Origin of the sequence: Pseudomonas sp. NPDC077649, from assembly GCF_044542855.1 — a bacterium.
Classification (GTDB): domain Bacteria; phylum Pseudomonadota; class Gammaproteobacteria; order Pseudomonadales; family Pseudomonadaceae; genus Aquipseudomonas.
In genome coordinates this window covers 226,187-283,857 of record NZ_JBITVF010000001.1, presented here as the reverse complement: position 1 = coordinate 283,857, position 57,671 = coordinate 226,187, and the positions used below count along the sequence as shown (strand labels likewise).

Genomic DNA, 57,671 nt, shown 5'->3' with positions numbered 1-57,671 from the left:
GTCCAGCGGCCGCTTGACCCCCTCGGTCTCGCCGCCTTCCGGGTAACCGAAGATCAGGTCGATGTCCGAGGACAGGTTGAGCTCGAAGGCGCCGAGCTTGCCCATGCCGAGGATCACCATGTGCTGCGCCTGGCCGCTGCGCCGGCCGATGGGCGTGCCGAACTGCGCGCAGTGACGCGGGTAGAGCCAGTGGTAGGCCAGGTCGATACTGGCGTCGGCAAGGTCGGAGAGGTCGCGGCAGGTTTCGCTCAGCGGCACCTGGCGGCTGATGTCGCGCCAGATGATGCGCAGCTGCTGGCGGTTGCGGAAACGCCGCAGGCAGCGGCCCAGCGCCTCCTCGTCGGCGCAGTCGGCCAGTTGCGCCGCCAGCTGCTCGCGCAGCTCGCCCGGCGCCAGGCTGCGCTCCAGTTCGCCGGCCGCGCCCAGGGCAAGGAACATCGCCGGATCGCGCAGCGCCTGCTCGGCGACGAAATCGCTGAGCGCCGCCACTCGTCGCCAGGCCTCGCGACGCGGCGCCGGCCAGGCGGCCCACTGCGCGGGCAGGCCCTCATGCTCGGCCAGCGCCGCCTGCAGTGACTGCTCGGCGCGCTCGGCCAGGGGGATCAGGGAGGGGGGCAACTCGACCGGCAACGGCAGGCTCATGGTCTATCCTTTTCGCGGACTGCCGGACGCATGGCGGGTTCACCCGGAACCCCGCTCCTGCGGGGCGCGCACGGCCGGCAGCGGCGCGGATTGTAGTTTTACTACTAAAGAATTGTATCCAGAGGGCTGAATCCGCCGTCGAAATGTAGTAAAACTACAAGCGGCCGGTCCTACCCCCGGTAAATCCAAGAATTCAACTCGCCCGCCCAAAAAGCCGGCGAGACCCAACTGGCCTCCGATTCTGGAAGCCTTTCCGCCCTGGAGCAAGCCATGCAAGACCTCGATCCGATCGAAACCCAGGAATGGCTGGACGCCCTTGAATCCGTCCTCGACCGTGAGGGTGAAGACCGTGCCCATTACCTGATGACCCGTCTGGGCGAGTTGGCCACCCGCAGCGGTGCGCAACTGCCCTACGCGATCACCACGCCGTACCGCAACACCATCCCGGTCACCCACGAAGCGCGCATGCCCGGCGACCTGTTCATGGAGCGGCGCATCCGCTCGCTGGTGCGCTGGAACGCGCTGGCCATGGTGATGCGCACCAACCTGGACGATCCGGATCTGGGCGGCCATATTTCCAGCTTCGCCTCCTCGGCGACCCTGTACGACATCGGCTTCAACTACTTCTTCCAGGCCCCGACCGACGAACACGGCGGCGACCTGGTGTTCTATCAGGGCCACGCCAGCCCCGGCGTCTACGCCCGCGCCTTCATGGAAGGGCGCATCAGCGAAGAGCAGATGCAGAACTTCCGCCGCGAGGTGGACGGCAAGGGCCTGTCCTCCTACCCGCACCCCTGGCTGATGCCGGAGTTCTGGCAGTTCCCCACCGTGTCCATGGGCCTGGGCCCGATCCAGGCGATCTACCAGGCGCGCTTCATGAAGTACCTGGAGGCGCGCGGCTTCATCCCCGCCGGCAAGCAGAAGGTCTGGTGCTTCATGGGCGACGGCGAGTGCGACGAGCCGGAATCCCTCGGCGCCATCGCCCTGGCCGGCCGCGAGAAGCTGGACAATCTGATCTTCGTCATCAACTGCAACCTGCAGCGCCTCGACGGCCCGGTACGCGGCAACGGCAAGATCATCCAGGAACTCGAAGGCGTGTTCCGCGGCGGCGGCTGGAACGTCAACAAGGTAGTCTGGGGCCGCTTCTGGGACCCGCTGTTCGCCAAGGACAAGGACGGCGCCCTGCAGCGTCGCATGGACGAGGTGGTCGACGGCGAATACCAGAACTACAAGGCCAAAGACGGCGCCTACGTGCGCGACAACTTCTTCAACACCCCGGAACTCAAGGAGATGGTCAAGGACCTGTCCGACGACGAGATCTGGAAGCTCAACCGCGGCGGCCACGACCCGTACAAGGTCTATGCGGCCTACCACCAGGCGGTCAACCATCAGGGCCAGCCCACCGTGATCCTGGCCAAGACCATCAAGGGCTACGGCACCGGCGCCGGTGAAGCGAAGAACACCGCGCACAACACCAAGAAGGTCGACGTCGACAGCCTGCGCCAGTTCCGCGACCGCTTCGACATCCCGGTCAAGGACGAGGAGCTGGAGAAGCTGCCGTTCGTCAAGCCGGAGCCGGGCAGCCCCGAGTACAAGTACCTGCACGAGCGCCGCGCCGCCCTCGGCGGTTTCGTGCCGCAGCGCCGGCCCAACAGTTTCAGCATCCCGACCCCGCCGCTGGATACCCTCAAGGCCATCCTCGACGGCTCGGGCGACCGCGAAATCTCCACCACCATGGCCTTCGTGCGCATCCTCGCGCAACTGGTCAAGGACAAGGAGCTGGGTCAGCGCATCGTGCCGATCATCCCGGACGAGGCACGCACCTTCGGCATGGAAGGCATGTTCCGCCAGCTCGGCATCTACTCCTCGGTCGGCCAGCTGTACGAGCCGGTGGACAAGGATCAGGTGATGTTCTACCGCGAGGACAAGAAGGGCCAGATCCTCGAGGAAGGCATCAACGAAGCCGGCGCCATGAGCTCGTTCATCGCCGCCGGTACCTCCTACTCCAACCACAACCAGCCGATGCTGCCGTTCTACATCTTCTACTCGATGTTCGGCTTCCAGCGTATCGGCGACCTGGCCTGGGCGGCCGGCGACAGCCGCACCCGCGGCTTCCTCATCGGCGGCACCGCCGGACGTACCACGCTCAACGGCGAGGGCCTGCAGCACGAGGATGGCCACAGCCACCTGATGGCCGCGACCATCCCCAACTGCCGCACCTTTGATCCGACCTACGGCTACGAGCTGGCGGTGATCATCCGCGAGGGCACCCGGCAGATGATCGAGGAGCAGCAGAACGTCTTCTACTACATCACCGTGATGAACGAGTCCTACCAGCAGCCGGCCATGCCGGAAGGCGTCGAGACCGGCATCATCAAGGGCATGTACCTGCTCGAGGAAGACAAGAAGGAGGCCGCCCACCACGTGCAGCTGCTGGGTAGCGGCACCATCCTGCGCGAAGTGCGCGAGGCGGCGAAGATCCTGCGCGAGGAGTTCAACATCGGCGCCGACGTATGGAGCGTCACCAGCTTCAACGAACTGCGCCGCGACGGCCTGGCCGTGGAGCGCATCAACCGTCTGCACCCGGGGCAGAAGCCCAAGCAGGCCTACATCGAGCAGTGCCTGTCCGGGCGCAAGGGCCCGGTGGTGGCCAGCACCGACTACATGAAGCTGTTCGCCGAGCAGGTGCGCCAGTGGGTGCCGAGCAAGGAGTACAAGGTACTGGGCACCGACGGCTTCGGCCGCAGCGACAGCCGCAAGAAGCTGCGTCACTTCTTCGAGGTGGACCGCTACTGGGTCGTCCTGGCCGCCCTGGAAGCCCTGGTGGACCGTGGCGAGATCGAAGCCAAGGTGCTGGCCGACGCCATCGCCAAGTTCGGCATCGATCCCGATAAAGCCAACCCCCTGGACTGCTGAGGAGCGTAGCGATGAGTGAATTGATTCGCGTACCCGACATCGGCAGCGGTGAGGGTGAAGTTATCGAGTTGTTCGTCAAGGTCGGCGACCGTATCGAAGCCGACCAGAGCCTGCTGACCCTGGAGTCGGACAAGGCCAGCATGGAAATCCCGGCGCCCAAGGCCGGCGTGGTCAAGGAACTGAAGGTCAAGCTCGGCGACCGCCTGAAAGAGGGCGACGAGCTGCTGGTGCTGGAAGTCGAAGGCGGCGCCGAGGCGGCGCCTGCGGCCAAGGTCGAAGCCGCCCCGGCCGAGGCCCCCAAGGCTGCCGCCGCACCCGCTCCGGCCGCTGCTCCGGCGCCGGCCGCCGCTGCCACCAGCAGCGTGCAGGACGTGCACGTGCCGGACATCGGCACCGACGGCAAGGTCAAGGTCATCGAGGTCCTGGTCAAGGCCGGCGACAGCATCGAAGCCGACCAGTCGCTGATCACCCTCGAGTCCGACAAGGCCAGCATGGAAATCCCCTCGCCGGCCGCCGGCGTGGTAGAGGAAGTGCTGGTCAAGCTGGATTCCGAAGTCGGCACCGGCGACCTGATCATCAAGCTCAAGGTGGCCGGTAGTGCGCCTGCCGCACCGGCCGCGGCGCCCGCCGCCGCGCCGGCCAGCCAGGAGGTGCACCGCGTGCCGGAAGGCGCCGCACCGGAAGTGGCCGCCGAAGTGCGCGCCATCGCCGCGCTGTCGGCCGCCGCCGCCGAAGTTGCCAATGCACCCAAGCGCGACGCCGCCAAGGTGCACGCCGGGCCTGCCGTACGCATGACCGCGCGCGACTTCGGCGTCGACCTGGCCGACATCACCGGCACCGGACCGAAAGGCCGCATCCTCAAGGAAGACGTGCAGGCCTACGTCAAGGCCATGATGAGCAAGGCCAAGGCCGCGCCCGAGGCGGGTGTCGCCACCGGCGGTGCCGGCATCCCGCCGATCCCGGCGGTGGACTTCAGCAAGTTCGGCGAAATCGAGGAAGTGGCGATGACCCGCCTGATGCAGGTCGGCGCCGCCAACCTGCACCGCAGCTGGCTCAACGTGCCGCACGTGACCCAGTTCGAGTCGGCCGACATCACCGAGCTGGAAGCCTTCCGCGTGGCGCAGAAGGCCGTGGCCGAGAAGGCCGGGGTCAAGCTCACTGTGCTGCCGCTGCTGCTCAAGGCCTGCGCCCACCTGCTCAAGGAGCTGCCGGACTTCAACAGTTCGCTGGCCCCCAGCGGCAAGGCGATCATCCGCAAGAAGTACGTGCATATCGGCTTCGCCGTGGATACCCCGGACGGTCTGCTGGTGCCGGTGATCAAGAACGTCGACCAGAAGAGCCTGCTGCAGCTTGCTGGCGAAGCCGCTGCCCTGGCGGAGAAGGCGCGCAACAAGAAGCTGTCGGCCGACGACATGCAGGGCGCCTGCTTCACCATCTCCAGCCTCGGTCATATTGGCGGCACCGGCTTCACGCCGATCGTCAACGCGCCTGAGGTGGCGATTCTCGGCGTGAGCAAGGCGAGCATGCAGCCGGTATGGGACGGCAAGGCCTTCCAGCCGCGCCTGATGCTGCCGCTGTCACTGTCCTACGACCACCGGGTGATCAACGGCGCCGCCGCCGCTCGCTTCACCCAGCGCCTGTCGCAGCTGCTGGCGGATATCCGCACCCTGCTGCTGTAAGGTCGCGCACCACCTTTCGAGCACGCCACGCTCGTATCCTCAACCCCGCCCGTTCAGGCGGGGTTTTTTTACCTTTCAGCCCCGCGGACATGGCAATGCCTTGTCCACCACTGCGGCACCAATGGCGGACAGGCCCTCGGCATGTCCGCCCTACAGCACTCCATAGTGCTAGCCGCGCTGCACGTTGCGAATCAGAAAGCTCAGCGCCTTGGCCAACTCGGCCGCGCCCTGGTGATCGCGCAGGATGCTCAGTAGCGGGCTGCCGTCGCCGGGGTTGATCAGCACGCAACGGATGCCGCCGGCCGGGCATTCGTAGCGGATAAAGGGATCGACCCCAAACACCGACACGCGCTGGTTGCGCACGGCGATGGCGGTGCCCTGGGCGCCACGACTTTCCTCGCGCAGGATCAGCTCGCCGGGCACGCCGATGCCGATGCGGTAGAGCAGATCCTGACGCTGCGCCTGGCCGACCTGGTAGGCGGCGCGCAGCGCATAGGTGTCGAGCAGCGCGTTGCTGTGGGCGAGCAGCGCCTGGCGCTCGTCGGCGGTCAGGTACAGGCGCTTGAGCCCGTCCAGGTAGGCGGCCTGCTCGTCGCCCTGCAACCCGGCGACCGCTTCGGCGTCGGCGGCAGTCGCCGGCGCGGCAGCGAACAGCGCGCCCAGCAGGGCCAGGGCCATCAGTTTTCTTGTCAGTATCGATTGCATGATGCACCCTTGCCGAACGCTATAGTGAAGTAGGCCTGAGCCCGAGCCTCCGTCCGCACCGCGGCTGCCCCAGGCAGCGGCGGCCCCGTACCGAGAACGGATGCCTAGCCCGGTCAGCATACTGGAAGCCCGCCGCCCAATGAAAAGCCATCCCGATGCCGGCACCCGTTCGGCAGCCGAGGTTGTGACGCAGTTGCCAGTGCCCTCGCGGCTCGGCATGTTGCGTTTCGAGCGCTTGAACGAGCCGAGCTGGGCCCTGCTGTTTCTCGATCCCGCCTGCGAACGCCAGCTCGGCATCAGTGCCAGCGACCTGTGCGCCCTGGTCGATGCCCCCTACGCCAGCCTGATGGAACCCGAAGCGCGCTACCGCCTGCACGACGCCATCCAGCAGCAGCTGCTGCAGGGCCCGCACTACCTGGTGCGCTATACCCTGCACACCCCTCAGGGCGCGCTCAACCTGCTGGAAGTGGGCGAACCCTTCAAGCAGCACAACCGCCAGCTGCTGCGCGGCTACCTGCTGGTGGCGGACCAGAGCCTGAGCCAGTGCAGCCCGCCCGAGCAGGAGCTGCAGGCGCAGAACCAGCAGCTACGCAGCTCGCTGCAGCAGTACCAGCGCGCCCAGGACGACCACCTGCAGCACCTGCAGCGCTCGCGCACCCAGCAGCGCCTGATCGTGCGCCTGGCGCGCCAACGCTACGTCTCCAGCGACCCGTTGCTGGAGGCCGCCGAGCTGATCACCCAGGCCGCCTGCGAGGTCTACGGCGTAGCCCGCGCCGGCCTGTGGAAGCTCGGCAGCCACAGCCTGGAGTCGGTGACCCTGTACCGCCGCGACCTGGCTCGCCACGAACGCCTGGCCGATATCGACGCGCGCGCCTTCCCGCGCTACCTGGAAGCGCTGCACAGCGGCCGCGCCATCGACGCCGAGGACGCCCGGCACGACCCGCGTACCGCCGAACTGAACGCCAGCTACCTCGAGCCGCTGGGCATCGGCGCCATGCTCGACGCCGGAGTGCGCGTCGACGGCGAGGTGGTCGGCGTGCTGTGCCTGGAACATAGCGGCGGCCCGCGCACCTGGCAGGCCGACGAGATCGCCTTCGCCGGCGAACTGGCCGACCAGTACGCCCAGGTACTGATCGGCCAGCAGAAGCGCAGCGCCACCCATGCCCTGCACCTGTTCCAGCGCGCGGTGGAACAGAGTGCCAGCGCCTTCCTGCTGGTCGACCGCGACGGCCGGGTGGAATACGTCAACCCCAGCTTCACCGCCATCACCCTGTACAGCGGCGACGAGGTCTGCGGCCGCCGCCTGTCCGAGCTGCCGGCGCTGGCCAACCTCAGCGACCTGCTGTTCGATGCCCGCTCCAGCCTGGCCGAGCACAACAGCTGGCAGGGCGAATTCCGCAGCCGGCGCAAGAACCAGGAGCCCTACTGGGGCCAGCTGTCGATCTCCAAGGTGTACGGCGACGACGGCGAGCTGACCCACTACATCGGCATCTACGAAGACATCACCGAGGCCAAGCTGGCCCAGCAGCGCATCGAACGCCTGGCCTACACCGACAACCTGACCAACCTGGGCAACCGCCTGGCCTTCATCCGCAGCCTCGAGGAACGCTTCGCGCGCAGCCCGCGACCGCCGCTGGGGCTGCTGCTGGTGGACATCGACAACTTCAAGCGGATCAACGACAGCCTCGGCCACCAGACCGGCGACAAGCTGCTCTCGGCCCTCGCCCGGCGCCTGCGCAACAGCCTCGGCGCCAAGGGCAGCCTGGCGCGCTTCGCCAGCAACGAGTTCGCCATCCTCCTCGACGGCGGCGACCAGGAGGCCGCCCAGCGCATCGCCCAGCAGGTACTGCAGACCCTGGACAAGCCGCTGTTCGTCGACAACCAGCTGATCAGCATCACCGGCTCGGTCGGTCTGGCGCTGGCGCCGCAGCACGGCGACGACCCGCAGACCCTGATGAAGCACGCCGGCCTGGCCCTGCACAAGGCCAAGGCCAACGGCAAGCACCAGGTGCAGCTGTTCACCGAGGCGCTCAACGCCGAGGCCAACTACAAGCTGTTCGTCGAGAACAACCTGCGCCGCGCCCTGACCCAGAGCGAACTGGAGGTGTTCTACCAGCCCAAGCTGTGCCTCAAGAGCGGCCGGCTGCTGGGCATGGAGGCGCTGCTGCGCTGGCACCACCCGGAGAAGGGCATGATCCGCCCCGACCAGTTCATCAGCGTGGCCGAGGAAACCGGGCTGATCATCCCCATCGGCAAATGGGTGGTGCGTCAGGCCTGCCGCATGAGCAGGCAGCTCAGCGCCATCGGCCTGGGCGAGCTGCAGGTGGCGATCAACCTGTCGCCCAAGCAGTTCTCCGACCCGGATCTGGTCGGCTCCATCGCCGCCATCCTCCACGAGGAACAGCTCGAACCCCGGCTGCTGGAACTGGAACTGACCGAGAGCCTGCTGCTGGAAGCTACCGAGGACACCCGCCACCAGCTCAGCCGCCTGAAAAGTCTGGGCCTGACCCTGGCGATGGACGACTTCGGCACCGGCTATTCCTCGCTCAGCTATCTGAAGAAGTTCCCCATCGACGTGATCAAGATCGATCGCAGCTTTATCAAGGACATTCCCGACAATCAGGACGACATGGAGATCACCTCGGCGGTGATCGCCATGGCCCACAACCTCAAGCTCAAGGTGGTCGCCGAAGGTATCGAGACCGCCGCCCAGCTCGGCTTCCTCCGCCGCCAGCAGTGCGACGTCGGCCAGGGCTACCTGTTCGACAAGCCGATTCCCGGCCGCGAGCTGATCGACAGCCTGCGTCGCTACCCCTGCCGCCCGGCGCCCACATCCGACCAACGGACGTAACGCGCCACGCCGCGCCTGGTCCACTGCTTGCCCACTTCTCAGGAGATCGCCATGGTTCTGCGTTCCCAGATACTCGCCCACAAACTCGAGCTGCCCAGCGCCGAGCAGGCCCTGCCCGGCCGCAGCGAAGCCCTGCCGGTGCCCGCGGCGCACCATGTCAACGGCCACCCGCTGCAGCCGCCCTTCCCTGCCGGCCTGCAGCAGGCGGTATTCGGCCTCGGCTGCTTCTGGGGCGCCGAGCGGCGCTTCTGGCAACAACCCGGGGTGTACAGCACGGCGGTGGGTTACGCCGGCGGCCATACGCCGAACCCGACCTACGAGGAAACCTGCTCCGGGCTGACCGGGCATACCGAGGCGGTGCTGGTGGTGTTCGACCCGCGGCAGACCAGCTTCGAGGCCCTGCTCAAGGTGTTCTGGGAGGCGCACGATCCCACCCAGGGCATGCGCCAGGGCAACGACCGCGGCAGCCAGTATCGCTCGGCCATCTATTGCCAGGACGCGGCGCAACTGGCTGCCGCCCGCGCCAGCCAGGCGCGCTTCCAGGCCGAGCTGGACAAGGCCGGGCTCGGCGCCATCACCACCGAGATCCGCGAGGCGCCGCCGTTCTACTACGCCGAGGCCTATCACCAGCAGTACCTGGCGAAGAACCCGAACGGTTATTGCGGCCTGGGCGGAACGGGCGTATGCCTACCGCCTGAACCCAAGGCCTGAAGGAGGGGCGATCGCCATGGAACTGAGCAGTATCGCCAGCCAGGTTTCCAGCCAGGCGTCGGCGCAATTCTCGGCGCAGATGTCGCTCCTGCTGCTGCGCAAGACCCTGGAGCTGCAGGCGTCCGGCGTCGCCAGCCTGGTGCAGGCGGCCGCCCCGGTCAGTGCGCCGAGCAACCCGCCGCACCTGGGCAACAGCATCGACGTGATGGCCTGAGACGCGGCGCCGAAGCGGCCCCGCCGGGTGCGCCATGCGCAGCGTCCCCCAGCTCGCTCAACCGGCCGGTTTTTCCTCGATCAGCCAGTCCAGGCGCCAGCCGCCCAGGCTCTGGCCGAGCGCATCGGCCAGCCAGGGCAGCAGCTGCCTGAGCTCGTCTTCCAGGCCCCAGGGCGGGTTGCTGATCACCAGGCCCGAGCCGGTCAGCCGGCTGGCATCGTCCGGCGCGTGCACGTACAGCTCGGCGCGCAGCAGCTTGGGCGCGGCGCTCTTTTGCAGATCCCGGTAGAAACGCGCCAGTTGACGCTCGTCCTTGATCGGATACCAGATCACGACGATGGCCTGGCGCATGCGCCCGTGCGCCTCGTTCAGCGCCTCGACGCAGCGCTGCAGCTCGTCGGCCTGCTCGAACGGCGGGTCGATCAGCAGCAGCACGCGCTTCTCGCGGGTCGGCAGCAGCGCCCGCGGCACATGCCAGCCCTCGCCCAGGTGCACCGCTACGCGGCGGTCGCCGCGCATGTTGTCCTTGAGCAGGCGGCCGTCTTCCGGGTGCTTCTCGTTGAGCTGCAGACGATCCTGCTCGCGGCTGAGCAGGCGCGCCAACTCCGGCGAGCCGGGGTAGTAGCGCAGCTCGCCGTCCGGGTTCATCGCCCGCACCACTTCCAGGTAGGCCTCCACCGCATCCGGCAGCTGCGTGGCCTGCCACAGGCGGCCGACGCCCTCCAGCCATTCGCCGGTGCGGCTGGCCTGATCGCCGCGCAGGTCGTATAGGCCGATGCCGGCGTGGCTGTCGAGGTAGGCAAAGGGCGCCTCCTTGCGCGACAGCAGGGCGATCAGGCGGGTCAGCACCAGGTGCTTGAGCACGTCGGCGTGGTTGCCGGCGTGGAAGGCGTGGCGGTAGTTCATGAATGTCTCCGAAGCGGTCGCCAAGTTTACCCGCTGAGCGGGCTTTGCGCGCGCATCAGCTCCAGCAGCAGCGCCAGCGGCGGGTGCTCGCCGGCATCGCGGCGGCGCGCCAGCAGCGTGGTGGTCGCCCCGAACTCCGCGGCGATGGCCTGGTACTGCACCAGGTTCACACGTGGGTGGCGCTCGAGCAGGCTGCGCGGCAGCAGGCCGATGCCCATGCCGGCGGCGATGCCGGCGAAGATCGCATCGATCGAGCCGTAGCTCTGCCGCGCCGCCACCTGCAACCCGCGGCCGACCACCCAGCGCTCCAGGCGCTCGCGATAGTGACAGCCCTCGGGGAAGCCCAGCAGGGTCTGCGGCCGCGCCTCCAGACTGTCGGCATCCTGCGTCGGCGGCAGCACCAGCATCAGTTCCTCCTGCCAGATCGGCAGGCACTCGAGCTGCGGATGCTCGAACGGCCCGCCGATCAATCCGGCGTCCAGCTCCCCGGCCAGCACGCCCTCGACCAGGCGTCGGCTCGGCCCGGTGCTGAGCTGCAGGTTGACCCGCGGCGCCCGCTGGTGGAAAGCCGCGAGCAGCTCCGGCAGACGCACGGCCGCGGTGGTTTCCATCGAGCCCAGGCGCAGGTCGCCACTCCAGATATCCTCCTGCACGCTGCGCCAGGCCGTCTGGCAGAGCTGTTCCAGATGCTCGGCGTGGGGCAGCAGGCGCTCGCCGGCCGGGGTCAAACGTAGGCGCTGGCCCTGACGCAGGAACAACCGGGTGTCGAGTTGCTGCTCCAGCTGGCGCAGGCGCGCCGAGACGTTCGACGGCACGCAGCTCAGGCGCAGACCGGCGGCGCTCAGCGAGCCCTCGCGCGCCACGGCGAGGAAATAGCGGAACAACTGCGGATTGAGTCGCTGCCAGGCGCCCATGAACATCACCAAAAGTGAAAGATGAAAGCAGTATTTTTCACTAACGATCGGTCAACGACAACGACTAAGGTGCGCAGCACGACCGGAGGCCCTATGCCCAGATGTGACCGCGCCCACCTCACTGCGTTGCTCGCCGCCGCCCTGGCGCTGGTGGTCGTGCATGCGCTCGGCCGCTTCGCCTATACCCCGCTGCTGCCCCTGCTGCTCGACGATGGCCTGTTCGACCTGAGCCAAGGCGCCCAACTGGCGACCTGGAACTACCTCGGCTACCTGCTCGGCGCCCTGCTCGCGCTGCCCATGGCCAACCCGCGCGGCTTGCGCCTCGGCCTGCCGGCGGCCCTACTGATCAATGCCGGCCTGACCCTGGCCCAGGTCTTTACGCAGGACATCGCCCTGCTGGCTGCACTGCGCCTGACCAATGGCATCAGCAACGGCGTGGTGTTCGTCCTCGCCCCGGCGCTGGTGCTGGAATGGCTGGCCCTGCGCCAGGCCACGGCGCTCAGCGGTCTGGTCTATCTGGGCTTGGGTAGCGGCATGTTGCTGTGCGGCCTGCTGGTGGCCATCACGCCCTGGCACGGGCCGCTGCGCTGGCTGCCGATCGCCCTGTGCGCCCTGCCCCTGGCGCTGCTTTGTGCTCCGATGCTAAGGCGCCTGGCACGGGACCTGCCCGACAAGCCCCCTGCGACCGCCCGTGGCGCACTGCTTGGCAGCCACAATCTGGCGTTGCTGATGGCCTATCTGGGGGCAGGCCTGGGTTACATCCTGCCGCTGACCTTTCTGCCGGCCCTGGCTCGCGAACAGCTGCCCGCCGGTCATCCGCTACTGGCCGGCAACTGGTGGTGGACGGCGCTCGCCTGCCTGATCTCGGCGAGCCTGTGGAACCAGGCCGGTGCCTGGCTGGGCGACCGCCGCGCCCTGCTGGCCAACTACCTGCTGCAACTGCTCGGCGTGGCCATGCCGATCCTGCTGCCCGGCCCCGTCGGCGTGCTGGCCTGCGCCCTGCTGGTGGGCGGCACCTTCCTCGGCACCGTATTGCTGACCCAGCGCCTGGCCCGTGCCCTCAACCCGGACCAGGGCTTGCGCCTGGCCGCCCTGCTGATCAGTCTGTACAGCGGCAGCCAGTTGCTCGGCCCCTGGCTGGTGCAGCACTGGACTGCCGCCGGCCATAGCCTCACGAGCAGCTTCCTTATCGGCACGGCGGCATTGCTCTGGGCCCTGTTGTGGGCCTGGCAGGTGTCCGAACCACGATCCCTCGCTGAAATGGAGCCATCCCATGTCTCTCACCGCCCTGCTCGACACTGACCTGCCCCTGATCCAGGCGCCGATGGCCGGCTCGCAGAACCATCGCCTGACCGCCGCCGTGTGCCAGGCCGGAGGCCTCGGCTCGATTCCCTGCGCCATGCTCACGCCTGCCGCCCTGCGTCAGGAGCTGCAGGCGCTGCGCGAGCTGACCGAGCGGCCGTTCAACCTGAACTTCTTCAGCCATGTGCCGCCCGCGCCGGACGCGGCCCGCGAGGCGACCTGGCGCGAGGCGCTGGCGCCCTACTATGACGAGCTGGGCCTGGATCCGGCCGCCATCGCCGGCGGCCCGGGGCGCCTGCCGTTCAACGAAGAGGCGGCGGCACTGGTGGAGGAGTTCCGCCCCGCGGTGGTCAGCTTCCACTTCGGTCTGCCGGAGGAGGCCTTGCTGCAGCGGGTACGGCGCAGCGGGGCGAAGATCCTCTCCAGCGCCACCACCCTGGACGAGGCGCTGTGGCTGCAAGCGCGCGGCGTCGATGCGGTGATTGCCCAGGGCCTGGAGGCCGGCGGCCATCGCGGCCACTTTCTCGACTTCGACCTGAGCCGCCAACTCGGCCTCTTCGCCCTGCTGCCGCAGCTGGTCGATGCGCTGTCGGTGCCGGTGATCGCCGCCGGCGGCATCGGCGACGCCCGCGGCGTAGTCGCAGCCATGGCCCTGGGTGCGGCCGGGGTGCAGGTCGGCAGCGCCTACCTGCTGTGCCCGGAGGCGAGCACCAGCGCCATCCACCGCGCCGCCCTGCAGAGCCCGGCGGCGCGCCATACGGCGCTGACCAACCTGTTCAGCGGGCGCCCGGCGCGCGGCATCGTCAACCGCCTGATGCGCGAGCTGGGGCCACTGAGCGAACGGGCGCCGGCCTTCCCCCTGGCCACCGCGGCCATCGCGCCCTTGCGCGCGGCGGCCGAAGCCCGGGGTAGCGGCGATTTCTCGCCGCTGTGGGCCGGGCAGAACGTCGCCAGTTGCCGGCCCCTGCCGGCGGCCGAGCTGACCCGCGAACTGGCGCGCGGCTTCGCTCACTCGATATGACGAAGCGTCACTCCCGCCTGCGCGGAAACGACGGTTAACTGGCTCCGCAGGTCGGGTTCGACCCGCCACTTCGGCAATAGCGGGTTGCACCCGCCCTACCCCCGTGCGCCAACGAGCGATTATCACGGCCGATGATGATGCTGGGCAGCCAGGCAACTGGCTGCCTAGACTCGATCAATCATCTGGAGGCCCGTTCCATGTCCGAGACCCTACTCAGCTCCCGCAACCTGGCGTTCGAACTCTACGAGGTGCTCGACGCCGAAGCCCTGACCCAGCGCGAACGCTTCGCCGAGCACAACCGCGAGACCTTCGACGCCGCGATCGCCACCGCACGCAGCATCGCCGAGGAGCTGTTCGCCCCGCACAACCGCAAGAGCGACGAGCACGAGCCGCAGTACGTCGACGGCGCGGCGGTGCTGATCCCCGAGGTCGAACCGGCCCTGCGCGCCTTCCACGAGGCGGGCTTCCTCAACGCCACCCGCGACTTCGAGCATGGCGGCATGCAACTGCCCAACCTGCTGTCGCAGGCCTGCTTCGCGCATTTCCAGTCGGCCAATATCGCCACCAGCTCCTACTCGATGCTGACCATGGGCGTGGCCAACCTGATCGAAGCCTTCGGCAACGAGGAGCAGAAATCCCGCTACCTGCAGCCGATCATCGACGGCCGCTTCTTCGGCACCATGGCGCTGACCGAGCCGCACGCCGGCTCGTCGCTGTCGGACATCCGCACAAAGGCCGAACCGCACGCCGACGGCAGCTACCGGATCAAAGGCAACAAGATCTTCATCTCCGGCGGCGACCAGCCGATCTCCGAGAACATCGTGCATATGGTGCTGGCCAAGTTGCCGGACGCCCCGCCCGGGGTGAAGGGCATCAGCCTGTTTCTGGTGCCCAAGTTCCACGTCAACGACGACGGCTCACTCGGCGCGCGCAACGATGTGACCCTGGCCGGGCTGTTCCACAAGATGGGCTGGCGCGGCACCACCTCCACGGCGCTGAACTTCGGCGACAACGGCGAATGCGTCGGCTACTTGGTGGGCAAGCCGCACCACGGACTGTCCTACATGTTCCAGATGATGAACGAGGCGCGCATCGGCGTCGGCATGGGCGCGATCATGCTCGGCTACGCCGGCTACCTCTATTCGCTGGACTACGCCCGCAACCGCCCGCAGGGCCGCCAGCCGGACGGCAAGGACCCGAGCAGCCCGCAGGTAGCCATCGTCGAGCACACCGACGTGCGGCGCATGCTGCTGACGCAGAAGGCCTACGTCGAAGGCGCCTTCGACCTCGGCCTGTACGCCGCGCGCCTGTTCGACGACACCCACACCCTGGCAACCGCCGAGGAGCGCGCCGAGGCGCTGCAGCTGCTCGATCTGCTCACCCCCATCGTCAAGTCCTGGCCTTCGGAGTTCTGCCTCAAGGCCAACGAACTGGCGATCCAGATCCTCGGCGGCCACGGCTACACCCGCGAATACCCGGTGGAACAGTACTACCGCGACAACCGTCTCAACCCCATCCACGAAGGCACCCACGGCATCCAGTCGCTCGACCTGCTCGGGCGCAAGGTGGCGATGAACGGCGGCGCCGCGCTCAAGCAGCTGCTTAGGCTGATCCACGGCACCTGCCAGCGCGCCGCCGAGTACGAGTCGCTCACCGCCCTGCGCCAGCCGCTGGAACAACTGCTGGCGCGCCTGCAGGCGGTGACCCTGGCCCTGCTCGGCGACCTGATGGCCGGCCAGGTCAACCAGGGCCTGGCCAACTCGGCGCTGTACCTCAAGGTGTTCGGCCACGCGGTGATCGGCTGGCGCTGGCTGGAGCAGGCGATCCGCGCCGAGCAGGGCCTGGCCAGGGGCGAAGGCGGCGACGCCGACTTCTACCGGGGCAAGCTGCAGGCTGCGCGCTACTTCCTGACCTGGGAAGTGCCGGGCTGCCACCACGAGCTGGCCATCCTCGAGGCGCGCGACGACACCTGCCTGGGCATGCGCGACGCCTGGTTCTAGATGCCGCCAGCGGCCCGCCCCGGCGGGCCGCTGCCGGCTGGAAAAATGTAATAACCTTTTTGACAACGGGGCGAAGGCAGCGGTTAGAATCCCTGGCACGCGCCATGCATAACGGCGCATTCACCACCAGGCCAGGAGTACGCCGTTGGACGCCAGCGCCATCAACAATCTGTTCTTGATCGGCGCCCTGCTGGTGGCGGCCAGCATCCTGGTCAGTGCCTTCGGCACCCGGTTCGGCATCCCCATCCTGGTGATCTTCCTCGCCGTCGGCATGCTCGCCGGCGTCGACGGCCCCGGCGGCATCGTCTTCGACAACTACCCGCTGGCCTACCTGGTGGGCAACCTGGCGCTGGCCGTGATCCTCCTCGACGGCGGCATGCGTACCCGCGTCTCCAGCTTCCGCGTGGCGCTGTGGCCGTCGCTGTCGCTGGCCACCCTGGGGGTGGTGATCACCGCCGGGCTGACCGGCCTGGCCGCCGCCTGGCTGTTCGACCTGAGCCTGCTGGAGGGCCTGCTGATCGGCGCCATCGTCGGCTCCACCGACGCCGCGGCGGTGTTCTCCCTGCTCGGCGGCCGCGGCCTCAACGAACGGGTCAGCTCGACCCTGGAAATCGAATCCGGCAGCAACGACCCGATGGCGGTCTTCCTCACCGTCACCCTGATCGCCATGCTCGCCAGCGGCCAGACCGGCTTCAGCTGGGACCTGCCGATCCAGCTGCTGCAGCAGTTCGGCCTCGGCGCCGTGCTCGGCCTCGGCGGCGGCTGGCTGCTGCTCAAGCTGATCAACCGCATGGAGCTGGCCAGCGGCCTGTACCCGTTATTGGTAGTCAGCGGCGGCCTGATCATCTTCGCCATCACCACCGCGGTGGGCGGCAGCGGCATCCTCGCCATCTACCTGTGCGGCCTGCTGCTGGGCAACCGGCCGATCCGTTCGCGCCACGGCATCCTGCACATGCTCGACGGCCTCACCTGGCTGGCGCAGATCGGCATGTTCCTGGTCCTCGGCATGCTGGTCACCCCCCACGAGCTGCTGCCCATCGCCCTGCCGGCGCTGGGTCTGGCGCTGTGGATGATCCTCTTCGCCCGACCGCTGTCGGTGCTGCTCGGCCTGCTGCCGTTTCCGGCCTTCCACGACCGCGAGAAAGTCTTTATCGCCTGGGTCGGCCTGCGCGGCGCGGTGCCGATCATCCTCGCGGTGTTCCCGCTGATGGCCGGGCTGCCCAATGCCCAGCTGTTCTTCAACGTGGCCTTCTTCATCGTCCTGGTCTCGCTGCTGCTGCAGGGCACCAGCCTGCCGCTGGCCGCCCGGCTGATGCGCGTCACCGTGCCGCCGGAGCCGGCGCCGGTGTCGCGCGCCGGCCTGGAGGTGCACCCCACCAGCCAGTGGGAGCTTTTCGTCTACCGCCTGGGCGCAGAGAAGTGGTGCATCGGCGCCGCCCTGCGCGAGCTGAACATGCCCGAGGGCACGCGCATCGCTGCGCTGTTTCGCGGTCGCGAGCTGCTTCACCCGTCCGGCAGCACGCGCCTGGAGGCCGGCGACCTGCTCTGCGTGATCGGCCACGAGGCCGATCTGCCGGCACTCGGCAAGCTGTTCAGCCAGGCGCCCAAGCGCGGTCAGGACCTGCGCTTCTTCGGCGACTTCGTCCTCGAAGGCGACGCCGAGCTGGGCGCGGTGGCCGCGCTCTACGGCCTCAAGCTGGAAGGCGCCGAAGGCCAGTTGCACCTGGGCCGCTTTATCGCGCACAAGGTGGGCGGCGAACCGATCGTCGGCGACCAGGTGGAATGGCAGGGCCTGACCTGGACGGTGGCGGCGATGGACGGGAACAAGGTGCGCAAGGTCGGCGTCAAATTCCCCGAAGGCAGCCGCCCGGGCCCCGGGCTGTTCCTGTAACAGGCTCGTCGCACCAGCGTCGCAGCCGCGAGCGCGCCGGACTCTGCTAGCATCGCAGCTGCGCACGCCCCTCCCGCGAGGGCCGGCGCGGCGGCGCCTGCGGCGGCCGTCCTACACTGTCATCGTCCCATTCAGCAGATCCCACGACCATGTCCCTGTTGCGCCTCCCGTTCGTCGCCGCCCTGCTCGCCCTGTGCCTGAGCATTCCCCCGGTTCTCGCCCAGGAGCCGCCCAAGGTCGAGAGCGTGCAGCAGAGCCTCGACGGCCTGGCCGATCGCAAGCTGCCGGAAGCCGAGCAGCTGGCGCTCAAGCAGACCCTGGAGCAGACCCTGCGCCTGCTCAAGGACCGCGAGGCCAGCGAGCAGCGCCTGGCCGACCTGCGCACCCAGCTGGAGAACGCCCCGCGGTTGATCGCCGAGGCCCAGCGCGAACTCGCCCAGCTCAAGGCCAGCCAGCCGGCGCCGCTGGCCGAGCGCCACGCGCGCACCGCCCTGGCGCAGCTGGAGCAGCTGCTCGGCGAACGCTCCAGCCAGCTCAGCGAGTGGAACAAGGCGATCATCGAGGCCAACAGCCTGGTGATCACCGCGCAGACCCGCCCCGAGCGCGCCCAGGCCGAGATCAGCCAGAACCAGGCGCGCAGCCAGCAGATCAACAACAGCCTGAAGAGCGACCGCGACAACGGCAACCCGCTGAGCGCCGAGCGCCGCGACCAGCTCGCCGCGGAACTGGCCCTGCTCACCGCGCAGACCCAGCTGCGCCGCCAGGAGCTGGCCGGCAACAGCCTGCTGCAGGATCTGGGCAACGCCCAGCGCGAGCTGCTCGAGGAGCGCATCAAGCGCGCCGAGCAGGAACGCCTGGAGCTGCAGAGCCTGATCAACGAAAGGCGCCGCGCCGAATCCGAGCAGACCGTCGCCGAGCAGTCGCGCGAGGCCGAGCGCGCCGGCTCGGACAAGCTGCTGGCACGCGAGAGCACGCGCAACCTCAAGCTTTCCGACTACCTGCTGCGCGCCACCGAGCGCCTCAACCAGTTGACCGAGGAAAACCTGCAGACCAAGCAGCAGCTGGACAACCTGGTGCAGGCCGACCAAGCCCTCGACGAGCAGATCGGCGTGCTGCAGGGCAGCCTGCTGCTGTCGAAGATCCTCTACCAGCAGAAGCAGGCGCTACCCAGCCTGACGTTGGAAGACAGCAAACTGGCCGACGAGATCGCCGATATCCGCCTGTACCAGTTCGAGCTGGGCAAGCAGCGCGAGGAGATCGGCAATCCCGAGGCCTATATCGACCAGTTGCTCGCCGGCCAGCCCGCCGAGGAGGTCACCGCCGAGCTGCGCGCCACCCTGCGCGAGTTGCTGAGCACCCGCCGCGAGCTGCTCGACCGGCTCAACCGCGAGCTCAACGCCCTGCTCAACGAGTCGATCACCCTGCAGCTCAACCAGAAGGAGCTGCACAGCACCGCCAGCAGCCTGCGCGCCACCATCGACGAGCAGATGTTCTGGATTCCCAGCAACAAGCCGCTCGACCTCGAGTGGCTGAAGGGCGCGCCGCGGCGCCTGCAGCAGCAGCTGGAAAGCCTGCCCTGGGGCGTGGCGCTGAAGGAGCTGGGCGCCGCCCTGCTGGAGCGGCCGCTGGTGTTCCTGCCGCTGCTGCTGCTCTGCGCCTTTATTCTCTGGCGCCGCCAGTACCTGTTCGCCAAGCTCGGCGGCCTGCACGACGACATCGGCCACTACAAGCGCGACAGCCAGCTGCACACGCCGCTGGCGCTGGCCCTGAACCTGGCCCTGGCGCTGCCCGGCGCGCTGTTCCTCGCCCTGTGCGGTTACGCCCTGTTGATGGATGCGCGCGGGCAGAACCTCTACCTCGGCGCCGCGCTGTACGAGATGGCCCAGGCCTGGCTGGTGTTCTACACCCTCTACCGCATCCTCTCGCCGAATGGCGTGGCCGTGCTGCACTTCCACTGGCCGCCGGCCAACGTCGCCTTCTTCCGCCACCATATCCGCAGCCTGGGCCTGGTGGTGATGGCGCTGGTCGCGGTGACCAGCGTCGCCGAACACCAGCCGGCCAGCCTGGCCGGCGACGTGATCGGCATCGGCGTGGTGCTGACCTGCTACGCGCTGATGGCCTGGCTGCTGTTCCGCCTGCTGCTCGGCGCGCCGCTGCGGGAGCACACCTCGGCGCTGCGTTCGAGCGTCGGCCTGCTGTTCAGCCTGCTGCCGCTGGCGCTGATCGCCGCCGTGGCGTTCGGCTACTACTACACCGCGCTGAAACTCACCGACCGCCTGATCGACACCCTCTACCTGCTGATCCTCTGGCTGGTGCTGGAAGCCGCCTTCATCCGCGGCCTCGGCGTCGCCGCCCGGCGCCTGGCCTACCAGCGCGCCCTGAGCAAGCGCCAGGCGCAGAGCAAGGACGGCAGCGAAGGCGAGACGGTGGTCGAGGAGCCGACCCTGGACATCGAGCAGGTCAACCAGCAGTCGTTGCGGCTGATCCGCCTGGCCCTGCTCGGCGGCTTCCTGGTCTGCCTGTACTGGGTCTGGGCCGAGCTGATCGGGGTGTTCACCTACCTCGACACCGTGACCCTCTACGAATACAGCAGCGGCAGCGGCGAGGCCGCCACTCTGGTGCCGATCAGCCTGATGGACGTGCTCGGCGCGCTGATCATAGTCGCCATCACCGTGGCCCTGGCGCGCAACCTGCCCGGCCTGCTCGAGGTGCTGGTGCTGTCGCGCCTGAAACTGGCCCAGGGCAGCGCCTACGCCACCACCACCCTGCTGTCCTATGCGCTGGTCGGCATCGGCATCGTCACCACCCTGTCCACCCTCGGCGTCAGCTGGGACAAGCTGCAGTGGCTGGTGGCGGCGCTGTCGGTGGGCCTCGGTTTCGGCCTGCAGGAGATCTTCGCCAACTTCATCTCCGGCCTGATCATCCTGTTCGAGCGCCCGGTGCGCATCGGTGACGTGGTGACCATCGGCAACCTGTCCGGCACGGTGAGCAAGATCCGCATCCGCGCCACCACCATCACCGATTTCGACCACAAGGAAATCATCGTGCCGAACAAGACCTTCATCACCGGCCAGTTGATCAACTGGTCGCTGAGCGACACGGTCACCCGCGTCACCCTCAAGGTCGGCGTCGGCTACGGTTCGGACCTCGACCTGGTGCGCAAGCTGCTGCTGCAGGCCGCCCAGGAGAACGCGCGGGTGCTCAAGGAGCCGGCGCCGCTGGTGTACTTCCTCAACTTCGGCGAAAGCACCCTGGATCACGAGCTGCGCATCCACGTGCGCGACCTCGGCGACCGCAACCCGGCCACCGACGAGATCAACCGCTTCATCGACCGCGAATTCCCCAAGCACGGCATCAACATCGCCTTCCGCCAGGTCGAGGTGTATGTAAAGAACCTCGAACGCGGCGAACACCAGCTCGAACAGAAGGATCTGATCAAGGCCGCCGCAGCCGGTGCGGCCAACGTGCAGACGCCGCCCCCGCCGGCGGCGACCTGAGCCATGGCGGAGTACGCGGTGAAACGCCTCGACCAGCTGAGCTTCGACAACCGCTTCGCCCGCCTCGGCGACGCCTTCTCCACCGAGGTGCTGCCCGAGCCCATCGAGCAGCCGCGCCTGGTGGTGGCCAGCGCCGCGGCCATGGCCCTGCTCGACCTGGCGCCGGAGGAGGCGCAGCGCGCGGAGTTCGCCGAACTGTTCGCCGGACACAAGCTGTGGAGCGAGGCCGAGCCGCGCGCCATGGTCTACGCCGGGCACCAGTTCGGCGGCTACACCCCGCGCCTGGGCGACGGCCGCGGCGTGCTGCTGGGCGAAGTGGTCAACGCCGCCGGCGAACACTGGGACCTGCACCTCAAGGGCGCCGGGCAGACCCCCTACTCGCGCATGGGCGACGGCCGCGCGGTGCTGCGCTCGTCGATCCGCGAGTTCCTCGCCAGCGAACACCTGCACGCCCTCGGCATCCCCAGCTCGCGGGCGCTGTGCGTCACCGCCTCGGAGACCCCGGTGTGGCGCGAGCGACAGGAGCGCGCCGCCATGCTGCTGCGCCTGGCGCCCAGCCACGTGCGCTTCGGCCACTTCGAGTACTTCTATTACACCCGCCAGCACGAGCAGCTGAAGATCCTCGGCGAACATGTGCTGGCCTGTCATTTCCCCGCCTGCCTGACGCAGGACGAACCCTGGCTGGCGATGTTCCGCGAGGTGCTGGAGCGCACCGCCGGCATGATCGCCCGCTGGCAGGCCTACGGTTTCTGCCACGGGGTGATGAACACCGACAACATGTCGATCCTCGGCATCACCTTCGACTACGGGCCCTACGCCTTCCTCGACGACTTCGACGCCGGGCACATCTGCAACCATTCCGACGACACCGGTCGCTACAGCTTCAGCAACCAGGTGCCCATCGCCCACTGGAACCTGGCGGCGCTGGCGCAGGCGCTGACGCCCATGATCGAAGTGGACAAGCTGCGCGCAACCCTGGAGCTGTTCCTGCCGCTGTACCAGGCCCACTACCTCGACCTGATGCGCCGCCGTCTGGGCCTGCAGGGCGCCGAGGACGGCGACGAGGAACTGGTGCAGCGCCTGCTGCAGCTGATGCAGCAGGGCAAGGCGAGCGACTACACGCTGTTCTTCCGCCGGCTCGGCGAACAGGCGCCCTTCGATGCGCTGCAGGTGGTGCGCGAGGACTTCGTCGACCTGGCTGGCTTCGACGCCTGGGGCCGCGACTACCTGGCCCGCTGCGCCCGCGAGGGGGGCGAACAGGCCGAACGCCAGGCGCGCATGCACGCGGTCAATCCGCGCTACATCCTGCGCAACTACCTGGCGCAGCAGGCCATCGAGGCGGCCGAGGCCGGCGACTATGGCCCGGTGCGCGAGCTGCACGCGGTGCTGGCGCGGCCCTTCGACGAGCAGCCGGGGATGGAGCGCTACGCCCAGCGCCCGCCGGACTGGGGCAAGCATCTGCAGATCAGCTGCTCGTCCTAGGTTGGCTTGAGCCGGCACTCGACAGGGAGCGCCCCCGGCTATGCGTAGGCTTCGTCACGCTTATGTTGGGGGCGGCGACGTGCTCCTCCGTGCCCTTATCCAATAAATCGAAAAGGCATATAAACCTTCTCAAACATTCTTAGACTATCTAAGCGAAGCCCACTATCGTGGCGACCTTGTGCGGCCGCCCAGCGCGGGCCCGATACCTCACACGAGATTCGACGCTAAGGATTTTCATGCCCTGGGACTCCCTGCCCCTGCTGTTCGTCGGCGCCCTGCTGATCTGGGTGCTGTATGCCTTCGTGCGCGAGAAATGGAGCCCGGACATAGTCGCCGCCATCGCCGTGGCGGCGCTGCTGGTCAGCCAGCTGCTGACCCCGGGCGAGGTGCTCAGCGTGCTGTCGAACTCGGCGCCGGTGACCATCGCCTGCATGTTCGTGCTGTCCGCCGCGCTGGAGCGCACCGGCTGCATCGACGCCCTGGGCAACTGGCTGGGCGAGCTGGTGGGCACCAGCCCGATCCGCGTGCTCACCGGCCTGACCGTCACCGCCCTGGTGATCTCCGCCTGCCTCAACAACACCCCGGTGGTGGCCATCCTCACCCCGGTGGCCATCGCCCTGGCGCGCCGCGCCGGCACCCTGCCGTCGAAGCTGCTGATTCCGCTGTCCTACGCCACTATCCTCGGCGGCACCCTGACCATGATCGGCACCTCGACCAACATCCTGGTCGACGGCGTGGCGCGCAAGGCCGGCCTGGAGCCCTTCGGCATCTTCGAGATCACCGGCGCCGGGCTGATCCTGGCCGCGGTCGGCATGCTCTACCTGCTGACCGTCGGCCACCGCCTGCTGCCCGATCGCGAGACCCTGTCCAAGCAGCTGCGCCCGGACCTGGACCGCACCTTCATGACCGAGCTGCTGGTGCCGCACGACTCGCCGATGATCGGCAAGACCCTGCATGAGGCCAACCTCAACGGCGGCAGCGGCCTGCAGGTGCTCAAGCTGTTTCGCGAGGAGCAGGAACTCACCGAGCCGGGCGGGGGCACCCTGCTGGCCAGCGGCGACCGCCTGGTGCTGCACGGCCAGGTCAAGGACGTGGTCGAGCTGCGCGAGAGCGGCCACCTGTCGTTCAACCGCGGCGACGCCTTCGAGACCATCAGCAGCCACGACGTGATCCTCGCCGAGGCCATAGTCGGGCGTAACTCGCGCTACAGTCACCGGCCGATGCGCGATCTCGACCTCACCGCGCGTTACGGCATCGCCGTGCTCGCCGTGCACCGCCAGGACGAGAACGTGCAGGGCAACCTCGACGAGTTCGAGCTGCAGTTCGGCGACGTGATGCTGGTCGAGGGCACCCCGGCGCAGATCAAACGCTTCGCCGACAACGGCGAGCTGATCAGCCTCAACGCCGTGCAGGAACGCGCCTTCCGCCGCGACAAGGCGCCGATCGCCATCGGCGCCACCCTGGCGGTGATGCTGCTGGCCGCCTTCGGCCTGATGCCCATCGAGGGCCTGGCGATCATCGGCGCGGTGAGCGTGCTGGCGACCCGCTGCCTGGACGTGGAAGACGCCTACAAGGCGGTGGACTGGAAGATCCTCAGCCTGATCTTCGGCATGCTGGCCATCAGCATCGCCATGGACAAGGTCGGCCTGGTCAGCCTGCTGGTGCAGAACGTCATGGGCTGGCTGCCCTGGGCCGGGCCGCTGCTGATGCTGAGCTTCATCTACCTGTTCACCTCGATCCTCACCGAGCTGCTGTCGAACAACGCCGTGGCGGTGCTGGTCACCCCCATCGCCATCGGCATGGCCCAGCATCTGGGCGTCGACCCGCGCGCCTTCGTGGTGGCGGTGATGTTCGCCGCCAGCGCCAGCTTCGCCACGCCCATCGGCTACCAGACCAACACCTTCGTCTACAACGCCGGCGGCTACCGCTTCACCGACTTCATGCGCATCGGCATCCCGCTCAACCTGATTCTCTGGGTGGTGGCCAGCTTCGTTATCCCGCTGTTCTGGCCGCTGACGCCGGTGTGACTTGATATCGAGCGGCGGCGGCTCCATCTAGCGGACATGTCCCACGGAGCCCGCCGTCATGTCCGATCCCCTGCTGATTCCCTGCCCGCACTGCAACGGCCTCAACCGCATCCCCGCCGCGCGCCTGGGCGACGCCCCGCGCTGCGGGCGCTGCAAGGCCGAGTTGCTGCCGGCCGCGCCCATCGAACTGACGCAAAGTAACTTCGCCGGCCAGCTCAAGGGCGAGCTGCCGCTGTTGGTGGACGTCTGGGCCGCCTGGTGCGGGCCCTGCCAGGCCTTCGCGCCGACCTTCGCCCAGGCCGCCAGCCAGCTGCAGGGCCGCTGCCGCCTGGGCAAGCTGGACAGCGAGGGCAACCCGCAGCTGGCCGGGCAACTGGGCATCCGCTCGATTCCCAGCCTGCTGCTGTTCAAGGGCGGCGTGGAGGTGGCGCGGCAGAGCGGCGCCCTGCCGCTGCCGCAGCTGCTGAGCTGGCTGCGCCAGCAGGGCATCTGAGCGACTCCCCCCGGGTTTCACCCAGGCTACGGCCCCGCAGATTAGCGCGTAGCCCGGATGCCATCCGCGAGCGATCACTGACAGGGCCTGAGCGGTTCGGTCAGTCCGCCGGGGCGCTGCGGTCAATTGCACGGGCCGCACCAAGCCTTAGTCTGGACAGACCGTCGCCAAGGAGTCGCGCCATGCCCCTGTCCATGGAACTCGCCTGCCAGCTCACCGAACAGCAGATCGCCTTCGTCCAGCGCAGCGGCCTAAAGGCCGAGGTGCTCGAACCCGGCTTCGTGCGCCTGCGCATGCCGCTGGCCGGCAACCAGAACCATATCGGCAGCATGTACGCCGGTGCGCTGTTCACCCTGGCGGAGATTCCCGGCGGCGCGCTGTTTCTCACCAGCTTCGATGTGGAACGCTTCTACCCGCTGGTCAAGGAGATGAACCTGAGATTCCGGCGCCCGGCCAGCGGCGACATCCGGGTCGAGGCGCGCCTGAGTGCGGCCGAGATCGCCCGCCTGGAGGACGAGGCCGGACGCCTGGGCAAGGCCGAGTACCAGCTCGACCTGCAGCTGACCGACGGCGCCGGCGAGGTGGTCGCCGAGAGTCGCGGGCATTACCAATTGCGGTTACGCTGAGCCTCGACCTTGCCATAAGTCAAAAGAACGGCTAATTGAACAGGCACAATAAAATTGCCGACTGGTATCGGCAGGAGAGCCGTCGCCATGTTCCATCACATTCTTATCGCCCACGACCTGCGCGACACCGCCGACATGGCCCTGTGCCGCGCCACCCAACTCGCCCGCCAGCACGGTGCCCGCCTGACCCTGCTGCACGTGCTCGACCCCAGCCAGAGCAGCGAGCAGCACGAGAAGGCGCGCCAGGCGCTGGACCGCAGCCTGACCCAGTACGCCCCACCCGGCAGCGAGCTGCGCATGCTCAGCGGCAAGCCCTCGGAGGTGGTGCTGCAGGAGGTGCAGGACAGCGGCTGCGACCTGCTGGTGCTCGGCGGCCACCACCAGCGCCACGATTTCTTCTCCGGCACCAGCCTGGATCGCATCGCCCGCCGTTGTACGGTGCCGCTGCTGCTGGTGGCGCGCAACGACTTCGCCCCCTACCGACACGCCCTGGCCGCCATCGACTTCTCCCTGTGCGCCTGCAGCGCCCTCGGCCAGGCCTATCGCCTGCTGCCGGGCGACGCCGAGCTGCACGCCCTGCATGTGTTCGAGCCGGACAAGGGCACGCCCAAGGAGGTGCAGCTGCAACTGCAGACCCAGCAGGGGCTGATCGACCAACTGCTGCAGGACGAGGCGCAGAACCTGCCGCCCGGCGGCCCGACGCTGACTCACGAGGTGATCCAGGGCGGCATCCTGCGCTGCCTGCAGGAGCAGATCAAAACCCGCCGCAGCGAGCTGCTGGTGCTCGGCAGCCACGGCCGCAGCGCGCTGTCCCAGGCCCTGCTCGGCAGCCTGGCGCAGCATTTTCTGCACAAGGCGCCGTGCGACGTATTTGTGGTGCGTTAAGGCCAGCGACAAACGAAAAAGGCGCCTCCAGGCGCCTTTTTCATTCTCAACCGGCGTTGAGCAGGTCGTGCAGTTCGACGAACTGCTGGGTCAGCTTGTGCCGCGCATCCAGATGGATCAGCGGTGTGCACACCTGGTGCGATTCGCGCATCTTCACCGAGCTCATCAGGTTCACCGGCAGCACCGGCAGGCCCTCGGCAATCAGCTCGTCGAGCAGCTGCTGCGGCAGGGTCGCACGCGGCTGGAACTGGTTGACCACTATGCCCTCCACCTCCAGGCCGTCGTTGTGATCGTCCTTGAGCTCCTCGATCTCAGCCAGCAGGCCGTACAGGGCATTACGCGAGAAGCTGTCGCAATCGAAGGGGATCAGCACGCGATCGGCCGCGATCAGCGCGGAAACCGTGTAGAAATTAAGCGCCGGCGGGGTATCCAGGTAGATCTGGTCGTAGTCCTCGGCCAGCTCGTCGAGCAGTTTGCGCAGCTTGTTGATCTTGTGCTTCTGCTCCAGCTTGGGTTGCAGCTCGGCCAGCTCGGCGGTGGCGGTGACCACGTGCAGGTTGTCGAACGGCGTCTCGTAGATGTCCACCTTGCCCTTCTTGGCGAAGGGACCGCTGGCCAGGGTCTGCTTGAAGAAGTCGGCGATGCCCATGGGAATGTCCTCGCCGGTCAGGCCGGTGAGGTAATGGGTCGAGTTGGCCTGGCTGTCGAGGTCGATCAGCAGGGTGCGATAGCCCTGAGACGCGCTGACCGCCGCCAGGTTGCAGGCGATGCTGGACTTGCCCACGCCGCCTTTCTGGTTGAACACCACACGCCGCATCTCACACCTCCCTGAGCCTCAGATGGCCTTGGATTCTATGCAAAGCCCGTGACAAGCGCGAGGAGCTTGCCCGGCCGATAGCAAAGAGGCCGCTTGCGCGGCCCCTGTTCTGCTTACTGGTGGTACTGCGCCGACAGCTCGTGCACCGCCTCGAAGAAGGCGCCGGCATGGGCCGGGTCGACCTCCGGGGTGATGCCGTGGCCGAGGTTGAACACATGGCCGCTGCCCTGCCCATAGGCGGCGAGGATGCGCGCCACCTCGGCACGGATCGCCGCCGGGTTGGCGTACAGCACGCTCGGGTCCATATTGCCCTGCAGCGCCACCTTGGCGCCGACGCGAGCGCGGGCGCTGCCGATATCGCAGGTCCAGTCCAGGCCCAGGGCCTCGGCGCCGCTATCGGCCATGGATTCCAGCCACAGGCCGCCGCCCTTGGTGAACAGGATCACCGGCACAGGGCGGCCATCGTGTTCGCGGATCAGGCCGTCGACTATCTTCCGCATATAGGCCAGGGAGAATTCCTGATAGGCCGCCGCCGACAGCGAACCGCCCCAGGAATCGAAGATCTGCACCGCCTGGGCGCCGGCCTTGATCTGCCCGTTGAGGTAGGCGGTGGCCGCCTGGGCCAGCTTGTCGAGCAGCGCGTGCATGGCCTGGGGGTTGTCGTAGAGCATCGCCTTGGACTTGCGAAAATCCTTGCTGGAGCCGCCTTCGACCATATAGGTGGCCAGGGTCCAGGGGCTGCCGGAGAAGCCGATCAGCGGCACGCGGCCGTTCAGCTCGCGGCGGATGCCGCGCACCGCGTCCATCACGTAGCCCAGGTCCTGCTCGGCATCCGGGATCGGCAGCGCCTCGATATCGGCCAGGCTGCTCACCACCTTCTTGAACCGCGGGCCTTCTCCGGTCTCGAAATACAGGCCCTGGCCCATGGCATCGGGAATGGTGAGGATGTCAGAGAAGAGGATCGCCGCATCCAGCTGCGGGTAGCGGTCCAGCGGCTGGATGGTGACTTCGCAGGCCAGTTCCGGGTTCTTCATCAGGTTGACGAAGTTACCCGCCTTGGCGCGGGTGGCGCGGTATTCCGGCAGGTAACGACCGGCCTGGCGCATCATCCACACCGGGGTGACGTCCACGGGTTGCTTGAGCAGGGCGCGAAGGAAGCGATCGTTCTTCAGGGCGGTCATGGCAGAGTCCTAGAAAAAAGTGCGGGCATTTTCGCAGAGCGCCAAACAAAAGGCACGGCGAGTGCCGTGCCTTTTGTCCATCGGGTCAATTTGTCGCGGGCAGGCCCTGACGCAATCGATCAGACGCCCAGGTAGTCGAGGATACCTTCGGCGGCGTTGCGCCCTTCGAAGATCGCCGTCACCACCAGGTCCGAACCGCGCACCATGTCGCCACCGGCGAAGATCTTCGGGTTGCTGGTCTGGTGCTTGAACTGGTTCTGCTCCGGCGCCACCACGCGGCCCTGGCTGTCGGTCTGGATCTCGAACTGCTCGAACCAGGGCGCCGGGCTCGGACGGAAACCGAAGGCGATCAATACGGCCTCGGCCGGGATGATCTCCTCGGAGCCCGGGATCGGCTCGGGGCTGCGGCGGCCGCGGGCATCCGGCTCGCCGAGACGGGTCTCGACCACCTTGACGCCTTCCACCTTATCCTCACCCACAATCGCAATAGGCTGGCGGTTGAACAGGAACTTCACGCCCTCTTCCTTGGCGTTCTTCACTTCCTTGCGCGAGCCCGGCATGTTCTCTTCGTCGCGGCGGTAGGCACAGGTCACCGCCTTGGCACCCTGACGGATGGAGGTACGGTTGCAGTCCATCGCGGTGTCGCCGCCGCCGAGCACCACCACGCGCTTGCCCTTCATGTCGACGAAGTCTTCCGGCGACTTCTCGAAGCCCAGGTTGCGGTTGACGTTGGCGATCAGGAAGTCCAGCGCATCGTGCACGCCCGGCAGGTCTTCGCCGGGGAAGCCGCCCTTCATGTAGGTGTAGGTGCCCATGCCCATGAACACGGCATCGTACTCATCCAGCAGCTGCTGCATGGTCACGTCCTTACCGATCTCGGTGTTCAGGCGGAACTCGATGCCCATGCCGCTGAAGACTTCGCGACGACGGCTCATCACGATCTTTTCCAGCTTGAACTCGGGGATGCCGAAGGTCAGCAGGCCGCCGATTTCCGGGTTCTTGTCGAACACCACCGGGGTCACGCCGTTGCGCACCAGCACGTCGGCGCAGCCCAGGCCAGCCGGGCCGGCGCCGATCACCGCGACACGCTTGCCGGTCGGCTTGACCTTGGACATGTCCGGGCGCCAGCCCATGGCAAACGCCGTGTCGGTGATGTACTTCTCCACCGAACCGATGGTCACCGCGCCGAAGCCGTCGTTGAGGGTGCAGGCACCCTCGCACAGGCGATCCTGCGGGCACACGCGGCCGCAGACTTCCGGCAGGGTGTTGGTCTGGTGCGAGAGCTCGGCGGCGGCGAGGATGTTGCCCTCGGACACCAGCTTGAGCCAGTTGGGAATGAAGTTGTGCACCGGGCACTTCCATTCGCAATAGGGGTTGCCGCAGCCCAGGCAGCGATGCGCCTGGTCTGCAGCTTGCGCCGGCTTGAAGTTGTCGTAGATCTCGACGAATTCCTTCTTGCGCTGACGCAGCAGTTTCTTCTTCGGGTCTTTGCGCCCGACTTCGATGAACTGGAAGTCGTTATTCAGACGTTCAGTCATTGCATTACCTCATCAAACCACTTCAGGCGCATTCTTATTGCGGGTTGGCACGGGTGCTGGACAGCAGCGACTTCAGGCTCGCGGCTTTCGGCTTGACCAGCCAGAACTTGCGCAGATAGTCGTCCAGGTTTTCCAGCAGGTTGCGACCCCATTCGCTGGCGGTTTCCTCGACGTATTCGGCGAGGACGCGCTGCAGGTGGCTACGGTAGGCCTCCATGGCTTCGCTGTTGATGCGCTGGATTTCCACCAGCTCGTGGTTGACGCGGTCGTAGAAGCCGTTGTCCAGGTCGAGCACGTAGGCGAAGCCGCCGGTCATGCCGGAACCGAAGTTATAGCCGGTCTTGCCCAGTACGCAGACGAAGCCACCGGTCATGTACTCGCAGCAGTGGTCGCCCACGCCTTCCACCACCGCATGGGCGCCGGAGTTGCGCACGGCGAAACGCTCGCCGGCGGTGCCGGCGGCGAACAGCTTGCCGCCGGTGGCGCCGTACAGGCAGGTGTTGCCGATGATGGCCGAGTCCTGGGTGGCGAACGGGCTGCCCTTGGGCGGCACTATCACCAGCTTGCCGGCGGTCATGCCCTTGCCGACGTAGTCGTTGGCGTCGCCTTCCAGGTGCAGGTTGAGGCCGCCGGCGTTCCATACGCCGAAGCTCTGCCCCGCAGTGCCCTTGAAGCGGAAGGTGATCGGCGCGTCGTTCATGCCCTGGTTGCCGTGCAGCTTGGCGATCTCGCCGGACACGCGTGCGCCGATGGAGCGGTCGCAGTTGCAGATGTCCAGCTCGAACTCGCCGCCGCTGCGGCCGTCGATCGCCGACCTGGCCAGCTCGACCATCTTCTCGGCCAGCTCGCCCTGGTCGAATGGCGGGTTCTTCTCCACCTGGCAGAACTGCGGCTTGTCGGCCGGGATATGCGCGCTGGCGAGCAGCGGGGACAGGTCCAGGTTGCCCTGCTTGGCGGTCTCGCCCGGCAGCATCTCGAGCAGATCGGTGCGCCCGATCAACTGCTCCAGGCTCGACACGCCGAGCTTGGCCAGCCACTCGCGGGTTTCCTCGGCGACGTAGGTGAAGAAGTTCATCACCATCTCGACGGTACCGATGAAGTGGTCCTTGCGCAGCTTGTCGTTCTGCGTGGCCACGCCGGTGGCGCAGTTGTTCAGGTGGCAGATACGCAGGTACTTGCAGCCCAGGGCGATCATCGGCGCGGTGCCGAAGCCGAAGCTCTCGGCGCCGAGGATGGCCGCCTTGATCACGTCGAGGCCGGTCTTCAGGCCGCCGTCGGTCTGCACCCGCACCTTGCCGCGCAGGTCGTTGCCGCGCAGGGTCTGGTGGGTCTCGGCCAGGCCCAGTTCCCAGGGCGCGCCGGCGTAGCGGATGGAGGTCAGCGGCGAGGCGCCGGTGCCGCCGTCGTAGCCGGAGATGGTGATCAGGTCGGCATAGGCCTTGGCCACGCCGGCGGCGATGGTGCCGACACCGGCCTCGGCCACCAGCTTGACCGACACCAGCGCGGCCGGGTTGACCTGCTTGAGGTCATAGATCAGCTGCGCCAGGTCCTCGATCGAGTAGATGTCGTGGTGCGGCGGCGGCGAGATCAGGGTCACGCCCGGCACCGCGTAGCGCAGGCGGGCGATCAGCCCGTTGACCTTGCCGCCCGGCAGCTGGCCGCCCTCGCCGGGCTTGGCGCCCTGGGCCACCTTGATCTGCAGCACTTCGGCGTTGACCAGGTATTCCGGGGTGACGCCGAAGCGGCCGGTGGCCACCTGCTTGATCTTCGAGCTGCGCACGGTGCCGTAGCGGGCCGGGTCTTCGCCGCCCTCGCCGGAGTTGGAGCGCGCACCGAGGCGGTTCATCGCCTCGGCGATGGCCTCATGAGCCTCCGGCGACAGCGCGCCGAGGGAGATGCCGGCGGAGTCGAAGCGCTTGAGGATGGCCTCCAGCGGCTCGACCTGATCCAGCGCCAGCGGCTGCTCGGCGGTCTTGACCTTGAGCAGGTCGCGGATCATCGACACCGGGCGGTTGTCCACCAGCGCCGAGTATTCCTTGTACTTGGCGTAGCTGCCCTGCTGCACGGCGGCCTGCAGGGTGCTGACCACGTCCGGGTTATAGGCGTGGTACTCGCCGCCGTAGACGAACTTGAGCAGACCGCCCTGCTGGATGGCCTTGCGGTTGTTCCAGGCCTCGGCCGACAGCAGCTTCTGCTCGCTCTCGATGTCGACGAAGCGCGCGCCCTGGATGCGGCTGGCGACGCCGCGGAAGCACAGCTCGGTGACCTCGTCGGCCAGGCCGACGGCCTCGAACAGCTGGGCGCCGCGGTAGGAGGCGACGGTGGAGATGCCCATCTTCGACAGGATCTTCAGCAGGCCCTTGGAGATGCCCTTGCGGTAATGCTTGAACACTTCGTACAGATCGCCCAGCACTTCGCCGGTGCGGATCAGGTCGCCCAGCACTTCATAGGCCAGGAACGGATACACCGCCGAGGCGCCGAAGCCCAGCAGCACCGCATAGTGGTGCGGATCGCGCGCGGTGGCGGTCTCGACCAGGATGTTGCAGTCGCAGCGCAGGCCCTTCTCGGTCAGGCGGTGATGCACGGCGCCGGTGACCAGCGCGGCATGCGCCGGCAGCTTGCCCGGGGCGATGTGGCGGTCGGACAGCACCAGCAGTACCTTGCCACTGCGCACCGCCTCCTCGGCCTGGTCGGCCATGTTGCGTACGGCGGCCTCCAGACCGATCGACTCGTCGTAGTTCATGTCGATCAGCTGGCGCTCGAAGCCCGGGCGATCCAGGTTCATCAGCGCGCGCCACTTGGCCGGGGAGATCACCGGGCTGCTGAGGATGACGCGGGCGGCATGCTCGGGCGACTCCTGGAAGATGTTGCGCTCGGCGCCGAGGCAGATCTCCAGGGACATGACGATGGCTTCGCGCAGCGGGTCGATCGGCGGGTTGGTGACCTGGGCGAACTGCTGGCGGAAATAGTCGTAGGGCGAACGCACGCGCTGGCTGAGCACCGCCATCGGGGTGTCGTCGCCCATCGAGCCGACCGCCTCCTGGCCCTGCTCGCCGAGCGGGCGCAGCACCTGGTCACGCTCCTCGAAGGTGACCTGGAACATCTTCATGTACTGCTTGAGCTGGTCCGGGTCGTAGAAGGGCGAGCCGTGGTCGCGGTCTTCCAGGGTGGCCTGGATGCGCTGGGCGTGCTTGCGCAGCCACTGCTTGTAGGGGTGGCGCGATTTCAGGCGGTTGTCGATGTCGTCGGTGGACAGCACCTGGCCGGTCTCGGTATCGACGGCGAGGATCTGCCCCGGGCCGACGCGGCCCTTGGCGATGACGTCTTCCGGCTTGTAGTCCCACACGCCGATTTCCGACGCCAGGGTGATGTAGCCGTTGCTGGTGGTGACCCAGCGCGCCGGACGCAGGCCGTTGCGGTCGAGCAGGCACACGGCATGGCGACCGTCGGTCAGCACCACGCCGGCCGGACCGTCCCAGGGCTCCATGTGCATGGAGTTGTATTCGTAGAACGCGCGCAGGTCGGCGTCCATGGTCTCGACGTTCTGCCAGGCCGGCGGAATGATCATGCGCACGCCGCGGAACAGGTCGATGCCGCCGGTGACCATCAGCTCGAGCATGTTGTCCATGCTCGAGGAGTCGGAGCCGACGCGGTTGACCAGCGGGCCGAGCTCTTCCAGATCGGGGATCAACTCGTTGGCGAACTTCAGGCGACGGGCCTGAGCCCAGTTGCGGTTGCCGGTGATGGTGTTGATCTCGCCGTTGTGGGCGAGGAAGCGGAACGGCTGCGCCAGCGGCCATTTCGGCAGGGTGTTGGTGGAGAAGCGCTGGTGGAACACGCAGATCGCGGTCTGCAGGCGCTCGTCGCCCAGATCCGGGTAGAACTGCTGCAGGTCCGCCGGCATCATCAGGCCTTTGTAGATGATGGTCTTGTGCGAGAAGCTGCAGATGTAGTGATCGGCGTCGGCGGCGTTGGCCACCGAGGAACGGCGACGGGCGCTGAACAGCTTGATGGCGAACTGCTGATCGGACAGCCCTTCGCCGCCGACGAACACCTGCTCGATGATCGGCAGACGCTCCAGTGCCAGCTGGCCGAGCACGCTGGTATCGATCGGCACCTTGCGCCAGCCGATCAGCTGCAGGCCGGCCGCGAGGATCTCACGGTTCATGTTCTCGCGGGCGGCCTCGGCCTTGGCCGGGTCCTGGTTGAAGAACACCATGCCCACGGCATACTGCGTCGGCAGTGCGACGCCGAAAGACTCCTGGGCCACGGCGCGCAGGAACAGATCCGGTTTCTGGATCAGCAGACCACAGCCGTCACCGGTCTTGCCGTCGGCGTTGATGCCGCCGCGGTGGGTCATGCAGGTAAGGGCCTCAATGGCGGTCTGCAGCAGGTGATGGCTCGCCTCACCTTGCATATGGGCGATCAAGCCGAAGCCGCAGTTATCCTTGAACTCATCAGGACGGTACAAACCTGCTTTCATAGGGGAAACTCTCACCAGGCTGCCTAGACTTCAGGCAAATTGCTTTCTAATTCAACCACTTACCTTGCACGCACGGGCATGCACCAGCTTTGCGCAGGCAAAAGGGAGGTCATTGTACATATCCGCCTAGGCCGTCACAAATCTTCGTGACGAGGCAATGAAAACTTATGTCGCGAAAACGAAGGATAAGACCGCCAGGTCGTGCTAACGACCCAACGGTCACTCCGAAACAGCGGGCTAGCGGCGCATTTCCTGCTGAATGCTGCCCAAGGTGCGCGGCCAGGGCTTGCCCGCCTGCAGCTTGGCCGGCAGCGTCTTGACCGCCGCCTGGGCGGCATCGCGGCTGGCGAAACTACCATAGGTCAGCACGAACAGCGGCTGGCCCTGGTGCACTTTCTTGAAGTAGCGGTAGTCGCCGCCACCTTCGCGTACCAGCGCCTGGATATTGGCCTCCGAGCGCGAGCCGAGAATCTGCAGGGCGTAACGCGAAGCCGGCTGCTGGGCGTACCAGTCGCCCGTTGCCGCAGCGCCCTGGGCGGGCTTGGCCGGAGCGGGAGCAGGCGCAGGGACCGGCGCGGCGGGCTTGGCAACCGCCACTTCCGCCGGCTTGGGCACCGCAGGTGCAGGTGCAGGTGCAGGTGCAGGTGCAGGTGCAGCAGCGATTGGAGCGGCCGGCGCCGCGACTGTCGAGGGCGCCGGCACGACGGGCGCGGCCGGCGGCTCGAAGCTATCCAGCTCCTCGCCCGCTGCTTCCGCCAGAGGCTGACGAATCACTGCCTGCGATTCCCCCACCAACGGCAGAGGCAGCGGCTGACTGGCGCCGGCGAATTCGATGGCCGGCGCCTTGCTCTCGACCACCGGCGCCTCGGCAGGCGCCTCGACCACCGGCGCCGGAGCGGCAGGCTGCAGCGACAGCGGCGCCGTGATCTCCGCCGTTGCCGGTGCCGACGCCTCGCGCCCTTGCATCAGCCAGGCCGCAGCGACGCCGACCAGCACCACGGCCAGCGCCAGCAGATGCTTCTTCGGCAAGGCGAAGCCAGCACTCGCCCCCCGCCCGGAGGCGCGCTGCGCCAGCATCTGCTCCACCAGCAGCTCGCGCGCCTCCTGGTTGATCGCCCCCGGCCACCCCTGGGAACGCAGATGAATCTCCTCGATCTGCTCCTCGTTCAGCACCTCGATACCCTGCCCGGCACCCTCGAGGCGCTGCGCCAGATAATCGCGCGTCTCCTCCTCGTTGTAGGGCTGCAGCTCGATGGCGTGGTAGCACTCCTCGCCGCCGGCCAGGGCCTCCAGCCGCCCCAGCAGCTCGGGCTCGGCGAACAGGAACACATGCGGACGCCCCTCACCATTGCCCGCCGCCAGCGCCAGCACGGTCTTCAGCGCGGCATCGTCGAGATGATCGGCATCGTCGATCAGCAGATAGACCTCCTGGCCGGTCAGCGCCAACTGCGCGACCTGCGCCAGGATCGAGCGCAGGTCGGCCTGGGCCACGGACAGCCCCTGGGCGACCTGGCGCAGCAGAGCGTCGCTGCCGCCCACGCCCTGGGCCAGCACGATGCTCTGCACCGCCTGTTTGTTGGTGCTGGCGACCAGCGCCTGGCGCAGCAGGGTCTTGCCGCTGCCTTGCGGGCCGACTACCGCCAGCAACAGCTGGCTATAACGCGCCAGATGGTGCAACTGGCCCAGCACCGGCTTGCGCTGCGCCGGAAAAAACTTGAAGCCGGGTACCCGCGGCGCGAAGGGGTCGTGACTGAACTGGTAATGCGCCAGGAAAGCTTCGTCAGCATGCAGACTGGTCATGGATCACTCTTCAAGAGTTGAACGACTGAGCCAACGCGGCGTAGTCGCTGCGCAGCGTGGCGTCGAGAATTTCACGCGGGTAGTCGGCGGTGACCACGGCCTCGCCTAGGCGCTTGAGCAGCACCAGGCGCAACTGGCCATCGAGCACCTTCTTGTCCACCGCCATATGTTCGAGAAACTGCGCCGGGGTCATGTCCCGCGGCGGTACCACCGGCAAACCCGCCGCCTGTAGCAGACGGACGCCGCGATCGCGCTCGGCCGCCGACAACCAGCCCAGGCGATGGGACATCTCCAGCGCCATCACGGTGCCCGCGGACACCGCCTCGCCGTGCAGCCACACGCCATAACCCTGCTCGGTCTCAATGGCATGACCGAAGGTATGGCCGAGGTTCAGCGTCGCCCGCACGCCGGACTCGCGCTCGTCGGCACCGACCACCCGTGCCTTGGCCGCACAGGAGCGCTCGATGGCATAGGTCAGCGCCGCCTGATCCAGACTGCGCAGCGCCGGCATATTGGCCTCGAGCCAGCCGAGGAAGGGCTCGTCGCAGATCAGTCCATACTTGATCACCTCCGCCAGTCCGGCGGAGAGCTCACGTGCGGGCAAGGTGTTCAGGCTTGCCGTGTCGATCAGCACCGCCTTGGGCTGGTAGAAGGCGCCAATCATGTTCTTGCCCAGCGGGTGGTTGATCCCGGTCTTGCCGCCGACCGAGGAATCGACCTGCGACAGCAGGGTGGTCGGCACCTGAATGAAATCCACACCGCGCTGGTAACAGGCCGCGGCAAAACCGGCCATGTCGCCGATCACCCCGCCGCCCAGAGCGACCACAGTGGTACGCCGGTCATGGCGCGCTGTCAGCAGGCCGTCGAAGATCAGCTGCAGGGTCTCCCAGTTTTTGAACGCCTCGCCGTCCGGCAACACCACCGAGGCCACATTGAACCCCGCCAAGGACTGCAACAGGCCCTGCAGATAAAGCGGCGCGACAGTTTCGTTGGTCACCACCGCCACCTGCCGCCCACCTATATGCCGAGCCAGCAGCTCGGGCTGGGACAGCAGACCACTGCCGATATAGATGGGATAGCTGCGCTCGCCGAGTTCAACGTGAAGAGTCTGCATGAGGCCCCCAGAATAAAAAGGGCTCTAGGATAGCGCAGTTCGTCCCGCGCTTTAACGGGGCGACAAGGCTTCCAGGCGCGCCAGGATTTCCTGCACCACCATGCGCGGTGGGCGCTCGTCCGTTTCGATGACGATATCGGCGACCTCCCTGTACAACGGATCGCGCACCGCCATCAAATCCCGCAGCACCTGGGCCGGGTTGGCCGTACGCAACAGGGGACGATTGCGATCGCGCGAAGTGCGGTCGATCTGCTGCTCCACCGAGGTATGCAGGTACACCACCCGCCCCCCGGCATGCAGCGCCTGGCGATTCTCCGGACGCATTACCGCGCCGCCGCCGGTGGCGAGCACCAGGCCGTCCTGCAGCGACAGCTCGGCGATCACCGCCTGCTCCCGCTCGCGAAAACCCTGCTCCCCCTCGACATCGAAGATCCAGGGAATATCGGCACCGGTGCGCTGTTCGATCTCCTTGTCGGAGTCCCTGAAGGGCAAACGCAGTTCTTTAGCAAGCAAACGCCCGATGGTGCTCTTTCCAGCTCCCATCGGGCCAACGAGGATTACATTCCGCACTTAGGTCATCGGTTCACGGCAATGGCTTGGTTGTTCATGATGCGCGGAGTGAGGAAAACCAGCAACTCGGCCTTGTTGTCGGTGACGATATCGCGGCGGAACAACCGCCCCAGATAAGGCAGGTCGCCGAGGAAAGGAACCTTCTCGACCGCCTTGGTTTGGGTATTGGAGAACACGCCACCGAGCACGATGGTCTCGCCATCGTTGACCAGCACCTTGGCATTGACCTCGTTCTTGTTGATCGGTGGGACGCCATTCAGGGCGCGAGCAAAGTCGGGCGCATCCTTGGTGACCTTGACCTCCATGATGATGCGGTTGTCCGGGGTGATCTGCGGCGTCACCTCCAGGGACAGAGCAGCCTCCTTGAAGGATGTGCTAGTGGCGCCGCTGGAGCTCGCCTCCTGGTAGGGAACCTCCTGCCCCTTCAGAATCTTGGCCGTCTCCTTGTCCGAGGTCACGACCTTGGGCTGGGAAACGATCTCGCCATTACCGGTTTTTTCCATGGCCGAGAGTTGCAGGTCCAAGGTCACATTGTCCGTCAGGAAGCCGATGCCGATACCCGAGGTGCTGCCGACCACACCCATGTCGACGAAGGGCACAGGCGAAACACCGTCCTCCAGCGTGAAGTCACCCACCGTATCGGTACCCGGCAGGAATGCCTGCCCCTCGTCGAACGAGGTAGCGCCATCCTTGCCGTAAACGCTCCAGTTCCCACGAGTATGCGCTCCGCCCCAACGCACACCCAAGGCCTTGTCGTAGTCCACGTTGGCCTCGACGATGCGCGCCTCGATCATCACCTGACGCACAGGGATATCGAGCTGGGCGACGATACGGCGCAATTCGTCCAGACGCTCCTGAGTCTGGTAGGCAATGATGCTGTTGGTACGGTCGTCGACGGTAATCGAGCCGCGGGTATCGGCCGCCCCCTCGGCCCCGGTCACCGACTGGAACAGCTTGGCCATGTCGGAGGCTTTGGCGTAGTTGACCTGAATCAGCTCGCGACGCAGCGGTGCCAGTTCGGCGATCTGCTTCTGCGCCTCGAGCTCCTGGCGCTCGCGCGCCGCGATCTCGTCGGCCGGAGCGACCAGCAGCACGTTGCCCACCTTGCGCTTGTCCAAACCCTTGGTCTTGAGCACCAGATCCAGCGCCTGGTCCCAGGGCACGTTCTGCAGGCGCAGTGTGATATTGCCGGTGACCGTATCGCTGGCCACCAGGTTCAGGTCGGTGAAATCGGCGATCAGCTGCAGCACCGAACGCACGTCGATGTCCTGGAAGTTAAGCGACAGCTTCTCGCCGCTGTAGGCAAAACGCTCGGCTTTGCGGCGCTCGGCGTCATCCTGGGTCAGCGGCTTGATGCTGACGGTTAGCTTGTTGTCGGTCTGATAGGCAAGATAGTCATACAGCCCCGTCGGCTCGATGAGGATACTGGTCTTGTCGGAACTGCCAGTGGCGCTGACGAACTGCACTGGCGTTGCGAAATCCTTCACATCCAGGCGCACGCGCAAGGACTCCGGTAGTTGAGTCTTAGCGAAATCCAAGCGGATCTTGCCACTCTGCTCCTGGATATCGGGGCTCACCGAAGCATCGGAAAGCGTGATCACCACATTACCCTCACCCTGCTCGCCACGTTGGAAATCGATATTACTTATCGATTTTGCTTGTGGCCCATATGCCTTGGGCGAGGTAACAGGGGCAGCCTGCGCAACAGGAGGCGTCGAGACCGTAGCGCCAGAGGAGCCTTCGCCAACCAGCACGAAGAGGTTGTTACCATCCACGCGAGTACTGTAAGGCGCCAACGAAGTAAGATTAACAATGAGACGCGTGCGATCCTTAGCCTCGACAATGGTCACACTGCGAGCATTACCAACACCAAGCTCCTTATTCTTCGCACCAAGCTTGTTGGCCACCCCCGGCAAATCCAATGCAATTCGTGCTGGCTGCTCGATGGTATAGCCACGCGGCGCCACGACAGGTTCGTCGAACGACAGTTTGAGTTCAACGCGGTCGCCTGGAAGGCTGGCCACATCCAGCGCCTGCAGGTTAGCCGCCAGCGTGGCGGATGAAAGCATGGTCACCAGCAAGGCAACGCTTATACGCGACAAGGAGCCGTTCATATTCATATTCCGTTGGGCAGACAGATTATTTATTTTCATACTCGCTTCGCTCCCTTAAGAGCGCTCCTTTAAGGAAAGGCTACGTGGCCGCTCCAACCAACCGCCCTCGCCATCCGGAACGATTTCCATCACATCCACCTTGGACTCATCGATCGCGAGAATTTTTCCGTGATTACGCCCGAGGTAGTCGCCTACTTTTACTCGGTGCACGCCACCAGCACCGCTAACCAGAGCATAGAAACCCGTCGCATTTTCGAGTGTCCCGACCATCACGAAAGTTTCTATGTTAAAGCCCTCGAGAAATTGCTTGGCGCGCGCCTCATCAGGCTTAATTTCCTGAGTTCCCTTTTGACGGCTAACCACATCCACCCTGACAGGGGGCTGAAAGGGGCTTCGCAATGAGGCGGCACGATAAGTGAAGCTTTCATAGGGTTGAAACTTGGGCAACGGCTCAATCGCACCCTTGGGGCGCGCGCGCACCTCATCCATATAAGCGCGCAGATCGGCAAAGTCGCCACCCGAACCACAACCAACCAGTACAGACAAAGCCAAGACCAGAGCTAAACGAGAAAGGCGCATCACTGTACCCCCTTGTCATTGTAACGATAGGTCTTGGCCAGTATCCGCATACTCAACCTGCTGGAACTTTCCTTACTTTCCGGAAGCAATTCGAAGTCATGCAACGTCACGATACGCGGCAAGCTGGCCACGCCACTGACGAAGGTCGCGAGATCGTGATAGCCACCGACCACCTTGATCTCGATGGGCAGTTCTATATAGAACTGCTGCGCCACTTCCGGCAGCAACTTGATCTCGGAAAACTCCAGACCGCTCCCCAGCCCGGTGCGCGTGATATCTTCCAGCAAACCAGGCACTTCGGTATCACTTGGCAACTGCCTCAGCAGCGCGCCAAACGAGACTTCCATTTCTTTCATCTGTTCCTTGTAAGCCTCCAGGTTTGCGGCCTGGAAAGCCTTGCTGGAAAACTGCTCTTTCAGCGTAACCTCTTCACGCTCCTGCCTCTCCAACAGCTCTCGCAGCTCTTTCAAATGGAGGTTGTAACCCAGTGCCAGTACAACAGCCAGCAGCAAAAAACCCGCAATGAATTTAACCGCTGCCGGCCATGACCCAACGTTGTTAAAGTCAAGGTCATTGAAATCAATATTGCGCAGACCTTCGAGCGACTCGCGCACACTCATTTCCCAGCCTCCGTTTCTTCCAGCTGCGGCTGGGTTTGCTGAACAGTCAGCTGAAACACGTTGGCCTGATCCACGGCCCCTGCAGTAACAGCCTTGACCTCGGTCAAGTTAGGCGCTTGCAACCAATCGGAACCATCCAGGTTGCGCATCAGATTGGAAACACGATTGTTCGATTCCGCCGCACCGACAATGGCGACGTTCTTGCCGGTCATCTTGACGCTGGTGAAATACACGCCATCGGGCAAGGTTCTCACCAACTGATCGAACACCCGCGCCGTGATCGGGCGGTTGCCCTGCAGGTCTTGAATGATCTTCATCCGCTCCAGCAGCTGTTGACGGCGGGTCTTCAGCTCGCTGATTTCCTTGATCCGTGCATCCAGAACGGCGATTTCCTTCTTGATGAAGTTGTTGCGCGCATTCTGCCGCTCGATGGCGGCGTTGAGCAGTTGATCGCCAAGGAAAACCACACCGGCGGCCACGACGAGCACACCCACCAGGGTCACCAGGAAACGCTGCTTGCGCTCTTCGCGCAGCTGTTCGCGCCAGGGAAGTAAGTTGATCCGTGCCATCAGTCGAAACTCCTCATCGCCAGACCACAGGCAATCATCAGTGCCGGCGCGTCACTGGCCAGTGCACCAGCGTTGACCTTGCTACTCAGCGCCATGTCGGCGAAGGGATTGGCCACGAGAGTTTGCGTGCCGATCTTCTGCTGGATCAGGCGGTCGAGGTCGGGGATGGAGGCGGTACCGCCTGCCAGGAGGATGTAGTCGACATCGTTGAACTGGCCGGCGGCGAAGAAGAACTGCAGGGAGCGCGATACCTGTTGGACCACAGCCTCCTTGAAGGGCTGCAGCACTTCGCTTTCGTAGTCGTCGGGCAAACCGCCCTGCTTCTTGGCCAGACCGGCCTCTTCGACCGACAGGCCGTAGCGGCGCTGCACTTCCTCGGTCAGCTGCTTGCCGCCGAACAGTTGCTCGCGGGTATAGATGGTGCGGCCGTTGTGCAGCACGCTGAGGGTGGTCATGGTGGCGCCGATATCGACCACGGCCACGGTCAGCTCGTCATGGCCGCCGCCCAGCTGGGCTTCGAGCAGGCCGTAGGCGCGCTCGAGCGCGTAGGCCTCGACATCCACCACCTTGGCGGTCAAACCGGCAAGCGCCAGAGCGGCTTCGCGCACTTCGACGTTTTCCTTGCGACAGGCCGCCAGTAGCACCTCGACCCGTTCCGGGTTGCGCGCGGCAGGGCCCTGCACTTCGAAATCAATGGCGACTTCTTCGAGCGGATAGGGAATGTACTGGTCGGCCTCGATCTTCAGCTGGTTTTCCAGCTCGTCTTCGGAAAGCCCGGCCTCCATCTCGATGGTCTTGGTGATGACCGCCGAACCGGCAACCGCCACGGCGGCCGTCTTGACCCCGGTCTTGGCCTTGGCCAACACCCGCGACAAGGCCTGACCGACCCCCTCCAGCTCGGCGATGTTCTTCTCCACCACAGCGTTTGGCGGGAGCGGCTCGACTGCGTAAGCCTCTACCTTGTAGCGGCTTCCCGAGCGACTCAATTCGAGGAGCTTGACCGAGGTCGAGCTGATATCGATCCCCAGCAGCGTATTCGCTTTCTTATTGAAGAGCCCTAGCACGACCGTTTTCCTATTGGCATCCGCGACTTACGGACTATTTATGTTTTTCCACATTAAATATCAGTCTTGACAGAAGCGCAAATGGCTACCCGGGAAAAAAAACGCTTATAATGTGATCAGCTTTTCCCTTTCAGCCTCAGCTCCTGCTTAACTCATTCTTTTACTTGGAATTCCGAACATTTTGATACGCCTGCTGAAGTTCTTCTGGTGGTCTTGCGTTGCCGTTTTTTGTGGGCTGTTGCTCAGTTTCAGCGGCGCGTTTCTTTATCTTAGCCCGACCCTTCCGTCCGTCGAGTCGCTGCGCCAGGTGCAGCTGCAGATCCCCCTGCGCGTCTACAGCAGCGATGCCAAGCTGATCGCCGAGTTTGGCGAGATGCGCCGCTCGCCGATTCGTTTCGACGAAATCCCTAAGGAATTCATCAGCGCGCTGCTGGCCGCCGAGGACGATAATTTCGCCAATCATTATGGCGTCGACGTGACCAGCCTGATGCGCGCTGCCACGCAATTATTGAAAAGCGGGCAGATCCAGACTGGCGGCAGCACCATCACCATGCAGGTGGCGAAGAACTTCTTCCTCACCAGCGAGCGCAGCTTCTCGCGCAAGATCACCGAGATCCTCCTGGCCCTGCAGATCGAGCGCGAGCTGAGCAAGGACGAGATCCTCGAGCTCTACGTCAACAAGATCTACCTGGGCAATCGCGCCTACGGCATCGAGGCGGCGGCACACGTCTACTACGGCAAGTCGATGCGCGAGCTGAACCTGGCGCAGATGGCCATGATCGCCGGCCTGCCCAAGGCGCCGTCGCGCTATAACCCACTGGTCAATCCGACCCGCGCCAAGGAGCGTCGCGACTGGATTCTCGGCCGCCTCTACCGCCTCGGCCGTATCGACCAGGCCACTTACGAGACCGCCCTGGCCGAAGAGGTCGACGCCCGTTACCACGTGCCCGCCCCCGAGCTCAGCGCCCCCTACATCGCCGAGATGGCCCGCGCGGAGATGGTTGGCCGCTACGGCAGCGAGGCCTACACCGAGGGTTTCAACGTCACCACCACGGTGCCCAGCCAGCTGCAGGAAGTGGCCAACAGCGCGCTGCGCGAAGGCCTGATCGACTACGACCAGCGCCACGGCTATCGCGGCCCGGAAAGCCGCCTGCCGGGCATGACCCGCGAGACCTGGCTCGCCGAGCTGGGCAAGTTCCGCAGCATCGGCGGCCTGGAGCCGGCCGTGGTGACCCAGGTGGAGAAGAGCGGCATCCTGGTGCTGACCCGCGGCGGCGAGGAGCAGGCGGTGTCCTGGGACAGCATGAAATGGGCGCGCCCCTTCCTCAGCACCAACAGCCTCGGCCCGCGTCCGCAGCAGCCGGTGGACGTCGCCCAGGTCGGCGACATCGTGCGCGTGCAGCGCCAGGCTGACGGCAGCCTGCGCTTCCTGCAGATTCCGGCGGCGCAGAGCGCGCTGGTGTCGCTCGACCCCTACAGCGGCGCCATCCAGGCCCTGGTCGGCGGCTTCTCCTTCGACCAGAGCAACTACAACCGCGCCGTGCAGGCCAAGCGTCAGCCCGGCTCCAGCTTCAAGCCCTTCATCTACAGCGCGGCGCTGGACAGCGGCTACACCGCCGCCACCCTGGTCAACGACGCGCCGATCATCCTCTCCGACGACTACCTGTCGCAGAAATGGCGGCCGAAGAACGACAACAACACCTTCCTCGGCCCGATCCGTCTGCGCGAGGCGCTGTACAAGTCACGCAACCTGGTCTCCATCCGCTTGCTGCAGGACATGGGCATCGACCGCAGCCTGCGCTACATCGAGCGCTTCGGCTTCGAGCCGCAGGACCTGCCGCGCAACCTGTCGCTGGCGCTCGGCACCGCCAGCCTGACTCCGCTGGAAATCGCCGAGGGCTGGGCCACCTTCGCCAACGGCGGCTACAAGGTCGAGCCCTACCTGATCGAGCGCATCGACGACCGCAACGGCAAACCGCTATTCCACGCCAATCCGGCGCGAGTGCCGAGCAGCGCGCCGGCCACGGACAGCGCCACGCTCGCAGTCAACGCCATCGGCGAGTTACCCCTGGAGGAACCCAAGGTCGCCGAGCAGATCATCGATGAACGCACCGCCTACATCATGACCAGCATGCTGCAGGACGTGATCAAGCGCGGCACCGGCCGTCGCGCCCTGGCCCTGGGGCGCGACGACCTGGCGGGCAAGACCGGCACCACCAACGAATCCAAGGACAGCTGGTTCTCCGGCTACAACGCCGACTACGTGACCACCGTCTGGGCCGGTTTCGACCAGCCGGAAAGCCTCGGCCGCCACGAATACGGCGGCACCGTGGCGCTGCCGATCTGGATGAGCTACATGGGCGCCGTGCTCAAGGATCGCCCCAGCCACCGGCCCAAGGAGCCCAAGGGGCTGCTCACCCTGCGCGTCGACCCGCTCAGCGGCCGCGCCGCGGCGCCCGGTACGCCGGATGCCTACTTCGAGCTGTTCAAGAGCGAGGATTCGCCGCCGCCGATGAGTGAGTTCGAGCCCGGCATGGGCGTTCCCGGCAGCCCGCTGCCGGCCGACGAAATGGCGCCGATCGATCTGTTCTAGAACAGCCCCCAGGCTAGACCGACGAAGCCTGATCCGACGGGCACTCCCGGATCACGCCTCCGGCCAAGGCGAGGCCTTTCTGCAGGCAATAAAAAAAACCCGCCGAAGCGGGTTTTTTTATTGCCTGGCCTTAGCCGTTGAACACTTCGTCCACCGAGTTCAGCGGATAGTGCTTCGGATAGGGCAGCGTGGCCACGCCGGACTCGATGGCGGCCTTGGCCACGGCATCGCAGACCACGGTGATCAGGCGGCGGTCCATCGGCTTGGGAATGATGTACTCGCGGCCGAACTCCAGCTTGATACCGCCATAGGCGTCGCACACGTCCTGCGGCACCGGCAGCTTGGCCAGGTCGCGCAGGGCCAGGGCGGCGGCGATCTTCATTTCCTCGTTGATGCGGGTGGCGCGTACGTCCAGGGCACCGCGGAAGATGAAGGGGAAGCCCAGCACGTTGTTGACCTGGTTCGGGTAGTCGGAACGACCGGTGGCCATGATCACGTCGTTGCGGGTCTCGTGCGCCAGCTCCGGCTTGATTTCCGGATCCGGGTTGGAGCAGGCGAAGACGATCGGGTTGGCCGCCATGCGCTTGAGGTCTTCCGGGCTCAGCAGGTTGGCGCCGGAGAGGCCGACGAACACGTCGGCGCCATCGAGGGCATCGGCCAGGGTGCGCTTGTCGGTCTCGGTGGCGAACACCGCCTTGTACTGGTTGAGGTCGTCGCGACCGGCGTGGATCACTCCCTTGCGGTCGAGCATGTAGATGTTCTCGACCTTGGCGCCCATGCTCACCAGCAGCTTCATGCAGGAGATGGCGGCGGCGCCGGCGCCGAGGCAGACGATCTTCGCCTGCTCCAGGGTCTTGCCGGCGATTTCCAGGGCGTTGAGCATGCCGGCGGCGGTGACGATGGCGGTGCCGTGCTGGTCGTCGTGGAACACCGGAATGTCGCACTGTTCGATCAGCGCGCGCTCGATCTCGAAGCACTCGGGGGCCTTGATATCTTCCAAGTTGATGCCGCCGAAGGTGATGGAGATGCGTTTCACGGTGTCGATGAAGGCCTGCGGGCTCTCGGAGTCGACTTCGATGTCGAACACGTCGATGCCGGCGAAACGCTTGAACAGCACGCCTTTGCCTTCCATCACCGGCTTGGAGGCCAGCGGGCCGAGGTTACCCAGACCGAGGATCGCGGTGCCGTCGGAAATCACTGCCACCAGGTTACCTTTACCGGTGTAGCGGTAGGCCAGCTCGGCGTCGCGGGCGATTTCGCGGACCGGCTCGGCGACACCCGGGCTGTAGGCCAGCGACAGGTCGCGGGCGGTGGCGGTGGCTTTGGTCAACTCGACGCTCAGCTTACCCGGGCGGGGTTGAGCGTGATATTCGAGAGCGGCAGTTTTGAGATCTGACATAGTGGCATTTCCGCTTTTGTTGGCTGTTGAACGGGCAGGCGGCCGAGGATACGCAAGTTGTATACAGCTGCACAAGACCGTTCGGTCGCTATTGAATCGACCGGCTAGCGCAGGGTTTTCAGCCAGTCGCCGGGACGCGGCTCACCGCCGGGATAGAGCCCGTTGAGCAGGCGCAGCTGGGCTTCGCCGTCACCCGGCAGCGGGCTGTCCTTGGCCAGCGCCGCCAGGCTCTGCCCGGCCTTGGCGCGGGCCAGGCGCAGGCGCACCGGCTCGGCCAGCTTGCGCTCCTCGGCCTTGAGCGGGCGGTAGCTGCGGATCACCTCGAGGAAATGCTGGTCCTGGCTTTCCAGGGAGGCGCGCCCCTTCACCACACCGATGAACAGATAGGCCCGCTCGCCGCGGTAGATCGCCGCCACGCGCCGCGCCGGCTGCCCCGGCAGCACCGCGGTGTAGCCCTGCAGCGCGCCCAGGCGCAGCTCTTCGCCGGCGGCCAGGCGCTGATTGCCGACCCGCTGGCGAAGAAATTCCGCCGGCGTCAGGCGCGTGTCCGCCGCCTCCAGGGTCATGGCGACGAAGGCCTGCTGATCGGCGCTGTGGCCGATCAGCACGTCCGGGCGATTGACCAGCTGCCAGCCGGCCGGATAGCTCAGGGTGAAATCCAGTTCGCCGTGATAGAAGTGCCGCCCGCGACGAATGCCGCTGGCGGCCGAGTCGCCGAACACCAGGCCGTCGAGCATCTGCAGGAAGGTATCGCGCCCCACTTCCTGGGACTCGCCGACCAGGGCGCGGGCCGGGCCGACCACCTGCTGCAGGCGTCGCTCGTTGTCCGGGTGGGTGTCGAACAGGCCGTGATAACCGCCGGCCGCTACCGCTTCGCCGCGCTTGGCGGCCTGGGCGCGGGCGAAGTCCTCCTGGTTCTTCAGCACCTTGACCACCTCGATCATCGCCTGCGGGTCGTAGCCGCTGCGCGCCAGGTACTGGGCGCCGAGGCCGTCGGCCTCCAGCTCCATGTCGCGGCCGTAGCCACGGACGAAGGCGTTGCCCATCACGCCGGTCAGGTCGCCCACCGCGCCGATGCCGGTGCCGATGGCCGCGGCCTGGCCGAGCAGGCCCCAGGCGGTGGACTGGCTCTGCTGGCGCACGCTGTGCCGGGCGGTGACGTGGCCGACCTCATGGCCGAGCACCGCGGCCAGCTCGGCCTCGGAATTGAGGTAGGCGAGCAACCCGCGGTGGATATAGATATAGCCGCCGGGCAGGGCGAAGGCGTTGACGTCGGGGCTGTCGACCAGGGTGAAGACATAGTTGAGCTGGCTGCGATGACTGCTGCGCGCCACCCGCTCGCCGACCCGCTGGATATAGGCCTGCAGCCTGGCGTCGTCGTAACGCGGGTACTGCTTGAGGATTTCCTGGTTGTAGCGCGCGCCGAGATCCAGTTCCTGGCGCTCGCTCATCATCACGAAGTCGTTGCGCCCGGTGGCCGGGTTGACCGCGCAACCGGCCAGCCAGGCACAGGCCAGACAGACAAGCACGGTTCGCATCATGGCAACACCTCCAGCATCGCCGGGTGGGTCAGTGGCAGCATCCACCGCGCCTGGGCGGATTTCAAGCCGCCGCGGGACTGGCGGTCGATCACCCAGCCGCGCGCCTCCACCCGCGCGCCCTCGAGGCGCTGCAGCGCGCGCACATCGAACTGCTCAAGCAGCGCCGGCGCCACCCGCAGCACCCGCCCGCCGTCCAGTTCCAGCCACAGGCCGCCACGATTGCGTTGCACCTGGCTCACGCGCCCGCCGAGCAGGGCGAAGCCGCCGCTGCGCAACTGACCGGCTGCCTGCACCTGCTCCTTGCGCCACAGCCCCAGGCGCTGCTGGCGCGCCTGACGCTCGGCCGCCTGCTGGCAACTCACCAAGGCGACGTTGGGCGCCACCGCGACCATGAAACCGAGCCCCTCGGCCAGCAGCCGCGCCTCCAGATTGCGCCCTTGGCGGTCATAGAGATGGGCCAGGGTGCGGCCGTAGCGATCCTTGCCCTCGCGCCCCGGACGCAGGCCGACACGGCCGTCGTTGGCCGCCACCAGCGCCTGCAGACGGCGCTGGGCCTGCACCGCGAAGGGTTCGTCGCCACGCCCCTGGCGCCCCAGTTCCGGCGCGTTGAGACCGATCAGGCGCACGCTGCGACCATCGACCAGGCGCAGGGTATCGCCGTCCACCACCTGCTTGACCGCCAGCTGCGGCAGATCCGCCTGCAGCGGGCAGAAGGCCTGGGCGAGCCCTGCCCAGGCGACAGAAACGAAAAAGGCGCCCACCAGGGACGCCTTTTTCAGCTTCACGGACAAGACCATGGGCCGTTCCGCAATCGCGCGGTCGCTTACTTGGTAGCGCCGAACACGCCGAAGCGCTGCTTGAAGCGATCGATACGGCCGCCGGTGTCCAGCACTTTCTGCTTACCGGTGTAGAACGGGTGGCACTCGGAGCAAACGTCGAGGCTCAGGTTCTTGCCCAGGGTGGAGCGGGTCTTGATCACGTTGCCGCAGGAGCAGGTGGCGTCGATCTCGACGTAATTCGGGTGGATATCGGCTTTCATGGGGCTTTCCTCGGGGTGTTTGTGCCGCCACCCGACCCAACGTCAGGCACCGCACAGAAATAGGCCGCGGATCATACCAGAGCCGCCAGTCGATGCAAGCCGCGCGGGGTGCCGACCGTCGCGTGCTAAGATCGCCGGCCTGTCCATGGAGGCTCGTGTGCCCGACCTGATCCTGCGCCTCGCCCTGCCCTCGCCGCTGCGCCGCCTGTTCGACTACCGCGCCCCCGCCGGTGTGCCGCGCAGCGCGCTGCAGCCCGGCGTGCGCCTGCGCGTGCCGTTCGGCCGGCGCGAGATGATCGGCATTCTGGTGGAGGTCGACAGCCAGAGCGAAGTGCCGGCGGACAAGCTCAAGCCCGCCCTGCAACTGCTCGACGCCCGCCCGCCGCTGCCGGCGGCGCTGTTCAAGCTGTGCCTGTGGACCGCGCAGTACTACCAGCACAGCCTCGGCGATACCCTGAGCTGGGCGCTGCCGGTGCTGCTGCGTCAGGGCGAGCCGGCGGAGACGCGCCAGGAGCGCTACTGGCTGGCCAACAGCGGCGCCAGCCTCGACGATCCGCGCCTGGCCCGCGCGCCGCGCCAGCGCGAGGCGCTCAAGGCGCTGGCGCAGCATCCGCACGGCGTCGCCCACGGCCTGCTCAGCCAGCTGCAGCTCAACCGCGACAGCCTGCAGCTGCTGCATGAAAAAGGCCTGGTGCGGGTCGAGGTACGCCGCACCCAGCCGCACGCCAAGCCGGCGCACTGGCTGGCGCAGCCGGAGCTGCCGCTGAATGCCGAGCAGCGCGCGGCGGTAAATGCCGTGGCCTCCGGCTGGGGCCAGTTCAATGCCTTCCTGCTGGCCGGCATCACCGGCAGCGGCAAGACCGAGGTCTACCTGCAGCTGATCCGCCAGTGCCTGGAGGCCGGCAAGCAGGCGCTGGTGCTGATTCCCGAGATCAACCTGGGACCGCAGACCCTGGACCGCTTCGCCCGCCGCTTCAACGCACGCATCGCCCTGCTGCACTCGGCGGTGAGCGACCGCGAGCGCCTCGACGCCTGGCTGGCGGCGCGCGACGGCGAGGCCGACATCGTCATCGGCACCCGCTCGGCGCTGTTCACCCCGCTGCACAACCCGGGGCTGATCATCGTCGACGAGGAGCACGACGCCTCCTATAAACAGCAGGAGGGCCTGCGCTACCACGCCCGCGACCTGGCCCTGGTGCGCGCGCGCCAGGAGAATGTCCCCATAGTGCTGGGCTCGGCCACCCCGTCGCTGGAGAGCCTGCACAACGCCCACAGCGGCCGCTACGCCCTGCTCAGGCTGACCCAGCGCGCCGGCGGCGCCATCGCCCCGCGCTTTTTGCGCCTGGACGTGAAGAGCCGGCCGCTGGATTCCGGCATCAGCGGGCCGATGCAGCAGGCCATCGGCCAGACCCTGGCCGCCGGCCAGCAGGTGCTGGTGTTCCTCAACCGCCGCGGCTTCGCCCCGACCCTGCTCTGCCACGACTGCGGCTGGCTGTCGGAATGCCCGCGCTGCGACGCGCGGATGACCGTGCACCAGCGCCACGGCGAGCTGCGCTGCCACCACTGCGGCCACGTCGAGCGCCGGCCGAGCAACTGCCCCAAGTGCCAGCACGTCGACCTGCGCCCGGTGGGCGCCGGCACCGAGCGTGCCGAGGAACGCCTGGCGCTGCTGTTTCCCGACTACCCGGTGCTGCGCATCGACCGCGACAGCACCGCGCGCAAGGACGCCATGGCCAAGTTGCTGGCCACCATCAACAAGGGCGAGCCGTGCATCCTGATCGGTACCCAGATGCTCGCCAAGGGTCACCATTTCCCGCGGGTGACCCTGGTGTCGATCCTCGATGCCGACGGCGGCCTGTTCTCCGCCGATTTCCGCGCCAGCGAGCGCATGGCGCAGATGATCGTCCAGGTCGCCGGCCGCGCCGGACGTGCCGAGGAGCCGGGCAAGGTGATCATCCAGAGCCACCTGGCCGACCATCCGCTACTGGTGCAGCTGACCGAGCAGGGCTACTTCGCCTTCGCCGAACAGGCCCTGGCCGAGCGCCGCGGCGCCGGCCTGCCGCCCTTCTGCCACCTGGCGCTGCTGCGCGCCGAGGCGCACAAACCGGGGCAGGCCGAGGGTTTTCTCGACGAAGCCTGCAGCGAAGCCGAGCTGCTGCTGAACGAACTGGGCCTTTCCGGCATCGAACTGCTCGGCCCGGTGCCGGCGCCGATGGAACGCCGCGCCGGCCGCTACCGCGCCCAGCTGCTGCTGCAGGGCAACGCCCGCGCCCCCTTGCACCGCCTGCTCACGCCCTGGCTGCAGGCGCTGGAGCAGATGCCCAGTGGCCGCGCGGTGCGCTGGTCGCTGGACGTCGATCCGATCGATCTGTTTTGAACGCACCAGCGATTCGCCCAGCCGTGGGGGCGCCGTGCGCTCCAGCTTCTCGATTCGCGACCAGACAACCCTTGGTGCGCACGGCGCACCCTACAAGTGATGGCCTGCCGCTTGCGGCTGCTTTTATAATGCGCAGTTTTCGACCAATGCCCCCGGGCGACCCGAGCCGACCATGAAAGACAGCATTCGCCACCTGATCCAGCAAGCCCTCGACCGCCTCACTGCCGACGGCGTGCTGCCCGAGGGCCTGAGCCCGGCCATCCAGGTGGAGAACACCAAGGACAAGAGCCACGGCGACTTCGCCAGCAATATCGCCATGATGCTGGCCAAGCCGGCCGGGATGAAGCCGCGCGAGCTGGCCGAGAAGCTGATCGCAGCCCTGCCGGCCGACGCCGGCGTCGCCAAGGTGGAAATCGCCGGCCCGGGTTTTCTCAACTTCTTCCAGAACAGCGACGCCCTGGCCCAGCGCCTGGAGGCGGCACTGGCCGATGAGCGTCTCGGCGTGCGCAAGAACGGCCCGGCGCAGCGCGTGGTGGTCGACCTGTCGGCGCCCAACCTGGCCAAGGAGATGCACGTCGGCCACCTGCGCTCGACCATCATCGGCGACGGCGTGGCGCGGGTGCTGGAGTTTCTCGGCGACACCGTGATCCGGCAGAACCACGTCGGCGACTGGGGCACCCAGTTCGGCATGCTGCTGGCCTACATGCAGGAAAACCCGGCCGCCGCCGAAAGCGAGCTGGCCGACCTGGAAGGCTTCTACCGCGCGGCGAAGAAGCGCTTCGACGAATCCCCCGAGTTCGCCGACCGCGCCCGCCAGCTGGTGGTCCAGCTGCAGGCCGGCGACGCCGAATGCCTGCGCCTGTGGCACCGCTTCAACGACATCTCCCTGAGCCACTGCCAGGCCATCTACGACCGCCTCGGCGTCAAGCTCTCCATGGCCGACGTCAAGGGCGAGAGCGCCTACAACGACGACCTGCCGCAGGTGGTCGCCGATCTGGCGGCCAAGGGCCTGCTGACCGAGGACAACGGCGCCCAGTGCGTGTTCATGGACGAGTTCAAGAACGCCGAGGGCAACCCACTGCCGCTGATCGTGCAGAAGGCCGGCGGCGGCTACCTGTACGCCACCACCGACCTGGCCGCCACCCGCTACCGCGCCGGCGTGCTCAAGGCCGACCGCGTGCTGTACTTCGTCGACCAGCGCCAGGCCCTGCACTTCCAGATGGTCTTCGCCTGCGCGCGCCTGGCCGGTTTCGTGCCGCCCAGCATGGAGCTGGAGCACATGGGCTTCGGCACCATGAACGGTCCGGACGGCCGCCCGTTCAAGACCCGCGACGGCGGCACGGTGAAGCTGGTAGAGCTGCTCGACGAGGCCGAGCAGCGCGCCTATGAACTGGTCAAGAGCAAGAACCCGGAGCTGGCCGAAGACGAGCTGCGCCGCATCGCCCGCGTGGTCGGCATCGCCTCGGTGAAGTACGCCGACCTGTCCAAGCACCGCACCAGCGACTACAGCTTCAACTTCGAGCTGATGCTGAGCTTCGAGGGCAACACCGCGCCCTACCTGCTGTATGCCTATACCCGCGTGGCCGGCGTGTTCCGCAAGCTGGGCAAGGGCATCGAGGAGATCGGCGGGCAGATCACCCTGGTCGCCGAGCAGGAACAGGCGCTCGGTGCCAAGCTGGCGCAGTTCGGCGAGCTGCTCGCCAGCGTCGCCGACAAGGGCACGCCGCACATGCTGTGCAGCTACCTGTACGACCTGGCCGGGCTGTTCTCCAGCTTCTACGAGAACTGCCCGATCCTCACCGCCGAGGACCAAGCCACCCAGCACAGCCGCCTGCGCCTGACCGCCCTGACCGGCCGCACGCTCAAGCAGGGCCTGGAGCTGCTCGGCCTGGAAACCCTGGAGCGCATGTAAATGGCCGCGCGCAAGAAACCCGCCCCCAAGCGCGGCGCCAGCCGCTACCAGGCGCCGGCGAAGAAGCCGGTGCCGGGCTGGATCTGGCTCGCCTGCGGCCTGCTGGTCGGCGGTTTCTTCATGTTCCTGTTCAGCCTCGAGCCGGGTCGCGACGAGATCCAGCGCGACAAGGGCGAGCCGCCGCGCACCGCCAAACCAGCCCCCAAGCCGGCGCCGAGCGAACCGAGCAAGCCCAAGTACGACTTCTACACCCTGCTGCCGGAGTCCGAGGTGATCCTGCCGCAGGCGCTGGAAGAGACCCCGCCGCCGGCTCCGGCGCAGAAACCGGTGACCCCGGAGGAAGCGGCGAAGATCGACGCCGCCCGCGCCGAGGCCGCGCTCAACGGCCAGGTGCCGCCGCCCCCGCCGCCGGTAATCGCCGCCGCGCCGCTGACCACCCAGTTCTTCCTCCAGGCCGGCTCGTTCCGCCGCCGCGACGATGCCGACAGCCTGCGCGCGCAGATCATCCTGCTCGGCCAGAACGTGCGGGTGGAAACCGGCAAGGTGCGCGAGGAAACCTGGCACCGCGTGCTGGTCGGCCCCTTCGCCAACCGCGAACAGCTGGCCGGCGCGCAGAAGACCCTGGCCGCCAGCGGCTTCGGCAATCTGCTGTTACAGCAGCGCCAGGTCCGTTGATCCGCCTTTTGTCCGCCGTCGGTTGAAAAGCCGCGGCGGCCCCCCCATCTGAGTCTGCATCCGGGCAATTCGCCCCGCTGCGTGGAGACTCTCCCCTTGACCACCATCGTTTCAGTGCGCCGCCACGGCAAGGTCGTGATGGCCGGCGACGGCCAGGTATCCCTCGGCAACACCGTGATGAAGGGCAATGCCAAGAAGGTCCGCCGCCTCTACCACGGCCAGGTGCTGGCCGGTTTCGCCGGCGCCACCGCCGACGCCTTCACCCTGTTCGAGCGCTTCGAGGGCCAGCTGGAAAAACACCAGGGCCATCTGGTGCGCGCCGCCGTCGAACTGGCCAAGGACTGGCGTACCGACCGCAGCCTGAGCCGCCTGGAGGCCATGCTGGCGGTGGCCAACAAGGACGCCTCCTTGATCATCACCGGCAACGGCGACGTGGTCGAACCCGAGGAAGGCCTGATCGCCATGGGTTCCGGCGGCGCCTTCGCCCAGGCCGCGGCACGCGCCCTGCTGATGAAGACCGAGCTGAGCGCCCGCGAGGTGGCCGAGACCGCGCTGGGCATCGCCGGCGACATCTGCGTGTTCACCAACCACCACCAGACCCTCGAGGAACTGGACGCCGCCGAATAGCGTCCGGTTGTTCATCCCGATTCGATAGCGAGCCCGATTCCATGTCCATGACGCCCCGCGAGATCGTCCACGAACTCAACCGCCACATCATCGGCCAGGACGACGCCAAGCGCGCCGTGGCCATCGCCCTGCGCAACCGCTGGCGGCGCATGCAGCTGCCGGCCGAGCTGCGCCAGGAAGTGACGCCGAAGAACATCCTGATGATCGGCCCCACCGGCGTCGGCAAGACCGAGATCGCCCGGCGCCTGGCCAAGCTGGCCAATGCGCCCTTCCTCAAGGTGGAAGCGACCAAGTTCACCGAGGTCGGCTACGTCGGCCGCGACGTCGAGTCGATCATCCGCGACCTGGCCGACGCCGCGGTGAAAATGCTGCGCGAGCAGGAGATCACCAAGGTCCGCCACCGCGCCGAGGACGCCGCCGAGGAACGCATCCTCGACGCCCTGCTGCCGCCGGCGCGCCAGGGTTTCGGCGACGAACCGGTGCGCAGCGAGGATTCCAACACCCGCCAGCTGTTCCGCAAGCGCCTGCGCGAAGGCCAGCTGGACGACAAGGAAATCGACATCGAGGTGGCCGAGTCGCCCATGGGCGTGGAGATCATGACACCGCCGGGCATGGAGGAAATGACCAACCAGCTGCAGAACCTGTTCGCCGGCCTCGGCAAGGGCAAGAAGAAGAGCCGCAAGCTCAAGGTCGCCGATGCGCTGAAGCTGGTGCGCGACGAGGAAGCCGCACGCCTGGTCAACGAGGAGGAACTCAAGGCCCGCGCCCTGGAGGCGGTGGAGCAGCACGGCATCGTCTTCATCGACGAGATCGACAAGGTGGCCAAGCGCGGCAACACCGGCGGCGCCGACGTCTCCCGCGAGGGCGTGCAGCGCGACCTGCTGCCGCTGATCGAGGGCTGCACGGTCAACACCAAGCTGGGCATGGTCAAGACCGACCATATCCTGTTCATCGCCTCGGGCGCCTTCCACCTGGCCAAGCCCAGCGATCTGGTGCCCGAGCTGCAGGGTCGTCTGCCGATCCGCGTCGAGCTCAAGGCGCTCAGCCCGCAGGACTTCCAGCGCATCCTCTGCGAGCCGCACGCCTCGCTGACCGAACAGTACGCCGCGCTGCTGAAGACCGAGGGCCTGGACATCGAGTTCGCCGAGGACGGCATCCAGCGCCTGGCGGAGATCGCCTGGCAGGTCAACGAGAAGACCGAGAACATCGGCGCGCGGCGCCTGCACACGCTGCTCGAACGCCTGCTCGAGGAAGTCTCCTTCAGCGCCGGCGACCTGGCCGCGCAGCACAGCGCTACGCCAATCCGCATCGACGCGGCCTACGTCAACGGCCACCTCGGCGAGCTGGCGCAGGACGAAGACCTGTCGCGCTATATTCTGTAAGCCCCGCAGCCCGGATGAAATCCGGGGCCCCTGAAAGCCCCCGGATGGCATCCGGGCTACCGACAACGGACATCCAGCATGCCCATCCCCAGCGCGATCAAACTGCACAAGGCCTCCAGGACCCTGGAGCTGCGCTACGGCGAGCAGAGCTATTCGCTCAGCGCCGAGTTCCTCCGCGTGCACTCGCCCTCGGCCGAGGTGCAGGGCCATGGCAAACCCATCCTGCAGACCGGCAAGCTCAATGTCGGGCTCGAGCGCATCGAGCCGGCCGGCAACTATGCACTGAAACTGTGCTTCGACGACGGCCACGACAGCGGCCTGTTCACCTGGGACTACCTGTTCGAACTGGCCACCCGCCAGGAGCAGCTGTGGGCCGACTACCTGGCCCAGCTCAGCGCCGCCGGCCAATCGCGCGACCCCGACGAATCGGTCGTCCGTCTGATGCTCTGAGCCTTCGGGCAAAGCCTCGTCGCAGAGCGTGCGGCCCTGCGCCCGCGGCTCAGGTTCGGCGGAGTTAGGGCGCGTTTTCTAATCTATCGCGGCATACTCCCGCGCCATTGACCGGCTTGCTTAACTTCACAAACTCGGGTAACCAAGGAACTGGCAGGTTCCCTGCATTTGGCTGCGCCAGGTGCAACGAAAGATGCGGACTCGATCCGCCCCCGGTAACCCGAGCAGTACCAGGCCCTGTGTCGCCGCGCGCGCCAACACGCCGGTATTCGTCTCAGGACAATGGAGCGTCGTAGATGAGTGATAAGAACAACGAAGACCTGAAACGCCAGGCCTCGGAAAACACCCTGGGACTCAACCCGGTGGTCGGCATTCGCGGCAAGGACCTCCTGACCTCTGCCCGCATGGTGCTGGCCCAGGCGCTCAAGCAACCCTTCCACAGCGCCAAGCACGTCGCCCACTTCG

43 protein-coding genes (2 of these 43 running past the window's edge) are annotated in these 57,671 nt (G+C 66.7%); 23 read left to right on the top strand and 20 right to left on the bottom strand.

Annotated elements, in window-relative coordinates; all coding sequences use genetic code 11:
• Positions 1-642, bottom strand: partial view of a bifunctional [glutamate--ammonia ligase]-adenylyl-L-tyrosine phosphorylase/[glutamate--ammonia-ligase] adenylyltransferase gene (gene glnE, locus ACIGFL_RS01205; RefSeq protein ID WP_397495858.1) — the beginning only. 2,301 nt of this gene lie to the left of the window's left edge; the window shows 642 of its 2,943 coding nt (coding positions 1-642); it begins with the start codon at positions 640-642; the stop codon falls past the left edge of the window.
• 270 nt (positions 643-912) lie between these two features.
• Between glnE and aceE the strand changes: the two genes are divergently transcribed.
• Positions 913-3,558, top strand: coding sequence for a pyruvate dehydrogenase (acetyl-transferring), homodimeric type (aceE, locus tag ACIGFL_RS01200; RefSeq protein WP_397495857.1), 2,646 nt, complete (start codon positions 913-915; stop codon positions 3,556-3,558).
• A gap of 11 nt (positions 3,559-3,569) precedes the next feature.
• Positions 3,570-5,237, top strand: coding sequence for a dihydrolipoyllysine-residue acetyltransferase (gene aceF, locus ACIGFL_RS01195; RefSeq protein WP_397495856.1), 1,668 nt, complete (start codon positions 3,570-3,572; stop codon positions 5,235-5,237).
• Between the two features lie 168 nt (positions 5,238-5,405).
• Here aceF and ACIGFL_RS01190 read toward each other — a convergent pair whose 3' ends face one another.
• Positions 5,406-5,915 (bottom strand): hypothetical protein, encoded by a 510-nt coding sequence (locus ACIGFL_RS01190; RefSeq protein WP_397495855.1) that lies wholly within the window; start codon positions 5,913-5,915, stop codon positions 5,406-5,408.
• Between the two features lie 166 nt (positions 5,916-6,081).
• Here ACIGFL_RS01190 and ACIGFL_RS01185 point away from each other — a divergent pair, with 166 nt between their 5' ends.
• The 3 genes from ACIGFL_RS01185 to ACIGFL_RS01175 are packed head-to-tail and all read left to right on the top strand — an operon-like array spanning position 6,082 to position 9,718.
• Positions 6,082-8,793, top strand: coding sequence for a putative bifunctional diguanylate cyclase/phosphodiesterase (locus ACIGFL_RS01185; RefSeq protein WP_397495854.1), 2,712 nt, complete (start codon positions 6,082-6,084; stop codon positions 8,791-8,793).
• A 51-nt stretch (positions 8,794-8,844) separates the two neighbouring features.
• Positions 8,845-9,504, top strand: coding sequence for a peptide-methionine (S)-S-oxide reductase MsrA (gene msrA, locus ACIGFL_RS01180; protein WP_021442717.1), 660 nt, complete (start codon positions 8,845-8,847; stop codon positions 9,502-9,504).
• Between the two features lie 16 nt (positions 9,505-9,520).
• Positions 9,521-9,718 (top strand): putative motility protein, encoded by a 198-nt coding sequence (locus tag ACIGFL_RS01175; protein ID WP_397495853.1) that lies wholly within the window; start codon positions 9,521-9,523, stop codon positions 9,716-9,718.
• A gap of 57 nt (positions 9,719-9,775) precedes the next feature.
• Here the strand turns inward: ACIGFL_RS01175 and ACIGFL_RS01170 are convergent, their stop codons facing one another.
• Both ACIGFL_RS01170 and ACIGFL_RS01165 read right to left on the bottom strand, forming a co-directional pair.
• Positions 9,776-10,624: a 23S rRNA (adenine(2030)-N(6))-methyltransferase RlmJ gene (locus ACIGFL_RS01170; RefSeq protein ID WP_397495852.1), complete on the bottom strand. Its 849-nt coding sequence runs from the start codon at positions 10,622-10,624 to the stop codon at positions 9,776-9,778.
• 26 nt (positions 10,625-10,650) lie between these two features.
• Entirely contained in the window at positions 10,651-11,538 is an 888-nt protein-coding gene (locus ACIGFL_RS01165) for a LysR substrate-binding domain-containing protein (protein WP_397495851.1), read from the bottom strand.
• 93 nt (positions 11,539-11,631) lie between these two features.
• Between ACIGFL_RS01165 and ACIGFL_RS01160 the strand changes: the two genes are divergently transcribed.
• The 10 genes from ACIGFL_RS01160 (at position 11,632) to ACIGFL_RS01115 (ending at position 26,762) form a co-directional block, all read left to right on the top strand.
• Positions 11,632-12,840: a YbfB/YjiJ family MFS transporter gene (locus tag ACIGFL_RS01160; protein WP_397495850.1), complete on the top strand. Its 1,209-nt coding sequence runs from the start codon at positions 11,632-11,634 to the stop codon at positions 12,838-12,840.
• A complete protein-coding gene (locus ACIGFL_RS01155) occupies positions 12,812-13,861 on the top strand; it encodes an NAD(P)H-dependent flavin oxidoreductase (protein WP_397495849.1) in 1,050 nt (349 codons plus the stop codon). Before ACIGFL_RS01160 ends, ACIGFL_RS01155 begins: the two co-directional genes overlap by 29 nt.
• A gap of 197 nt (positions 13,862-14,058) precedes the next feature.
• The gene (locus ACIGFL_RS01150) at positions 14,059-15,861 is read left to right on the top strand and encodes an acyl-CoA dehydrogenase (protein WP_397495848.1); all 1,803 of its coding nucleotides are present in this window, start codon (positions 14,059-14,061) and stop codon (positions 15,859-15,861) included.
• A gap of 145 nt (positions 15,862-16,006) precedes the next feature.
• Positions 16,007-17,752: a potassium/proton antiporter gene (locus ACIGFL_RS01145; RefSeq protein WP_021442196.1), complete on the top strand. Its 1,746-nt coding sequence runs from the start codon at positions 16,007-16,009 to the stop codon at positions 17,750-17,752.
• Between the two features lie 149 nt (positions 17,753-17,901).
• Entirely contained in the window at positions 17,902-21,249 is a 3,348-nt protein-coding gene (gene mscK / locus ACIGFL_RS01140) for a mechanosensitive channel MscK (RefSeq protein ID WP_397495847.1), read from the top strand.
• An 18-nt stretch (positions 21,250-21,267) separates the two neighbouring features.
• On the top strand, positions 21,268-22,731 hold the full coding sequence (gene selO, locus ACIGFL_RS01135; RefSeq protein WP_397495846.1) for a protein adenylyltransferase SelO: 1,464 nt from the start codon (positions 21,268-21,270) through the stop codon (positions 22,729-22,731).
• 236 nt (positions 22,732-22,967) lie between these two features.
• A complete protein-coding gene (locus ACIGFL_RS01130; RefSeq protein ID WP_021442193.1) occupies positions 22,968-24,758 on the top strand; it encodes an SLC13 family permease in 1,791 nt (596 codons plus the stop codon).
• Positions 24,759-24,816: 58 nt separating this feature from the next.
• Positions 24,817-25,251: a thioredoxin TrxC gene (trxC, locus tag ACIGFL_RS01125; protein ID WP_397495845.1), complete on the top strand. Its 435-nt coding sequence runs from the start codon at positions 24,817-24,819 to the stop codon at positions 25,249-25,251.
• A gap of 182 nt (positions 25,252-25,433) precedes the next feature.
• Positions 25,434-25,877 carry a YiiD C-terminal domain-containing protein gene (locus tag ACIGFL_RS01120; RefSeq protein WP_397495844.1) on the top strand — a complete coding sequence of 148 codons (444 nt, stop codon included), beginning with the start codon at positions 25,434-25,436 and terminating at the stop codon, positions 25,875-25,877.
• Between the two features lie 87 nt (positions 25,878-25,964).
• Positions 25,965-26,762, top strand: a complete 798-nt coding sequence (locus ACIGFL_RS01115; protein WP_021442234.1) for a universal stress protein — start codon at positions 25,965-25,967, stop codon at positions 26,760-26,762.
• A gap of 46 nt (positions 26,763-26,808) precedes the next feature.
• On the opposite strand, the gene ACIGFL_RS01110 is transcribed toward ACIGFL_RS01115, so the two are convergent.
• The 12 genes from ACIGFL_RS01110 to ACIGFL_RS01055 all read right to left on the bottom strand — a co-directional run bounded on the left by ACIGFL_RS01110 (position 26,809) and on the right by ACIGFL_RS01055 (position 43,211).
• Positions 26,809-27,579, bottom strand: coding sequence for a ParA family protein (locus ACIGFL_RS01110; RefSeq protein ID WP_021442235.1), 771 nt, complete (start codon positions 27,577-27,579; stop codon positions 26,809-26,811).
• A 113-nt stretch (positions 27,580-27,692) separates the two neighbouring features.
• Positions 27,693-28,760 (bottom strand): uroporphyrinogen decarboxylase, encoded by a 1,068-nt coding sequence (hemE, locus tag ACIGFL_RS01105; RefSeq protein ID WP_397495843.1) that lies wholly within the window; start codon positions 28,758-28,760, stop codon positions 27,693-27,695.
• Positions 28,761-28,879: 119 nt separating this feature from the next.
• Positions 28,880-30,298, bottom strand: a complete 1,419-nt coding sequence (locus ACIGFL_RS01100) for an FAD-dependent oxidoreductase (protein WP_397495842.1) — start codon at positions 30,296-30,298, stop codon at positions 28,880-28,882.
• Positions 30,299-30,332: 34 nt separating this feature from the next.
• Positions 30,333-34,781 carry a glutamate synthase large subunit gene (gene gltB, locus ACIGFL_RS01095; protein ID WP_397495841.1) on the bottom strand — a complete coding sequence of 1,483 codons (4,449 nt, stop codon included), beginning with the start codon at positions 34,779-34,781 and terminating at the stop codon, positions 30,333-30,335.
• 237 nt (positions 34,782-35,018) lie between these two features.
• A complete protein-coding gene (locus tag ACIGFL_RS01090; protein WP_397495840.1) occupies positions 35,019-36,581 on the bottom strand; it encodes an AAA family ATPase in 1,563 nt (520 codons plus the stop codon).
• Between the two features lie 10 nt (positions 36,582-36,591).
• Entirely contained in the window at positions 36,592-37,695 is a 1,104-nt protein-coding gene (gene aroB / locus ACIGFL_RS01085; RefSeq protein WP_397495839.1) for a 3-dehydroquinate synthase, read from the bottom strand.
• 51 nt (positions 37,696-37,746) lie between these two features.
• Positions 37,747-38,265: a shikimate kinase AroK gene (aroK, locus tag ACIGFL_RS01080; protein WP_397495838.1), complete on the bottom strand. Its 519-nt coding sequence runs from the start codon at positions 38,263-38,265 to the stop codon at positions 37,747-37,749.
• Positions 38,266-38,270: 5 nt separating this feature from the next.
• The gene (gene pilQ / locus ACIGFL_RS01075; protein ID WP_397495837.1) at positions 38,271-40,379 is read right to left on the bottom strand and encodes a type IV pilus secretin PilQ; all 2,109 of its coding nucleotides are present in this window, start codon (positions 40,377-40,379) and stop codon (positions 38,271-38,273) included.
• Between the two features lie 54 nt (positions 40,380-40,433).
• Entirely contained in the window at positions 40,434-40,958 is a 525-nt protein-coding gene (pilP, locus tag ACIGFL_RS01070; protein WP_082457771.1) for a type 4a pilus biogenesis lipoprotein PilP, read from the bottom strand.
• Positions 40,958-41,578 (bottom strand): type 4a pilus biogenesis protein PilO, encoded by a 621-nt coding sequence (gene pilO / locus ACIGFL_RS01065; protein ID WP_021441993.1) that lies wholly within the window; start codon positions 41,576-41,578, stop codon positions 40,958-40,960. Before pilO ends, pilP begins: the two co-directional genes overlap by 1 nt.
• The gene (pilN, locus tag ACIGFL_RS01060) at positions 41,575-42,147 is read right to left on the bottom strand and encodes a type 4a pilus biogenesis protein PilN (protein WP_397495836.1); all 573 of its coding nucleotides are present in this window, start codon (positions 42,145-42,147) and stop codon (positions 41,575-41,577) included. The genes pilO and pilN overlap by 4 nt, the downstream gene beginning before the upstream one ends.
• On the bottom strand, positions 42,147-43,211 hold the full coding sequence (locus ACIGFL_RS01055) for a pilus assembly protein PilM (RefSeq protein WP_397495835.1): 1,065 nt from the start codon (positions 43,209-43,211) through the stop codon (positions 42,147-42,149). Before ACIGFL_RS01055 ends, pilN begins: the two co-directional genes overlap by 1 nt.
• A gap of 181 nt (positions 43,212-43,392) precedes the next feature.
• Between ACIGFL_RS01055 and ACIGFL_RS01050 the strand changes: the two genes are divergently transcribed.
• Entirely contained in the window at positions 43,393-45,804 is a 2,412-nt protein-coding gene (locus ACIGFL_RS01050; protein WP_397495834.1) for a penicillin-binding protein 1A, read from the top strand.
• Positions 45,805-45,934: 130 nt separating this feature from the next.
• Here the strand turns inward: ACIGFL_RS01050 and ACIGFL_RS01045 are convergent, their stop codons facing one another.
• The 4 genes from ACIGFL_RS01045 to rpmE all read right to left on the bottom strand — a co-directional run bounded on the left by ACIGFL_RS01045 (position 45,935) and on the right by rpmE (position 49,783).
• Positions 45,935-47,203: a malic enzyme-like NAD(P)-binding protein gene (locus ACIGFL_RS01045; protein ID WP_031302588.1), complete on the bottom strand. Its 1,269-nt coding sequence runs from the start codon at positions 47,201-47,203 to the stop codon at positions 45,935-45,937.
• A gap of 104 nt (positions 47,204-47,307) precedes the next feature.
• Entirely contained in the window at positions 47,308-48,744 is a 1,437-nt protein-coding gene (locus tag ACIGFL_RS01040; RefSeq protein WP_397495833.1) for a M48 family metalloprotease, read from the bottom strand.
• Positions 48,741-49,541: a thermonuclease family protein gene (locus tag ACIGFL_RS01035; RefSeq protein WP_397495832.1), complete on the bottom strand. Its 801-nt coding sequence runs from the start codon at positions 49,539-49,541 to the stop codon at positions 48,741-48,743. The genes ACIGFL_RS01040 and ACIGFL_RS01035 overlap by 4 nt, the downstream gene beginning before the upstream one ends.
• 26 nt (positions 49,542-49,567) lie before the next feature.
• Positions 49,568-49,783: a 50S ribosomal protein L31 gene (rpmE, locus tag ACIGFL_RS01030; RefSeq protein ID WP_021445703.1), complete on the bottom strand. Its 216-nt coding sequence runs from the start codon at positions 49,781-49,783 to the stop codon at positions 49,568-49,570.
• A 157-nt stretch (positions 49,784-49,940) separates the two neighbouring features.
• Between rpmE and ACIGFL_RS01025 the strand changes: the two genes are divergently transcribed.
• From ACIGFL_RS01025 to phaC, 7 genes are all read left to right on the top strand, one after another.
• Entirely contained in the window at positions 49,941-52,160 is a 2,220-nt protein-coding gene (locus tag ACIGFL_RS01025) for a primosomal protein N' (RefSeq protein WP_397495831.1), read from the top strand.
• A 172-nt stretch (positions 52,161-52,332) separates the two neighbouring features.
• Positions 52,333-54,072 carry an arginine--tRNA ligase gene (argS, locus tag ACIGFL_RS01020; RefSeq protein ID WP_122109227.1) on the top strand — a complete coding sequence of 580 codons (1,740 nt, stop codon included), beginning with the start codon at positions 52,333-52,335 and terminating at the stop codon, positions 54,070-54,072.
• Positions 54,073-54,747: an SPOR domain-containing protein gene (locus ACIGFL_RS01015; RefSeq protein ID WP_122109228.1), complete on the top strand. Its 675-nt coding sequence runs from the start codon at positions 54,073-54,075 to the stop codon at positions 54,745-54,747.
• Positions 54,748-54,843: 96 nt separating this feature from the next.
• Positions 54,844-55,374, top strand: coding sequence for an ATP-dependent protease subunit HslV (gene hslV / locus ACIGFL_RS01010; RefSeq protein ID WP_021442885.1), 531 nt, complete (start codon positions 54,844-54,846; stop codon positions 55,372-55,374).
• Between the two features lie 41 nt (positions 55,375-55,415).
• Positions 55,416-56,756, top strand: a complete 1,341-nt coding sequence (gene hslU, locus ACIGFL_RS01005; protein ID WP_021442884.1) for an HslU--HslV peptidase ATPase subunit — start codon at positions 55,416-55,418, stop codon at positions 56,754-56,756.
• A 78-nt stretch (positions 56,757-56,834) separates the two neighbouring features.
• The gene (locus ACIGFL_RS01000) at positions 56,835-57,206 is read left to right on the top strand and encodes a gamma-butyrobetaine hydroxylase-like domain-containing protein (protein WP_397495830.1); all 372 of its coding nucleotides are present in this window, start codon (positions 56,835-56,837) and stop codon (positions 57,204-57,206) included.
• Between the two features lie 296 nt (positions 57,207-57,502).
• On the top strand, positions 57,503-57,671 hold the 5' end (the start) of the coding sequence (gene phaC, locus ACIGFL_RS00995) for a class II poly(R)-hydroxyalkanoic acid synthase (RefSeq protein WP_397495829.1). Its footprint extends 1,511 nt past the window's final position; 169 of the gene's 1,680 nt are visible here — the first part of the coding sequence; it begins with the start codon at positions 57,503-57,505; its stop codon lies off the right edge, out of view.

Coding starts and splice junctions, on each gene's coding strand:
- aceE (WP_397495857.1), top strand. CDS start 913: ATGCAAGACCTCGATCCGATCGAAACCCAGGAATGGCTGGACGCCCTT.
- aceF (WP_397495856.1), top strand. CDS start 3,570: ATGAGTGAATTGATTCGCGTACCCGACATCGGCAGCGGTGAGGGTGAA.
- ACIGFL_RS01190 (WP_397495855.1), bottom strand. CDS start 5,915: ATGGCCCTGGCCCTGCTGGGCGCGCTGTTCGCTGCCGCGCCGGCGACT.
- ACIGFL_RS01185 (WP_397495854.1), top strand. CDS start 6,082: ATGAAAAGCCATCCCGATGCCGGCACCCGTTCGGCAGCCGAGGTTGTG.
- msrA (WP_021442717.1), top strand. CDS start 8,845: ATGGTTCTGCGTTCCCAGATACTCGCCCACAAACTCGAGCTGCCCAGC.
- ACIGFL_RS01175 (WP_397495853.1), top strand. CDS start 9,521: ATGGAACTGAGCAGTATCGCCAGCCAGGTTTCCAGCCAGGCGTCGGCG.
- ACIGFL_RS01170 (WP_397495852.1), bottom strand. CDS start 10,624: ATGAACTACCGCCACGCCTTCCACGCCGGCAACCACGCCGACGTGCTC.
- ACIGFL_RS01165 (WP_397495851.1), bottom strand. CDS start 11,538: ATGGGCGCCTGGCAGCGACTCAATCCGCAGTTGTTCCGCTATTTCCTC.
- ACIGFL_RS01160 (WP_397495850.1), top strand. CDS start 11,632: ATGCCCAGATGTGACCGCGCCCACCTCACTGCGTTGCTCGCCGCCGCC.
- ACIGFL_RS01155 (WP_397495849.1), top strand. CDS start 12,812: ATGTCTCTCACCGCCCTGCTCGACACTGACCTGCCCCTGATCCAGGCG.
- ACIGFL_RS01150 (WP_397495848.1), top strand. CDS start 14,059: ATGTCCGAGACCCTACTCAGCTCCCGCAACCTGGCGTTCGAACTCTAC.
- mscK (WP_397495847.1), top strand. CDS start 17,902: ATGTCCCTGTTGCGCCTCCCGTTCGTCGCCGCCCTGCTCGCCCTGTGC.
- ACIGFL_RS01130 (WP_021442193.1), top strand. CDS start 22,968: ATGCCCTGGGACTCCCTGCCCCTGCTGTTCGTCGGCGCCCTGCTGATC.
- trxC (WP_397495845.1), top strand. CDS start 24,817: ATGTCCGATCCCCTGCTGATTCCCTGCCCGCACTGCAACGGCCTCAAC.
- ACIGFL_RS01120 (WP_397495844.1), top strand. CDS start 25,434: ATGCCCCTGTCCATGGAACTCGCCTGCCAGCTCACCGAACAGCAGATC.
- ACIGFL_RS01115 (WP_021442234.1), top strand. CDS start 25,965: ATGTTCCATCACATTCTTATCGCCCACGACCTGCGCGACACCGCCGAC.
- ACIGFL_RS01110 (WP_021442235.1), bottom strand. CDS start 27,579: ATGCGGCGTGTGGTGTTCAACCAGAAAGGCGGCGTGGGCAAGTCCAGC.
- hemE (WP_397495843.1), bottom strand. CDS start 28,760: ATGACCGCCCTGAAGAACGATCGCTTCCTTCGCGCCCTGCTCAAGCAA.
- ACIGFL_RS01100 (WP_397495842.1), bottom strand. CDS start 30,298: ATGACTGAACGTCTGAATAACGACTTCCAGTTCATCGAAGTCGGGCGC.
- gltB (WP_397495841.1), bottom strand. CDS start 34,781: ATGAAAGCAGGTTTGTACCGTCCTGATGAGTTCAAGGATAACTGCGGC.
- ACIGFL_RS01090 (WP_397495840.1), bottom strand. CDS start 36,581: ATGACCAGTCTGCATGCTGACGAAGCTTTCCTGGCGCATTACCAGTTC.
- aroB (WP_397495839.1), bottom strand. CDS start 37,695: ATGCAGACTCTTCACGTTGAACTCGGCGAGCGCAGCTATCCCATCTAT.
- pilQ (WP_397495837.1), bottom strand. CDS start 40,379: ATGAACGGCTCCTTGTCGCGTATAAGCGTTGCCTTGCTGGTGACCATG.
- pilP (WP_082457771.1), bottom strand. CDS start 40,958: ATGCGCCTTTCTCGTTTAGCTCTGGTCTTGGCTTTGTCTGTACTGGTT.
- pilO (WP_021441993.1), bottom strand. CDS start 41,578: ATGAGTGTGCGCGAGTCGCTCGAAGGTCTGCGCAATATTGATTTCAAT.
- pilN (WP_397495836.1), bottom strand. CDS start 42,147: ATGGCACGGATCAACTTACTTCCCTGGCGCGAACAGCTGCGCGAAGAG.
- ACIGFL_RS01045 (WP_031302588.1), bottom strand. CDS start 47,203: ATGTCAGATCTCAAAACTGCCGCTCTCGAATATCACGCTCAACCCCGC.
- ACIGFL_RS01040 (WP_397495833.1), bottom strand. CDS start 48,744: ATGATGCGAACCGTGCTTGTCTGTCTGGCCTGTGCCTGGCTGGCCGGT.
- ACIGFL_RS01035 (WP_397495832.1), bottom strand. CDS start 49,541: ATGGTCTTGTCCGTGAAGCTGAAAAAGGCGTCCCTGGTGGGCGCCTTT.
- rpmE (WP_021445703.1), bottom strand. CDS start 49,783: ATGAAAGCCGATATCCACCCGAATTACGTCGAGATCGACGCCACCTGC.
- argS (WP_122109227.1), top strand. CDS start 52,333: ATGAAAGACAGCATTCGCCACCTGATCCAGCAAGCCCTCGACCGCCTC.
- ACIGFL_RS01015 (WP_122109228.1), top strand. CDS start 54,073: ATGGCCGCGCGCAAGAAACCCGCCCCCAAGCGCGGCGCCAGCCGCTAC.
- hslU (WP_021442884.1), top strand. CDS start 55,416: ATGTCCATGACGCCCCGCGAGATCGTCCACGAACTCAACCGCCACATC.
- ACIGFL_RS01000 (WP_397495830.1), top strand. CDS start 56,835: ATGCCCATCCCCAGCGCGATCAAACTGCACAAGGCCTCCAGGACCCTG.